This is a genomic window from Spirosoma migulaei (assembly GCF_054776855.1).
Window position 1 is genome coordinate 1 of the sequence record NZ_BAAHBG010000002.1, and the last position, 51,413, is coordinate 51,413.

At 44.1% G+C, this 51,413-nt stretch carries 40 protein-coding genes and 1 rRNA gene; 17 read left to right on the forward strand and 24 right to left on the reverse strand.

Annotated features, from left to right (window positions below; genetic code table 11):
- Positions 1 to 380: ribosomal RNA gene (locus tag ACYVGO_RS01140) — 16S ribosomal RNA — on the reverse strand; the annotation flags it as partial.
- A gap of 340 nt (positions 381 to 720) precedes the next feature.
- Positions 721 to 2,352, reverse strand: coding sequence for an L-glutamate gamma-semialdehyde dehydrogenase (gene pruA, locus ACYVGO_RS01145; RefSeq protein ID WP_460966941.1), 1,632 nt, complete (start codon positions 2,350 to 2,352; stop codon positions 721 to 723).
- Positions 2,353 to 2,494: 142 nt separating this feature from the next.
- Here pruA and thrC point away from each other — a divergent pair, with 142 nt between their 5' ends.
- Positions 2,495 to 3,805, forward strand: coding sequence for a threonine synthase (gene thrC / locus ACYVGO_RS01150; protein ID WP_460966943.1), 1,311 nt, complete (start codon positions 2,495 to 2,497; stop codon positions 3,803 to 3,805).
- Between the two features lie 67 nt (positions 3,806 to 3,872).
- On the opposite strand, the gene ACYVGO_RS01155 is transcribed toward thrC, so the two are convergent.
- The 5 genes from ACYVGO_RS01155 to ACYVGO_RS01175 all read right to left on the reverse strand — a co-directional run bounded on the left by ACYVGO_RS01155 (position 3,873) and on the right by ACYVGO_RS01175 (position 12,808).
- Entirely contained in the window at positions 3,873 to 5,729 is a 1,857-nt protein-coding gene (locus ACYVGO_RS01155; RefSeq protein WP_460966944.1) for a tetratricopeptide repeat protein, read from the reverse strand.
- A 438-nt stretch (positions 5,730 to 6,167) separates the two neighbouring features.
- Entirely contained in the window at positions 6,168 to 6,827 is a 660-nt protein-coding gene (locus ACYVGO_RS01160) for a class I SAM-dependent methyltransferase (protein WP_460966945.1), read from the reverse strand.
- Positions 6,828 to 7,124: 297 nt separating this feature from the next.
- On the reverse strand, positions 7,125 to 8,984 hold the full coding sequence (gene mnmG, locus ACYVGO_RS01165; protein ID WP_460966946.1) for a tRNA uridine-5-carboxymethylaminomethyl(34) synthesis enzyme MnmG: 1,860 nt from the start codon (positions 8,982 to 8,984) through the stop codon (positions 7,125 to 7,127).
- A gap of 157 nt (positions 8,985 to 9,141) precedes the next feature.
- Positions 9,142 to 12,444 carry a DUF4175 family protein gene (locus ACYVGO_RS01170; protein ID WP_460966947.1) on the reverse strand — a complete coding sequence of 1,101 codons (3,303 nt, stop codon included), beginning with the start codon at positions 12,442 to 12,444 and terminating at the stop codon, positions 9,142 to 9,144.
- Between the two features lie 19 nt (positions 12,445 to 12,463).
- Entirely contained in the window at positions 12,464 to 12,808 is a 345-nt protein-coding gene (locus ACYVGO_RS01175; protein WP_142776469.1) for a hypothetical protein, read from the reverse strand.
- 64 nt (positions 12,809 to 12,872) lie between these two features.
- Here ACYVGO_RS01175 and ACYVGO_RS01180 point away from each other — a divergent pair, with 64 nt between their 5' ends.
- Positions 12,873 to 13,583: a ComF family protein gene (locus ACYVGO_RS01180; protein ID WP_460966948.1), complete on the forward strand. Its 711-nt coding sequence runs from the start codon at positions 12,873 to 12,875 to the stop codon at positions 13,581 to 13,583.
- 85 nt (positions 13,584 to 13,668) lie between these two features.
- Here the strand turns inward: ACYVGO_RS01180 and ACYVGO_RS01185 are convergent, their stop codons facing one another.
- From ACYVGO_RS01185 to pdhA, 7 genes are all read right to left on the reverse strand, one after another.
- On the reverse strand, positions 13,669 to 14,928 hold the full coding sequence (locus ACYVGO_RS01185) for an SUMF1/EgtB/PvdO family nonheme iron enzyme (RefSeq protein WP_460966949.1): 1,260 nt from the start codon (positions 14,926 to 14,928) through the stop codon (positions 13,669 to 13,671).
- A 39-nt stretch (positions 14,929 to 14,967) separates the two neighbouring features.
- Positions 14,968 to 18,324 carry a transcription-repair coupling factor gene (mfd, locus tag ACYVGO_RS01190; RefSeq protein ID WP_460966950.1) on the reverse strand — a complete coding sequence of 1,119 codons (3,357 nt, stop codon included), beginning with the start codon at positions 18,322 to 18,324 and terminating at the stop codon, positions 14,968 to 14,970.
- 101 nt (positions 18,325 to 18,425) lie between these two features.
- A complete protein-coding gene (locus tag ACYVGO_RS01195) occupies positions 18,426 to 18,872 on the reverse strand; it encodes a barstar family protein (protein WP_460966951.1) in 447 nt (148 codons plus the stop codon).
- Positions 18,873 to 19,065: 193 nt separating this feature from the next.
- Positions 19,066 to 19,362, reverse strand: coding sequence for a muconolactone Delta-isomerase family protein (locus tag ACYVGO_RS01200; RefSeq protein WP_142776474.1), 297 nt, complete (start codon positions 19,360 to 19,362; stop codon positions 19,066 to 19,068).
- Between the two features lie 29 nt (positions 19,363 to 19,391).
- The gene (locus ACYVGO_RS01205; RefSeq protein WP_142776475.1) at positions 19,392 to 20,024 is read right to left on the reverse strand and encodes an alpha/beta hydrolase; all 633 of its coding nucleotides are present in this window, start codon (positions 20,022 to 20,024) and stop codon (positions 19,392 to 19,394) included.
- 104 nt (positions 20,025 to 20,128) lie between these two features.
- Positions 20,129 to 21,067, reverse strand: coding sequence for a ring-cleaving dioxygenase (locus tag ACYVGO_RS01210; RefSeq protein ID WP_460966952.1), 939 nt, complete (start codon positions 21,065 to 21,067; stop codon positions 20,129 to 20,131).
- 181 nt (positions 21,068 to 21,248) lie between these two features.
- Complete coding sequence (gene pdhA / locus ACYVGO_RS01215; RefSeq protein ID WP_460966954.1) at positions 21,249 to 22,292, reverse strand: pyruvate dehydrogenase (acetyl-transferring) E1 component subunit alpha; 1,044 nt, start codon at positions 22,290 to 22,292, stop codon at positions 21,249 to 21,251.
- A 216-nt stretch (positions 22,293 to 22,508) separates the two neighbouring features.
- Between pdhA and recF the strand changes: the two genes are divergently transcribed.
- The 6 genes from recF (at position 22,509) to ACYVGO_RS01245 (ending at position 32,073) form a co-directional block, all read left to right on the forward strand.
- A complete protein-coding gene (recF, locus tag ACYVGO_RS01220; RefSeq protein WP_460966956.1) occupies positions 22,509 to 23,645 on the forward strand; it encodes a DNA replication/repair protein RecF in 1,137 nt (378 codons plus the stop codon).
- A gap of 28 nt (positions 23,646 to 23,673) precedes the next feature.
- Positions 23,674 to 25,065, forward strand: coding sequence for a glycoside hydrolase family 140 protein (locus tag ACYVGO_RS01225; protein ID WP_460966958.1), 1,392 nt, complete (start codon positions 23,674 to 23,676; stop codon positions 25,063 to 25,065).
- A 221-nt stretch (positions 25,066 to 25,286) separates the two neighbouring features.
- On the forward strand, positions 25,287 to 25,901 hold the full coding sequence (locus ACYVGO_RS01230; protein WP_142776480.1) for a TetR/AcrR family transcriptional regulator: 615 nt from the start codon (positions 25,287 to 25,289) through the stop codon (positions 25,899 to 25,901).
- Positions 25,888 to 27,267 carry a TolC family protein gene (locus ACYVGO_RS01235; protein ID WP_460966960.1) on the forward strand — a complete coding sequence of 460 codons (1,380 nt, stop codon included), beginning with the start codon at positions 25,888 to 25,890 and terminating at the stop codon, positions 27,265 to 27,267. The genes ACYVGO_RS01230 and ACYVGO_RS01235 overlap by 14 nt, the downstream gene beginning before the upstream one ends.
- A 106-nt stretch (positions 27,268 to 27,373) precedes the next feature.
- Entirely contained in the window at positions 27,374 to 28,504 is a 1,131-nt protein-coding gene (locus ACYVGO_RS01240) for an efflux RND transporter periplasmic adaptor subunit (RefSeq protein ID WP_142776482.1), read from the forward strand.
- Positions 28,505 to 28,638: 134 nt separating this feature from the next.
- On the forward strand, positions 28,639 to 32,073 hold the full coding sequence (locus ACYVGO_RS01245) for an efflux RND transporter permease subunit (protein WP_142776483.1): 3,435 nt from the start codon (positions 28,639 to 28,641) through the stop codon (positions 32,071 to 32,073).
- Between the two features lie 306 nt (positions 32,074 to 32,379).
- Here ACYVGO_RS01245 and ACYVGO_RS01250 read toward each other — a convergent pair whose 3' ends face one another.
- Positions 32,380 to 33,174 carry a carbohydrate-binding family 9-like protein gene (locus tag ACYVGO_RS01250; RefSeq protein WP_460966963.1) on the reverse strand — a complete coding sequence of 265 codons (795 nt, stop codon included), beginning with the start codon at positions 33,172 to 33,174 and terminating at the stop codon, positions 32,380 to 32,382.
- A 139-nt stretch (positions 33,175 to 33,313) separates the two neighbouring features.
- Here ACYVGO_RS01250 and ACYVGO_RS01255 point away from each other — a divergent pair, with 139 nt between their 5' ends.
- The 5 genes from ACYVGO_RS01255 (at position 33,314) to ACYVGO_RS01275 (ending at position 38,016) form a co-directional block, all read left to right on the forward strand.
- On the forward strand, positions 33,314 to 34,636 hold the full coding sequence (locus ACYVGO_RS01255; protein WP_460966964.1) for a hypothetical protein: 1,323 nt from the start codon (positions 33,314 to 33,316) through the stop codon (positions 34,634 to 34,636).
- Between the two features lie 76 nt (positions 34,637 to 34,712).
- Positions 34,713 to 35,996: a metallophosphoesterase gene (locus tag ACYVGO_RS01260; protein ID WP_142776486.1), complete on the forward strand. Its 1,284-nt coding sequence runs from the start codon at positions 34,713 to 34,715 to the stop codon at positions 35,994 to 35,996.
- 133 nt (positions 35,997 to 36,129) lie between these two features.
- Positions 36,130 to 37,002 (forward strand): dienelactone hydrolase family protein, encoded by an 873-nt coding sequence (locus tag ACYVGO_RS01265; protein WP_460966967.1) that lies wholly within the window; start codon positions 36,130 to 36,132, stop codon positions 37,000 to 37,002.
- A gap of 149 nt (positions 37,003 to 37,151) precedes the next feature.
- On the forward strand, positions 37,152 to 37,604 hold the full coding sequence (locus ACYVGO_RS01270; RefSeq protein WP_460966968.1) for a hypothetical protein: 453 nt from the start codon (positions 37,152 to 37,154) through the stop codon (positions 37,602 to 37,604).
- 106 nt (positions 37,605 to 37,710) lie between these two features.
- Positions 37,711 to 38,016: a hypothetical protein gene (locus ACYVGO_RS01275; protein WP_460966970.1), complete on the forward strand. Its 306-nt coding sequence runs from the start codon at positions 37,711 to 37,713 to the stop codon at positions 38,014 to 38,016.
- A gap of 76 nt (positions 38,017 to 38,092) precedes the next feature.
- On the opposite strand, the gene ACYVGO_RS01280 is transcribed toward ACYVGO_RS01275, so the two are convergent.
- On the reverse strand, positions 38,093 to 38,524 hold the full coding sequence (locus ACYVGO_RS01280; protein WP_142776490.1) for a gamma-glutamylcyclotransferase family protein: 432 nt from the start codon (positions 38,522 to 38,524) through the stop codon (positions 38,093 to 38,095).
- A gap of 71 nt (positions 38,525 to 38,595) precedes the next feature.
- On the opposite strand from ACYVGO_RS01280, the gene ACYVGO_RS01285 reads away from it, so the two are divergent.
- Positions 38,596 to 38,802, forward strand: coding sequence for a hypothetical protein (locus ACYVGO_RS01285; RefSeq protein ID WP_142776491.1), 207 nt, complete (start codon positions 38,596 to 38,598; stop codon positions 38,800 to 38,802).
- A gap of 227 nt (positions 38,803 to 39,029) precedes the next feature.
- Positions 39,030 to 40,844 (forward strand): translational GTPase TypA, encoded by a 1,815-nt coding sequence (gene typA / locus ACYVGO_RS01290; RefSeq protein WP_142776492.1) that lies wholly within the window; start codon positions 39,030 to 39,032, stop codon positions 40,842 to 40,844.
- 605 nt (positions 40,845 to 41,449) lie between these two features.
- Here the strand turns inward: typA and ACYVGO_RS01295 are convergent.
- The 8 genes from ACYVGO_RS01295 to ACYVGO_RS01330 form a co-directional block, all read right to left on the reverse strand.
- Complete coding sequence (locus ACYVGO_RS01295; RefSeq protein ID WP_142776494.1) at positions 41,450 to 42,082, reverse strand: hypothetical protein; 633 nt, start codon at positions 42,080 to 42,082, stop codon at positions 41,450 to 41,452.
- 13 nt (positions 42,083 to 42,095) lie between these two features.
- The gene (locus tag ACYVGO_RS01300; RefSeq protein WP_460966973.1) at positions 42,096 to 43,406 is read right to left on the reverse strand and encodes an LVIVD repeat-containing protein; all 1,311 of its coding nucleotides are present in this window, start codon (positions 43,404 to 43,406) and stop codon (positions 42,096 to 42,098) included.
- 130 nt (positions 43,407 to 43,536) lie between these two features.
- Entirely contained in the window at positions 43,537 to 43,968 is a 432-nt protein-coding gene (locus tag ACYVGO_RS01305; protein WP_142776496.1) for a hypothetical protein, read from the reverse strand.
- A 2-nt stretch (positions 43,969 to 43,970) separates the two neighbouring features.
- On the reverse strand, positions 43,971 to 44,408 hold the full coding sequence (locus ACYVGO_RS01310) for an META domain-containing protein (RefSeq protein WP_460966975.1): 438 nt from the start codon (positions 44,406 to 44,408) through the stop codon (positions 43,971 to 43,973).
- Complete coding sequence (locus ACYVGO_RS01315; RefSeq protein WP_460966977.1) at positions 44,405 to 45,643, reverse strand: serpin family protein; 1,239 nt, start codon at positions 45,641 to 45,643, stop codon at positions 44,405 to 44,407. The genes ACYVGO_RS01310 and ACYVGO_RS01315 overlap by 4 nt, the downstream gene beginning before the upstream one ends.
- A 57-nt stretch (positions 45,644 to 45,700) precedes the next feature.
- Positions 45,701 to 46,174: a hypothetical protein gene (locus ACYVGO_RS01320; protein WP_460966979.1), complete on the reverse strand. Its 474-nt coding sequence runs from the start codon at positions 46,172 to 46,174 to the stop codon at positions 45,701 to 45,703.
- Between the two features lie 10 nt (positions 46,175 to 46,184).
- Positions 46,185 to 47,798, reverse strand: coding sequence for a hypothetical protein (locus ACYVGO_RS01325; RefSeq protein WP_460966981.1), 1,614 nt, complete (start codon positions 47,796 to 47,798; stop codon positions 46,185 to 46,187).
- Positions 47,799 to 47,801: 3 nt separating this feature from the next.
- Positions 47,802 to 48,368, reverse strand: a complete 567-nt coding sequence (locus ACYVGO_RS01330; RefSeq protein ID WP_460966983.1) for an RNA polymerase sigma factor — start codon at positions 48,366 to 48,368, stop codon at positions 47,802 to 47,804.
- 332 nt (positions 48,369 to 48,700) lie between these two features.
- Here ACYVGO_RS01330 and ACYVGO_RS01335 point away from each other — a divergent pair, with 332 nt between their 5' ends.
- Positions 48,701 to 49,558, forward strand: a complete 858-nt coding sequence (locus ACYVGO_RS01335) for a sugar phosphate isomerase/epimerase family protein (RefSeq protein WP_460966984.1) — start codon at positions 48,701 to 48,703, stop codon at positions 49,556 to 49,558.
- Between the two features lie 74 nt (positions 49,559 to 49,632).
- A partial coding sequence (locus tag ACYVGO_RS01340) for a PVC-type heme-binding CxxCH protein (protein WP_460966986.1) occupies positions 49,633 to 51,413 on the forward strand: 1,781 nt, incomplete at its 3' end.

The window sequence follows — 51,413 nt, forward strand, 5'->3', positions numbered from 1 at the left end:
TGGCTGGGTCAGACTTGCGTCCATTGCCCAATATTCCCTACTGCTGCCTCCCGTAGGAGTTGGGTCCGTATCTCAGTACCCATGTGGGGGCCAATCCTCTCAGAACCCCTACTGATCATCGCCTTGGTGGGCCGTTACCCCCCCAACTAGCTAATCAGACGCAAGCCCCTCTCCTACCCATAAATGTTTACCCCTAAAGCCAGGTGACTTCAGGGGACCGTGCGGGTTTACCCCAGCTTTCGCCGGGCTATCCCCCAGTAGGAGGCAGGTTGCTTACGCGTTACGCACCCGTTTGCCACTGGTCTTGCGACCCGTTCGACTTGCATGTATTAGGCCTGCCGCTAGCGTTCATCCTGAGCCAGGATCAAACTCTCCATCGTAAATAATTGTGAGACTAACAAAAGTTAATCTCGATGTTTATAGCCTTAATAGTGCTAACCTATTAATGTCAATACGTCAAAGAACTGTCTCTCTTTCGAGATGGTGGCCAACCGTTGTTGGCCTTCCTTATATTTGGGAGTGCAAAGGTACAACACTCTATTTGCTTTGTCAAGAAAAAGTTGAAAAATAATTTAAACAACTTTTTACTTTTCCCTTGGTTAACTTATTGATAAAAAGACAATTACGTTATCACGTTCTGTTCTTTCTCCTGATTTGGGAGTGCAAAATTATACTTTTTTATTTCTTTACACAAGCCTTACCTCAAACTTTTTTTAAAAATTATTCAGCCTCCAGAAATGGGTATTCATAGCGTTTCGGTGAAACAAATGTTTCCTTGATGGTTCTAGCTGAAACCCAGCGATATAGGTTCAAAGCCGATCCTGCTTTATCATTTGTTCCAGAAGCACGTGCTCCCCCAAAAGGTTGTTGACCAACTACAGCTCCAGTAGGTTTATCATTAATATAAAAGTTACCAGCAGCGTTTTGAAGTTGTTTGGAAACTTGTTCAATTACATATCGGTCCTTTGCAAAAATTGATCCGGTGAGAGCATAAGGTGAGGTAGAATTGATGACTTCAACCATGGAGTCAAATTCCCCAGGCTCGTAAATATATACTGACAGCACTGGACCAAAGATCTCTTCGCACATGGTTCTGTACCTTGGATCATTGACTTTTAATACGGTTGGCTCAATAAAATACCCTTTCGAACTATCGTAATTTCCCCCAGCAATTAGTTGGACCTGGTCATTCAGTTTAGCTTCAGCGATGTAAGCGGTTATTTTTTTAAAGGCTCGTTCGTCGATTACAGCATTAATGAAGTTAGAGAAATCCTCTGTTCCTCCCATTTTTAGCTCTGACAAAAACTGTTTCATCGTTGCCTCAACTGCTGGCCAGAGGGTTGAAGGTATATAAGCCCTGGATGCAGCCGAACATTTTTGCCCTTGATATTCAAAAGCTCCTCTAACCAATCCAGTTGCTACTTCTTCCGCACTGGCAGATTCATGAACCAATACAAAGTCTTTTCCCCCTGTTTCTCCAACAATTCGTGGATAACTTTTGTATTTGTGGATATTCGCTCCTATTGTACCCCAAATTTGTTGAAATACCCCTGTACTACCAGTGAAGTGTATGCCTGCAAAATCTGAATGGTTAAAAATAATATCGCCCGCAACCGGTCCATCTACATAAATCAGGTTGATTACACCTGCCGGTAAACCCGCTTCATTTAACACATCCATGATCACTTTTGCCGAAAGCACTTGTGAATAGGCGGGTTTCCAAATTACGGTATTTCCCATTAGTGCAGCAGATGTAGGTAAGTTACCAGCAATAGCCGTGAAATTGAATGGTGTTAATGCAAAAACGAAACCTTCGAGCGGCCTATATTCTAATCGGTTCCAAACACCAGGCGATGAATTTGGCTGCTGTTGATAGATTTCGGTTGCATAATGAACATTAAATCGAAGGAAGTCGATAAGTTCGCAAGCGGAATCAATTTCAGCCTGATAGGCATTCTTTGATTGCCCAAGCATTGTAGCTGCATTTAGTATAGCTCGATACGGCCCGGCTATCAAATCTGCTGCTTTTAGAAAAATACTAGCCCGTTGTTCCCATGGCAAGTTCGACCAAGCTTCTTTTGCTGCCAAACACGACTCAATTGCCTGTTTAACATGATTTGCATCGCCTTCATAAAAGTATCCGAGTGTATGCTGATGGTCATGAGGAGGAGCAACGCGAAGTTTACGGTCTGTACGTATTTCTTTGCCCCCAATATACATGGGTATATCAGTTTCCTGAGCCCGGAATACGGCTAGTGCGTTTTTGAGCGACTCACGTTCAGGCGAGTTTGGTCGATATTCTTTGACCGGCTCATTCGCCGGTGTGGGTGCATTGAAAAATCCAAAGGACATAATGAAGTGTCAAGTTTTTACAAATTTACGTATTGCCCTACTTATCCACTAATCCACATTAGTTTTCCACATTTAAAGCGCTTGGTTTCGATTCATTGGTCTGATTTACCGTACTTTGTAGCCTTATTTTGACTTTTTGCTTATGCGTTTTTACAGCACGAATAATCCAGACTTAACTGTTTCAACTAAGGAAGCTCTTTTTCATAGTATGCCCGCTGATAAGGGTTTGTATATGCCCACTCCCTTACCTCGGTTGGGCACTCACTTTTTTGAGACTATCGCTGGCCAATCTTTAGCAGATATTGGTTTTGAAATCAGTAAGGCATTATTTGGTGAAGAAATTAGTAAGTCTGATCTGGAAGAGCTTACACATCGTGCCTTTCCATTCGATACGCCTGTTGTTGATCTTGTAGCGGGAAAAACATCTGTTCTGGAATTATTTCATGGTCCATCTCTTGCGTTTAAAGATGTTGGAGCCCGTTATATGGCTGCTCTTATGTCCTATTATTCGAAGAAAAGTGATCAGGAGATTAATATCCTAGTTGCTACATCGGGTGATACAGGTGGAGCTGTGGCAATGGGATTTCATAATGTCCCTGGTGTTCGAGTTTCGATTTTGTATCCTAGCGGGCGAGTAAGTGATTTGCAGGAAAAACAGCTAACCACTCTTGGCGGAAATGTACAGGCTTTTGAAGTTGATGGTTCTTTCGATGATTGCCAAGCAATTGTCAAACAGGCCTTTACGGATTCTGAACTGACTACCCATCTTTCTCTTTCTTCTGCTAATTCGATCAACATTTTCCGATTGATTCCACAGGGATTTTATTACGTCCGAGCTTATGGCCAAGTTCGTCATATCGGTAAACCCGTCGTTTTTTCTACGCCCAGTGGCAATTTCGGTAACCTAAGCGCGGGTGCTATGGTTCAGCAGATGGGTTTACCTGTTGCTCATTTTGTCGCTGCTACCAATCTTAATCATGTTGTTCCATCTTATCTGAAGACAGGTATTTATTCGCCAGCAGCTTCTGTCGCCACTATATCAAATGCCATGGATGTTGGTAGCCCAAGCAATTTTGTCCGATTAGCTCATTTGTATCGCGATGATTATGAAACGTTTAACGCAAATGTTTCTGGTTACTTCTTTGATGATACTGAAACAAGGGCTGGTATGCTAAAAATTTATGAGCAATTTGGTTACGTTGCTTGTCCTCACACGGCCATTGGTATACTGGGTCTACAATCGTATTTGGCTGATTCGAATAAAGACGTTGTTGGTGTGGCATTAGCGACTGCTCATCCTTCAAAGTTTAAACCGTTAGTTGAAGAAGTACTTAACCAGTCTATAGATGTTCCCGAGCGGTTAGCTGTAATGGCTAACCTAACTAAGCAAAGCATTCATATTCCAGCTCAATACGAAGTGTTTAAAGAATTATTGTTACAAACTGTATCTTAACCAGTTATCCACAAAAAAGCCCGAAATCTGTGGATTTCGGGCTTTTTTGTGGATAACTGGTTATTTATTAATTCAATGTATCTCCTCGTAAAGCGCGGAATCGTTTACGAGCTTCAGCTCCATAAATGCTTCCTGGATATTGAGTAAGCACTTTTTGGTATGCTTCCATAGCTGCAGCTTTATCTTTTAGTCGCTCATCATAGATTTTCCCCTGTGTAAACAGGGCATCATCTCCCAATATATCAGTTGGATACGCACTTACGATTTTTTTCAAGTCCTCCAGTGCTTCTGCATTCTTTCCTTGTTTCATATACGTATTAGCCCGAAGCCAGAGTACTTCATCAGCAATACTATGGTCACCATACTTTGCCAACATTTTATTCAGGTTATCCACAGCTTCATCGGTTTTGTTTTGTAACAGAAGTAATTCTGTATCAGCGTACCAGCGCATGGCTGCTTCTGTACTATCCATACCTGTGTTATCCACAATCAATAAACTTAATTGCTCTGCATCGTTGGCAATTTCACGGGAGGTCGCCAGTTTCAACACATCCAGCAAATCCTTTGCTACTGAAAAGTTGCCTTTATAATAATGTAGCTTAGCATTTTTCAATTTGGCTTCATACCCTAACAATTCTTCTTTTTGAGACTTCTCTACTTGGGAATATAATAAGGTAGATTCCCAAGGCTCACCTTTAAGAAGGTAGATATCCCCTTTGTCAAGCTTACAACGGTCAACGAAATTCTTGTCTGTTTTCCCAAGATCAATAGCCAAATCAAGGACGGTTAACGCTGTGTCTTTACTATCAAGGTAATTACCATACAGGTTAGCGGTACTCCGAAGAGCTTCTAATGTTTTGACATTTGTACCTATTTCCTGAAGCATACGCTGGTAATCAGCGATTAGTTTTCGAATTTCAAGTTTATCAATCGGATATGTATTTTTCACCTGCTCTTCACGAGCATTGATAACTAGTCGTCGAGCAAACGGGTATAGTTGACCCTGTGGATATGTTGTTGTCACATACTCAAAAGCATCGGCAGCTGCTTTGTACTCTTTATTATTTAACGCCAGCATGCCAAGGTCGTATACCCGACTCCCATTTAGTTTCAGGCGTTTATCAGTTGCTTTTTCTTGAAGTAAAGCTCTGCTAAACTTTTGTTTTTGAACGAAATACCAGATCAATAATTCGTTATATGCTAGTTCGTTTGGCTCCTGTTGGATCTTTGTATATAGTGCTTTTTCCACAAGTGGCTCATCTTTTGTGTTGATAAATCCTTGTAAAGCTGCTAATACTGTTTCTTTCTTATCCGTTTGCTTGCCCGTTATAATGATTTCGTCAATAGCTTTCTCAGTCTGACCTGTTGACCGGTACAGAGCCATTAAATCCTCACTGTACGACGTTGGATCTTTGCTAACTTCTCTAGCGGTTTCGAGTGTTCGGACAGCCCAGCGAGCTTCTCCGACCTCATTGAAGGCTGTCGCTAATTTTTCAAGTTTTGCAATCGATGATTTGCTGGATTGTAATGCAGCTGTATACTGCGCTTGCGCCTGAATTGTGTCACCCAGTTGAGCTGCCAGCTGTCCACTCAGCAATTCATAGTAAGCTCGATTAGCATCATCGCTCCTTTGCTGCTTCTTAAGGTATTTTGCGGCTTCCTCTCCTTTATTACTTTTTTGGAGACTGGTTACATAACGCGACACCCTCACCCAGCTAACTTCGGTCTTTAACAGCTTGGCATATTCATTAGCTGCTTTTTCAAATTCGCCCGCTTTGTAATATTCTTCAGCCAGCGTTGTTCCTCCCTGCCCATACACGAGGCCAGCCGACAACACACATGTCAGTGCAATAATGACTTTTAACCTTATTAACATTTTATAAAAAGGCTTTTTAAAAGAAACGTTATTATAACCATTAGTCATGTGGAAATGTGTATAAATAAGTTGTCCACTTTTATTTTAAACGGGTGTGGACAACGGTGATAAGTTATCCACTTATCATGGCTTCGTTATCCACACTTAATTTACTCATATTTAAGTAAATAACATGTTATCCACATTCTGTTTGTTAAATATTTGTGGATTTGTGCATAAAATTTGTGCACAGTTTCAGGTGGGGAAAATTTGTGGAGTTACTTGTGATATGTAGGGCTTTCTCCACATATACCAGCCTTTTGATTTCGATTGTGGATTACTATCTCATCCTTCCACACTTGATTTAACCCTTATAAACAGGTTTTCCACGCATACTGTTTACTTATGCACAGTGTTATTCACACAAAAATTTCACTTTTTTAATTTAGAATAGACCTTTGCCGAACAGGCCTTACAAGAGTGGGACCACTTGGACAGTTGCATTTATTATGCCTTAATGAATTGGTAGATTAGGCTTGATGAGTTTCCTGTTCGGCTGGCTTCTGTATTTGATGCTAAACCTATTCGGACACTTTTTAAATAGTCTGTTTTACCACCCTGATAACGTGTACTTAGCATGGCTATATAAAAAGCATCAAATACCATTGGCTTCTTTTCCACCAATTTAAACCCATGTTTTTCGAATAATGGTTTTATAGTTGTAGGTGTAAAATGATATAAATGGCGAGGTACATCATAGGCTGCCCAGAATTCTTTAAAATAATGTGCATCATAGGAGTCCGAATTTGGAACCGCAATTAATAGCGTTCCTTTACGCTCCAGTAATTGATGAAGCTGAGGAATAACTTCATTTAAGTTTGGAATGTGTTCAAGTACATGCCATAGGGTAATAATATCAACAGGTTTCGTACCTGTTAATGCATTCAGGTTTGGTTTTATTTCAGCCTTTAATTTCTTCTGGGCAATAGTACGTGCATCTCTATCTGGTTCCATACCAATTATCTGCCAGCCACCTTTCTTACAACTTTCCAGAAAAGCACCAGTACCACAACCTACATCCAGCACTCGGCCTTGTCTGCCATTTAACTTATTTATAAGTCTTAGTTTTGAGTCTAAGGTATAATTTCGAACGATTCGGTAAGCCATATTGATCACTCCCTTTCCCTCGTCATTGTGCGATACATAGTCTTCCGATTTATAGTACGAGCCAATTGAATTTGCATCAGGTCGTGGATTTGTTAGGCGAAATCCGCATGCCTGGCACTCCTGAATGGTGAAATTCTGCAGGCTTACTAAGTAATCTTTACAGACCAGAAATGGGTTAAAGTGGCTACTGCCACATACTGGGCATTCAGTTATTGTTTCCAAAACAGCTGTTTGAATTGTATAGACACAAAAAAAGTTCTGACTTCAATCGCTCGAGATTTAGCCAGAACTTACTTATTAACGGCCCATGTAGACCAGTAGAATCGAAACGTCGGATGGACTTACACCACTAATTCTTGATGCTTGACCAATAGTTGATGGCCGTAACCGCTTCAGTTTTTCTTTACCTTCGAAGGATAGGGCTTTAAGCCGATCATAGTCGAATGTAGGATTTATTGATAGGTTTTCCCATTTATCAAGCTTATCGGCATTTTGCTTTTCCCGATTCAAATAATCTTCGTACTTAATTTCTATCACTGTTTGTTCCAAGACCTCCTCCCCTACCCCAGGCATGTCAGGAATCATTTTTAATAGCTCTTTCACATCAGCTTGATCAATTTCTGGGCGTTTTAGTAATGTGTAAAAACTACTTTTTTCACGCAGAAGTGCACTTCCTTTACCTTCGAGCCAGGCATTGACCTCATCTGGTTTTAACTTAGTCCCTCGAATCGCTTCTGTTAGTTTGGCTACGCCATTTCGCTTCACTAGCATATTATCATAGCGTTCCTGGGAGGCTAGACCAATAGCATATCCTTTTTCAGTGAGTCGTAAATCCGCATTATCCTGTCGTAATAAGGTCCTGTATTCGGCCCTAGACGTAAACATTCTATATGGCTCCTCGGTACCTTTTGTTATCAGGTCATCAATTAGCACACCTATATATCCTTCCGATCTTTTTATTGTAAACTCGGCTTCCTCATTTACATTTCGGTGAGCATTTATACCGGCCATTAATCCTTGACATGCTGCTTCTTCATAGCCCGTTGTACCATTAATCTGGCCAGCGAAAAATAAATTTTGCACCAACTGTGTTTCTAAGGTTGGCTTTAATTGCGTTGGTGGGAAGAAATCATACTCTACAGCATAGCCTGGCCGGAACATTCGGACATTTTCGAAACCTTCAATTTTCCTTAAGGCATTGTATTGAACTGTTTCAGGCAATGAAGTGGAAAAGCCATTTACATACACTTCTACTGTGTCCCATCCCTCTGGTTCTACAAAAATCTGATGCCGATCTTTATCCGCAAAGCGGTTTATTTTGTCTTCCACTGACGGACAATAACGAGGTCCTAATCCTTTAATTCGACCCGTAAACATGGGTGATTTTTCAAAGCCAGTTTTTAGTTCATCATGCACCGCCTGATTCGTATATGTTATCCAGCAACTACGTTGTTTGTTCAAAACAGGTGTATTGGTGTAAGAAAATTTGCCAGGATTTTCGTCGCCTAGTTGCTCTTCCATACGGTCAAAATCCAGGCTGCGGCCATCTACTCGTGGAGGAGTGCCAGTTTTCATACGGCCTGCTTCAAAGCCCAAACTCATTAACTGCTCGGTTAAGCCTGTGGCAGAACGCTCGGCTGTTCGTCCACCACCAAACACTTTTTCGCCAATGAACATTTTGCCGTTTAAGAACGTACCGTTTGTTAGTACTACCGCTTTGGCTAAAAATTCTACACCCAAACTTGTTTTTACACCGGCCGTTCGTCCACTCTTTACAATGACTTCCGTAACTGTATCCTGCCAGAAATCAATATTTCTATTTTCTTCTAATGCCTTTCGCCACTCCCATGCAAACAAATTCCGGTCGCTTTGACAGCGAGGACTCCACATGGCAGGGCCTTTTGAGCGGTTTAGCATGCGGAATTGAATCATACTTTTATCGCTGATTATTCCCGATAGTCCGCCCAGCGCGTCAACTTCTCGCACAATTTGACCTTTTGCCACACCACCCATAGCTGGATTACAGGACATTTGTGCAATGGTTTGCATATTCATTGTAATTAATAAAACTTTTGAGCCCATTGTGGCGGCAGCGTTAGCTGCTTCACATCCTGCATGGCCTGCACCTACTACAATGACATCGTAAGAAGAATACATTTTTAATGATTTTTGAAAAATGTTTCACGTGGAAACTTTTCACAAAATTGTTGAAAGTTGTTGAAAAGATGAAACGTGATAAAAATCTTGTGGTTGTGTAACAAAAAACCGCTCACCTTCGTGCCAGGTGAGCGGATAAATAGAAAAACGATTAAAACTACTTACTTACTTTCTGCAAATACTGATTTGCTTCTTTTTTGTAAAAAAGATTATAATTTGGTGTAACTGAACGAAGGACTTCAACTTGCTTTGTTTTCTGTTGCAAATTTGTCGAATCGAAAAAAGCAGGTGTGCTACGCTTCATTGATTTTGCTGCTTCTGCCTGACGCTTTGGATCTTCTTCCTGTTGTTTCAAGGCTTTCTCAGATTCCAGTAACCGGGTGAGAATCTCATTCTGACGATTGATAAGATTAGGGTTGACTCGCTTGTTCACTAAGTCTGTCTCCGATTCATCCATCTTTTCAAGTAAGTCTTTTACTTGTTTTTCCTGTTGCTTTCCGGCCTCTGTTCCTTTCGCATTTTCCTCAAGCTTTTTCAGCATTTGCCGAATCATAGCTTGCTCAGCAGCCATCTGAGATAATTCTTCTGATAATCCCCTACCCGATTTACCGCCTTTCTGAAGCTGTTGCATCTTGGCATTAAGTTGTTTTTGCATCTCTCCCATACCACTGGGATTTTCGCCCTTTTTGCCGCCTTTTCCTTTGCCAGGCATGGCCATAGCATTCATTTGCTGTTGCATATTCTTTAACACATCACTCAACATCAAAGCCAAATTATTAATAGATGTCATTGCAAACTGCTGTTTTGATGAAGCCATACTTAGCCGACGGTCACGCAATTGCTGTACACTTTCATCCATATAGGATTTCATATTAGTCAACTCACGTGTTACAAACGACTGAATTTGTACTACTCGGCTAGCTAGAGCATTTAAACTGTCTTCAATTATTTTAGCATCATCCTGTAGTTTTAATTGCTCTTGTGATAGCTTGGTAACCCTGGGGTCCTGAAGGCTCATACCCCGGAAATCTTTCATGACTTTTTCCTGTCCAAACGAGAGCGTAATCAGGTTGTCGAGGATATTTCGTAAGTCATCAATGTTTTCCTGCATCTCTTCCATTTCAGCAGATTGCATGGATTCTTTCATGGCCTTACTCATCGCCTTCATAGATTTAGCCGACTTTTTCTGTTTTGAGGAGGCCTGTTTTCCTTGGTCACTCTTCATGTTTTTCGTGGCTTCCTCCATCTCTTTCTCAATTTCCTTTTGCTCTTCTTCGGAAGATTCAGGCTTATTTAGGTCGTCTTTTTCAGCTTGCTTTTCAATTTCCTTTAATTGCTCCTGCGTATTCTTGAAGTCTTCCTGTGACTTCTCCTGTTGCTTCTGTTGCTCCTGAGAAGTCTCATTTTTCTTAGCATTCTCTTCGGCTTGCTTCTCAAGATTCTCAGCTTGCTTCTCAAGGTTTTCTGCAATATTATTAACCTTTTGCTCGAGCTGCATTTGTTTGAAAAGCTTCAAAGCACGGTCCAAATCGCGCTCCATGTTCTTTTCTTTACGGCTGAGTTTATCAAGCATATCCGAGGCTTTTTCATCCTGCTTACGTTCCAATAGTTGTTTCAATTGCTCATACAACTGCTTTGATTCAGGATCAAGAAGTTCATTAAACAACTTCTTTAGCTGCTCCATCTTATCCTGCATAGCCTGATTTTTTTCGGCGAAGCGCTGTTGCGTATCATTCGTTTTCTGGAATTGCTCTTGGAGTTTTTGGATTTCCTTTAGTAACTCCTCTCGCTTTTGCAGGACATCCTGTAACTGTTTTTTATCCTGAAAATCGGAGGATTTTTTGGTTCGCATCCGATCTTCCATTTGATTTAATTCTTTCTTGATCGCTTGCGTTTTGCTTAGAGCATTGTCAATTTGTTGCTCGGTTTTCTCCGCTGACTTATCAACCTGCTTCTGAATTTCAGCATTCGAAGGAACTACAAAATTCAGCTGATTTGATCGACTTGATTTGGGACCGTTCACTCCATCGTTATCCCAAACCTGCACGAAGTACTCTAATTTGTCTTCTTGGCTTAGTTTTAGGCTATCAAGTGACCAGTTATAAACAAAGTTTTGTGACGTAGTAGAGCGATTTACTGGAATGTCTATAACGTGTGAAGGAGACTCCTTGCCATTACGGTTTATCTTATAATTTAACCGAAGCTTCGAGAACCCATAGTCATCAGAAACTAAACCTGATAGTGCTATATAATTATAGGTAACTGTGTCCTGAATTCGATCTACGGAGATTTGAGGATACCGGTCTGGAATCACCTGAACATTATACTGAATGACCGATGGTGCAGCAATCTGACCATTCTTCAATGACACAGTATAGGTTGCGTTTTGCATTAGCCTTCTATTCAGAGCAAACGTGTTATTATCTATCAAATGGGCTACCAATGGCTTTGCATCTGAATTAAACCGTAGAAGAAGGGAGTCTGTATGATCAGCCGCAAATTCCCAGTTAACCACTGTGCCTTGTGGAACAAGAAGATTCCCAACATTTGAAAGCTGCTCGGTTGGCTTATTTAAATAAGCTGGATAATCCAGTTTAACGTTAAACGAGAGTACTGCAGGTCGGTCAATTAGTGAAACTTTATATTCTGTTGAATTGAAGCCAGCAGCCTCCAGATGGAAATCTAAGTCGCGCTGAAGATTATCAAAGTTATAACTAAACTGGTCGCCCAATTGCTCAAGTTTGAAGCGAGTCCCATTCGCAACTACGTACACGGCTTGTGGTAGCGCATCACCAGTAAGCTTCACTTTTAATGGGAAATCTTCGTTCCGAAACGCCTTCAGTGACTTGTTTTGCACCACAAATCGAAAGGGAGCCTCTTCAACAAACTCTTTATTGTAATTCACAAGCCGTGTTGACGACTTTGTGAAAAATGTTGGATTCACGATTAGAATTACAAGGATAAGTGCAAGCGGAGGAATGGCATATTTAAGAAATTCTCGGTTGCGGCTAATCTGAATTGCGTTAGAGAAACGATTTATAAGTAATTGCTGTGACCGCTGATTTAGACTAGCCTGGAGCAAATCGCTCTGATCAGATGTTATACGTTGGAGTTGAAGTGTATTTAACAACTTATCCCCTACCTCTGGAAAAAAGGTTCCTATCTGTCGAGCAGCTTCATCATTTGACAATGGTTTATTTAGCCCATATAAACTCATCAAAGGGCGTATTATAAACAGATACAGCCCGACTAAGGTAGTGAGCAAGAAACCGAAAAATAAGGCTCCACGACCAACAGAATTAAATTGACCAATGAATTCGGCTGTGTTTATGAAGAGATAACCACTTCCAAGGAGAGCTATAAAAAAAAGACTTCCTTTCACAAGTTGATTTTGAAAGTAGCGTTTTTTATACTCGTCTATGCGTTGTAATAGTGTTGTGTAAGCTGTTGAAGATTGCATAGGAATTCAGGTTGAGTAGTTAAACTGAAAGGGTCTCGAAATACTGAATAACGTGTTGTTTTAAAAAGGTTTCCTGCGCCAGCAGGTCACCATGCGGAATTGGCTTAGCTAGCAACCACCGTGGCCAACCATCTTTATCAAGCCCATCTAATTCATAATAGCCTGACTGACTCAGCACACGACAAACGGCTATATGCATTAGGTCTTGTTTTGCTTCTTTAGAAAAGCGTTTAGGCCCCGTACCTAATTCCTGAACGCCAATTAAAAATAGAACGGCGTTAAGATCGGCAGGACGCTTACCAACCAAAGATTGAATTTGGTCAAGTAACTCTTCCCAGGATTTATCTATACTTTTTTCTTCCACAGTGCTTCCCCGATTATTCTTCTCCCTAAATTACAACGTTTTATACTACAAACGAACACGAACTATGTTTCGGTTTATTCATCCATTAATAGACGATTTTGTCAATCTACTTTTTCCTACTTTGTGCCTAGGTTGTAAACAGTCTTTAATAGCTAATGAGCGTGTTTTGTGTTCAGCTTGTAGAATCAATCTTCCGGAGACAAATCAACATCAGGAACCTTACGATCAAAATCTCCTCAATAAGTTTGCCGGAAAAGTACCTGTGCGCTTTTTAGCTTCTTACCTGCATTTTACAAAGGGTGGTGTTGTACAAAATCTAATACACAGCTTTAAATACAGAGACCAAAAAGAAGCAGCTAAAGAACTAGCAAGCTGGTACGGAAGTCAACTCAAAATAGAAAGTAAACAGCTTCAGGAAATAGACGTAATCCTAGGTGTTCCGTTGCATTTGAGCCGCTACAAACAACGAGGGTATAATCAGGCAGATTGGATAGCTCAGGGACTGGCTGAAGCACTTAACATGCCAATGGTAATAGATGTGTTAATTAGAAATGCCTTTAATGAATCGCAAACAAACAAGAATCGACTTGAACGATGGGAAAACGTAAATAAAGTATTTAGCATTGTGAAGCCAGATCTCGTTAAGAATAAAAACGTACTCATCGTTGATGATGTGCTGACTACTGGTGCTACAATTGAAGCCTGCGCTATTGAATTAGTTAGAGCTGGCTGCAAGTCTATCAGCGTAATAACTCTAGCTGTTGCTGATCGATAGCCGTTCGGTTTGTTTTTCGAATTCCATAAAAAAGAGGTCACCCAAATTTGGATGACCTCTTTTTTAGGAAAGGATAGTGCTTGACTTATTTGTTCCGGCCCACTCCAATCATAGCGCAACGGAAACCAATCATTGCTGTAGCCGAATCCTGGTCTAAGAATCGACGTGTACCTGGTGATAGCCAGTAAGCAACGTCGTTCCAGGAGCCGCCTTTGTATACACGAAGTTTATCGTCAATTAATGATTGTTTGTTTTTGCTATCATAATTCTTCGCATCATCAACATATCCATTACGACGTACTGGATTTAAATCGTTAACGTCCTGATAGGAAAGAGGCCGATAAACGTCCATTACCCACTCGTTTACGTTACCAGCCATGTTATACAGACCAAAATCATTTGCTGGATAAGCATAGATTTCAGCCGTTATAATAGCACCATCATTCGAACGGCCAGCAATACCGGCATAGTCTCCACGACCACGTTTGAAGTTTGCTAACATCTGACCTTGTTTGCGACCTTTCTTGGGGTTCCGGACTGATGAACCATCCCAAGGGTAGATTCGCTGATTGATTTGATTCTCGTCCATGTATTGAGTCCCAATCAATGCTTTAGCAGCATATTCCCATTCGGCTTCAGTTGGCAGACGATAATCTGGCAGAATTGTACCACTCTCAAGGCTCGGTTTGGCAGGTGCAGCTGAAGTTGCTTCAGCCAAAGCTGCATCATCCGCTTTTTTAGACTTCCGCTTTAGAGAGAAACCTCCCCCCTTCTTTTTCGGTCCCCCTCCTTTTGCCAGCTCATTATTGACAGCATTTGATCGCCAGGTTGCGTAATCGGTAGCTTGGACCCACGAAACACCTACAACAGGATAATATCGAAAGGCAGGATAACGAAGATACTGTGTAACGTAGGAGTCGTTAAATGATAATGGATTTGACCAAACGGTTGTATCTGGCAAGGCTGCTTTTACAACTTCCTCCGATGAATCACGCTGAATTGCATTCAGGTATTCCAGATAGTGGACGTTTGCCATTTCGGTTTCATCCATATAAAACGATTGGATCGAAACAGTTCGTTCGCGGTTATCACGCGTATTCATAACGTCCTCTTCCAGGGCGCCCATGGTGAATCGGCCCCCTTCAATGAAAACGAGGTTTGGGCCTGCCTTCTGCCCAGCAAATTTCTTTACCTGAAAACCTTCTTTCTGGTTGTAAGCAATACCCGTCGCCGTACTTTTCTTACCGGGCTGCACACTGGTCGGGTGCTTGGACTTACAGGATGCCAGGGCCGTCATTGCCAGTAGCACATAAGCCGCTCGTTGCAGGTGAAACTTTTGAATCATTGCTCTATTTTGTGTAAAACGTAGGTACAAAAATCGTAATTAATTCGTCAATGCGCCCAATATTTCATCCAATTGCTCAACGGAATACACATTGACATGGGTGATAATTGGTCGTCCCTTCGATTCTTTCAACGAACATTTGGTTGGGTTTCGCTTGAGGTACTCAATTACCTTGCCAAATTGATCGGATTTAAAGAAGTCGTCGTTCCCGTTAGAAACGAAGTATCCTTTCAGGATATTATTCTTAAGCGTCAGTTTTTCAAGGTATAACTGTTCGGCTTTCCAGCGAACGTTGACCATTTTTATCAGGTTTTCGACTTCTTCGGGCATCGGTCCGAAACGATCGAGCACTTCCTGTCTGAATGCCTGTAGCTCTTCGTTATTCTGAAGACTATCCAGGCGTGTATATAACGCTAGTCGTTCCGATATATTTGAGACGTATCGTTCTGGGATAACAACCTGCAAATCAGTCTCGATAACTGTATCAGGTAATGTTAGTTTTAGGTCACCAGGTTTTGTCTCAAATAGTTCTTTAAATTCATTTTCACGTAATTCCTGGACTGCTTCGTCAAGCACTTTATGGTACATTTCAAAGCCAAGGTCATTAACAAACCCACTCTGTTCTGCACCTAGTAAATTTCCAGCACCTCGAATATCAAGATCACGCATCGCGATCTTAAAACCTTCGCCTAAGTCAGAAAAGTCCTCTAGTGTTTGTAGACGTTTGCGGGCATCGGCCGTCATGACTGAAGGGGGGGGCGTCAATAAATAACAAAATGCTTTCCGGTTCGAACGACCCACGCGACCCCGCATCTGATGAAGATCAGAAAGCCCAAAATAGTGGGCATTGTTAATTAGAATCGTGTTCGCATTTGGAATATCAAGTCCTGATTCGATGATATTTGTAGAGATCAAGACATCATAATCACCCTCGATAAATCGAGTCATAATTCGCTCTAATCTATCCCCTTCCATTTGTCCATGGGCTACACCAACTCGGGCCTCTGGTACAAGTCGCATGATTAGATTACCAATAGATTCGATATCATTCACTCGGTTATGAACGAAAAATACCTGACCACCTCGTCTGATTTCATAGCTCACCGCATCCCGAATCGTTGCTTCGTTGTAGGGATGAACTTCTGTCGTGACGGGTTGCCGATTGGGTGGGGGCGTTGCGATTACGGAGAGGTCACGAGCACCCATCAGTGAGAAATGTAGTGTTCGGGGAATTGGCGTAGCTGTAAGTGTTAATACGTCGACCTCCACACGCATTTCCTTGAGTCTGTCTTTGGTTTTTACGCCAAACTTCTGCTCCTCATCTATCACAAGAAGTCCTAAATCTTTGAATTTTATGTCTTTATTAACTATTCGGTGAGTACCGATCAAAATACCGATTTCACCTGAGGCTACACCTTTTAGAATTTCTTTCGTTTGAGCCGCAGACCGAAATCGGTTGATGTATTCAATCTTGACAGGGAAATCGGCCATGCGCTCGCTAAACGTCTTGAAATGCTGCATGGCCAGGATTGTTGTTGGTACCAGCACGGCAACCTGCTTATTGTCCGTCACTGCCTTAAAGGCCGCCCGAATAGCAATCTCCGTTTTACCGAAACCTACATCTCCACACACCAGCCGGTCCATCGGGTGAGGCCTTTCCATATCATCCTTTACATCATTGGTTGCTTTGGCCTGATCTGGTGTATCTTCATAAATAAATGACGACTCCAGCTCGACCTGAAGGAAACTATCGCGACTGTACGCATATCCTGGTGCTGTTCTTCGCTTGGCATATAGTGCAATCAACTCACGGGCAATATCCTTTACCTGCTTGCGAATCCGGGATTTTTTCTGCTCCCATTCCTGAGAACCAAGCTTGCTCATGGTGGGTGGCCCACCTTCCCTACCACTGTATTTAGCAATCTTATGTAAGCTGTGAATACTAACTAACAGAATATCATTATCGCGATAAATGAGCCTGATTGCTTCTTGTTCATTTCCCGCATGGTCTACTTTTTCTAAACCTGCAAACCGGCCAATACCGTAATCTATGTGCGTAACATAATCGCCAGGCTGTAGTGTTTTTAGTTCACGCAGTGTAAGTGCTTTCGATTTCGAAAACTTGTCCTGAACACGATATTTATAGTAGCGATCAAAAATCTGGTGATCAGTATAACAGGCTATTTTTAATGCTTCATCCACGAAGCCTTCCCGTAAACCGATATTTATCGGCTGAAACTTCACAAATGGGTCAAGTTCCTCAAAAATTGTTCGAAGCCGGTCCAGTTGCTTAAAGGATTCAGCCGAGATAATGTTGGTAAATCCTTTCGATTGATTATCCCCTAATGTATCAACCAGCCGTTTGAAATCTTTGTTAAACGATGGTTGAGGCTTTGAATTATACTGCTGTTTGCCTTCTGTTTTGAAGTAAAACTTACGTCCGAACTCAACTGTTCTATACCGCTTTAGTTCATTCAGAAATGATCGTCGGGTTTCGAACAAACTTCCGGGATCTGAAACCACCTGGATTCCTCCACTGCCAGCGACCACTGATTCGAAGCTTTGTTCTGATTTCTCGTAACACTTCTCGATGATTTCTAGTGTAAACTCAATGTCTTTTGCCCAGATAGTTGTTGCTTCAGGTAGAAAGCTGAAAAATGGTTCGCGGGTTTCTTCAACGAGTTTTGTCTGAATGTTCGGAATAATGTTAATAAACGCTACCGAGTCTGTTGATAACTGGGTTTCGGGATTGAATTTGCGAATACTCTCAACCTCGTCATCAAACAAATCAATCCGAAATGGAAACTCACTGGCAAATGAGAAAACGTCGATAATTCCCCCTCGAACAGAAAACTGACCAGCTTCGTATACGAAATCTGTTTTCTCGAATTCATAGGTTTGAAGTAGTTCTGCCACGAAATGGGTATCTAACTTCTCTCCTACCCGTATGGTCAGTGTATTGGCCTGTAAGGATCGTTTATTGATGACCTTCTCCGATAATGCTTCGGGGTAGGTTACCATTAATAAACCATCTTTTGGAGCTGGGTTAAGTTTATTCAGCACTTCTGCCCGCATCAATATGTTTGCATTTTCTACTTCTTCATATTGATAGGGCTTTTTAAAGGACATTGGAAATAGTAATACTTCCTGGCTAAGCAGATTTTGCAAGTCATTGAAGAAGTAAGCTGCCTCATCGCGGTCGGTCAGAATATAAAGGTGATTTCCACCGACCGATTTAAATATGGAAGAAGCCAACACAGCATCCAGACTCCCAGCTAAACCTTTAATCTGTAGTCGTTGAGGATCGCTTGTAGATACTTTCCGACTGAAAGGCTCAGTCAGTAATTTTATAAAACTATCTTCGGCATATAGGCCGAGCAATTCATCTGGTTTCAAGCTTAGTCAGGTTGTATGTCAAACACGAAAAGCCGCTGGAAGGACATTCCGGCGGCACAATAGGGTAACAGCAGGTTTTGAAAATTTGTTGCGTCAGTCAATTATTTTAAAGCTGATAATAGCGCATACTCAATGGTTTCATTCTCTAATAATTTCCGAATACGTGGGCTATCTTCAAATACCAGGATAATCTCTTTCTTATCGATCTCCTCTTCTTCATCGACCCATTTCCAATCCTCAGCCGTTGCATCCAAAACACTTAATATACTTCCCATTTTAGCTGGATCCCGTTCCTTGCTAACTAGCTCATTTGTATTTGTAAAATAGAGTATGATCCTATCATCTTCAAGCCACTGTAAGTCATTAAGTGAATCGTTTAGCGCTTCCAGTGTAAAACCAAAGTTTGGGATTTCAAGTAAGTCGGCAATGTATTCATAAAACTGGCGCAATGTTTGTGTATGCTTACCATCGATATGAGCAATGAAATCATTGGCAAAATGTGCTTCAAGTTCGCGCTCCGACTGGCAGATTAGAATGTTGGGCGTCATATGTTTTTTCTAAATTTTGGAGCAAAGTTGGTAATGAGCTAAGTTTCACGTGAAACTTGATTATCAGCTAGTTGTAAGCGTATGTAACCAGTTAAACCCTGGTTACTTAAGTGTTTTTGGTTTTGAAACGCCTGCAAAAGTACAATTTGTATTTATGAAAAAACCCTCCGAGTAAGAGGGTTTTTCGTTTAATTCAGTTCAATGAAAAGAGAGGAATTCGAGCGGCCACCATATTATGAAACATCAACTCAGTAATCAATGGTGTCATATATTTGATGAGGGGAAATTCCGAAATCGACTCCATTACTTCCAACTCCGAATCGGCTTTGAAGATGCACCAGAGTTTCTGACGATCGACCGAAAGGGAATAAGATAACAAAAACCCCTTTTCCATTAATTCCTCCACTTTGAGCCGTTGGGCTGGGATCCGGTTCTCGAAACCTTCATCCATTACAGCTGGAAGGTCAAATTCAACCATGTATTGGCTCATAGGCATTGCTGTTAAGTAAAGACCTGAGTTTATTGGGCTCCGGCTATCAGCAAATTAACAACGTTTAGCTCATCTTCGTTAATCGAATGCGGAAAATTTGGATACAATTTCGCAGTCACGTTCGCACCCATTGTTCGAAATATGCTTTCTGATTCTAAGACGCGTTCTTTGGGAATGTGCGGATCGCGATCACTGCATCCCATAAAAATTGGTGTATTGTCCAAAGAGCCTTCGTAATTACGAACTAAATCAGGTGGGCCAATGAGTCCACCGCTTAAGCCAAATACGCCACCATACTCAACTGCATTTCGGGCAACGAACTCAAGCGTTAAACACGCACCTTGAGAGAAACCCAACCAATAAATCTGAGGTAATTTGAAATTAAAATCAGATTGTAGCCTGGCGCGCAGACTTGCCAGAACTTCTAATGCCGAAGACAAATAAGGTTCGTTCTCGTTAAGTGGCCGGAGAAACGAATAGGGATACCACGTATTTCCTTCGGCTTCGGGGGCAATAAAGGCGAACTCTTTATCCTCAATGTATTTCGATAAGGAAAGAATATCGCTAGCCGATCCTCCCCGTCCATGAACCATTATCATTACTTTGGAGGCTTCTTCCAAAGGCTTTCCAGCTGTGCGAATATTGTTAGGGTTATGTATCATAGTATAAGAGTAAACACAAAGAGAACAAAGGTTGATACAGAGAAAACAGAATTTTTGATTCTCAGTTATCCCAGTAAATACTCAGTTCTCTCTGTGTTAAAAAATTATTTCAATACGATTGCTGGTAATTCAGCTTCAATTTTAGTTCGGCGGGATTCGTATTGAGGAGGCAGTTTAAGAGCTGTGCCTAATTCAGAAACGGGTTCGTCAACGGCAAAGCCTGGCGGATTAGTAGCCACTTCAAATAGGATTCCACCAGGTTCGCGGAAGTAAATGCTGTTGAAGTAATTACGATCCTGAACGGGTGTAACATGATAGCCTGACTCAGCCAGTTGCTGTTGGATTACCAATTGGGTTTCATCCGTATCCGTTGAAAAGGCAACGTGGTGAACAGAACCTGCTCCCTGCAAGGCATGAACATCTTTTGGTGAATATAAAACATCGACAAAATTTCCGGACCCGCCTTTTCCCGCCTTAAACCGGAAACGGCCTTCCTCCTCCCCTACTAGGGTGTGTTGCATGATATCAGTCAGGAGTTTAATCGTCTTGTCTGGATTTACCTCATTCAGGGTTACAGTATGGAAACCACGCACAGCAAACTCTGCCGGGATTCGGCTGTTATCCCAACCCGTGCGCTGGTCGTCGTCTGTAAAAACGAGTTCAATGCCCATGCCATCAAAATCTTCGAACCGTACAAATGTTTCTGAGAAGCGTTTGTATGGACCAGCATATGGAATGTTTCGTTCATGCAACCGATCCATCCAGAAACGGAGCGACGCTGTTGGAACAGAAAACGCTATATAGGTTAACTGACCAACACCTTTCCGTCCACGTGGTATACCACCATATGGAAAGAATGTGAGGATCGTACCAGGATCTCCGGTTTCATTACCATAGTATAAGTGATAGACATCCGGCGCATCGAAGTTGACCGTTTTCTTTACTAATCGAAGACCTAGAATATCGGTATAGTAATCGACATTACGTTGGGTATCGCCTGCCAGAGTTGTAACGTGATGAAGGCCATTGATGAGGGTTTCCATACAATTGAAACGAGTTAATGGGTGAAAAATCGAGTTGCTAAAATTATAATGTTATTACATTTAATGTATATACATTTAAAATAATCAGAAAGTTCAAACAAAAAGGTCCGAGATATTACCTCGGACCTTTTTGTTAATGCGATGGATCAGCTGAAACATAGCATAGGAAGTAAGGAAAGAATTATTCCATCAGGAATGGATAATCCTTTTGCATGTAAACATCTTTGAATGCTTCTTCGGCAGGTGGGAAAGGAGACTCCTCTGCAAACTGAACAGCCTCATCAACAGTAGCTTTTATTTTCTGGTCAATGGCAGCTAAGTCGTCTTCAGTAGCAAATCCTTTTTCCAGAATAGCGGCTTTTACCTGCTCAATGGGGTCACGCATCTTGTATTCTTCTACTTCTTCCTTTTTACGGTACTTCTGGGGATCAGACATGGAGTGGCCCCGATAGCGATAGGTACGGAATTCCAGAAAAGTTGGGCCTTCACCAGCACGAGCGCGCTCAGCAGCCCGACTAACTGCTTCGTGAACCGCTTCAACGCTCATAGCATCAACCGGTTCAGAAGGCATATCGTAGGCTTCGGCCAGGGTGTACAGGTCAGTTACATTGGATGTACGAGCTACAGATGTTCCCATAGCATAGCCGTTATTTTCAACAACGAAGATGACGGGTATTTTCCAGAGCATCGCCATGTTGAAGGCTTCGTGCAGCGCACCCTGACGTACGGCACCATCGCCCATGAAGGTGATGCAAAGGTTTTTAGTCTTATTGTACTTCTCCGCAAAACCAATTCCAGCTCCCATTGGGATTTGCGCACCGACGATACCATGTCCACCAACGAAATTGACCGACTTATCGAAGATGTGCATAGAACCACCTTTGCCTTTTGATGAACCGGTTTGTTTCGCGAACAATTCAGCCATGATCGCTTTAGGATCGGAGCCCAGGGCAAGTGGAATGCCATGATCGCGGTAAGCAGTAATCCACTTGTCGTCTTTGGTTAGGGCAGAATAGGAACCTGAGGAGCAAGCTTCCTGACCTATATAAAGATGGCAGAAACCCCGGATTTTTTGTTGACCATACAATTGACCGGCTTTCTCTTCGAACTTCCGCTGCAACTGCATGGATTCATACCAGTACATATACCGCTCTTTGGGATGCTGCGTTTTCGCGGCTGCCGGAGCCTTACCATTTTGTTTGGATTTCTCTTTGACGCTTGCCATGAGGAATGAAGTTCGATAAAATCAATAATCGCTGCCTGGCAACCGGCCACCGAAGCGCTGAGCTGTCAGAGTGGTTCCAACTATATACAGAGGCTGTTTCTACTAACAAACCGACCGTATCTTTGTTGCCAATATCAATTGTTCATTCAAATTGGTAATTGATTGTTGCAATTGACTGCCGCGAAATTACGCATTATCGCGTTACACGCTATACCTATGCACCTCGAAAAACTGAGCCTGACCAATTTTAAAAATTACGAAGATAGCCGGTATGTGTTCGGGCAGCAGGTAAACGTGATTGTTGGGCCGAATGGAAGCGGAAAAACCAATCTTTTGGATGCCATTTATTTTTTGGCTCTCAGCAAAAGCGCTTTCCAAAGTCAGGATGCTCTTAGTATTCAGCATGATGCCGACTATTTCATCATCGACGGGGTTTTTGAAGAAAATGATCGTGCTACTACAACAGGCCGTTTGGTACAGATTACAATAAGCTTACAGCGGGGCCAACGGAAGGTGCTCATGGCTGATAAAAAACCGTACGATCGACTCAGCGACCATATTGGCCGATTCCCGGTTGTTCTAATGGCGCCTAACGATACCGATCTGGTACGAGAGCATAGTGAGGATCGGCGACATTTTTTCGATGGTGTACTTTCTCAACTTGATTCTGATTATTTACGAAATTACCTGATGTACCAGCAGGTTCTAAAGCAGCGGAATAGTTTGCTCAAACTTTTTGCAGAGCGGAGCCAGGTGGATAATGACTTATTGGATACCTACGATGAGCCCCTACTCGACCTTGGTCAGAAAATCCACGATCGACGAAAGCAATTCGTCGAGGAGTTTTTGCCCGATTTTCGCAGCCACTACGCCTACTTGAGCGATGAGCGTGAACGTGTTACAATTGTGTATGAATCAGAAGTGAGCAACCCGAACTTTGCGGATGAGTTTCGGCATTTTCGTCGACGCGACACAGTATTGCAACGAACCACAATGGGTATCCATAAGGATGATTATGCATTTCTGATTGGTGAACGAGAGGCCAGGCCAGATGGCCCCGCACCCGTATTACTGAAGAAATTTGGCTCACAAGGACAGCAAAAAACATTTGTAATAGCCTTAAAGCTGGCACAGTTCGATCAATTGCAGGCCGAAAAAGGAATCAAGCCGATTCTTCTATTAGACGATATTTTTGACAAACTAGATGACCGACGTATTGGTAAGCTCATTCAGCGAATGGATGAGGGCGCATTTGGTCAACTTTTTATCACAGATGCGCGGCCAGAACGCACGCGTGAGTTGCTCGAAAAAGTACAGGCTGATGTGAAATTTTTTGAGATTATCCGTGATTAGATTGACTCTCTAAGCGACTTAACTGCTTATGAGAAAGATCGTACATATAGTTGCACTCTTGCTGGAGGTGTTAAGTGTTTTTGCACAGAGTTCCTTCAAAAATGGGCCTCTGAAGGTTTCAGATAATCACCGTTACCTGGTCCATCAGGATGGAGCCCCGTTCTTTTACATGGGTGATACGGCCTGGGAGTTGTTTCACCGGCTAAATCGCGAAGAAGCGGATCGATACCTCAAACGAAGGGCTGAACAAGGATTTACCGTTATTCAGACGGTAGCCCTGGCTGAATTTGATGGCCTGAATACTCCCAACGCGCTTGGCGACAAACCATTATTGAACAATGACCCAACCACGCCCAACGAAGCGTATTTCAAACACGTCGATTATATCGTAGATAAAGCTGCCGAGAATAATCTTGTTATTGGTTTCCTCCCGACTTGGGGCGATAAACTTTTTAAGAGTTCATGGGGTAATGGCCCTGAAATATTTAACCCAAAAAATGCACGTACCTATGGCCAATGGCTGGGTAACCGCTACAAAAATCGGCAAAATATAATCTGGATTCTGGGCGGAGACCGTACTCCACGCGACGGCTCTGAAGATGTAGCCACCTGGCGAGCAATGGCCGAGGGTATCGAAGCGGGTGTAGGCGGAGCAGATAAAGCACTGATGACATTTCACCCGCAACCCAACTCGATTCAGGATGGTGGTTCGTCAAAGTGGTTTCATCAGGATTCGTGGCTTGATTTCAATATGCACCAGAATGGCCACTGCCGGGATACACCAGTTTATGACAAAATTACAGTCAGCTATAATCGTACCCCTACCAAGCCGACCATGGATGCTGAACCCATTTATGAAGACCATCCGGTTTGCTTTAATGTAAAAGACCTCGGAACATCCAATGCCTACGACGTTCGACTATATGCGTATCTAGATTTGTTTGCCGGAGCACATGGACATACGTACGGTTGTCATGATATCTGGCAGATGTATAGTGCCAACCGTCCTGCTGTTAATGGTCCACATATATACTGGCAGGAAGCATTGGAACTGCCAGGTGCCAACCAGATGAAGATTGTTCGTCGGCTGATAGAATCCCGCCCGTTGCTTGATCGTGTCCCCGACCAGTCCCTGATTATTGAGAATAACTATGCGCCCGCAGAGCGTATCCAGGCTACTCGGGGTACCGATTACGCGTTTGTGTATAGCGCGGCAGGAAAGCCTTTTACGGTTAACCTGGGTAAGATTTCAGGTCAATCGGTAAAGACACACTGGCTCAATCCCCGAACGGGCGAAGCAAAAGACAGCGGCACCATTCCTAACAAAGGCCAGCAGAAATTTACTCCCCCATCAAGTGGCTATGGCCAGGATTGGGTACTTGTACTGGATGATCTGGCTAAAAATTACCCAGTTCCTTAACGCCTGAATTGTATTCAATCGCTAAACGCTGATAAACTCTGTTTGTAGCGCATAAGCAGGCTAGCCTATCATCAAAAGCCCGACAAACTAGCTAGTTCGTCGGGCTTTTTGGTTGTTTTACTCCGCTATTTAGGCCGTTCATCATATTATCAAAAATTAACAGGAAACTCAGAACTATATTTGAGTTTCCGTAGTTCACCTAGAAAAAGTTCTATTATTAAATGAAAGAACGGATTCTAGCAGAGGCTGAACGCTTGTTTTGGAAGTATGGGGTACGATCCGTAACGATGGAGGATATAGCCCGCCAGCTTGGTATTTCGAAGAAGACAATTTATCAGCATTTTACGGACAAAGAGCAGATTCTATACCAGGTAATACAGGATAAAACCGGTCGAAATCAGTCAGAAATGGACTGTATGGCAATAGAGACCGATAATCCAGTTGAAGAAATTCTAGGCGTCCTGAATATGATGCGAAATCATGCAGATCAGGTAAGTCCGAATCTGATGAACGACATAAAACGGTATTACCCTCAGGCATTTGCGCTGTTCAGACAGTATAAAGAGGGACATATTATGCGGTCAATTCTTGAAAATATCCAAAAAGGTATTTCTCAAGGTATATATCGCCCAGACATAAATCCAACCATTTTAGCCCGGTTACGGGTCGAACAAATCGAGTTAGCATTCAACCATGAACTCTTTCCATCAGACCAGTATTCGATGCACGAAGTACAGGCTGAACTGATGCACCACTTCGTGCGGGGAATGCTGACAGACAAAGGCTTTACCATTTACAACCAGTACGTTAATCAATACAACCATGAGGTTAAGTAATACCCAAAAAACAGTACTTATCTGGCTTCTCACACTACTGAGTAGCACAGGACCGATACTGGCTCAAACCAAACAGGAATTCTCGCTAAATGAAGCGATTAAGTTTGCTGTCGAGAACAATATCAACGTGAAAAATTCGGGGCTGGATGCACTAAGTGCAGAAGGTCGGATTCAGGAATTACGGGGAGTAGCCCTACCACAAGTAAGTGTAGCCGCATCAGTTACGGATAACCTGATTATTCAACGGGCTTTTTTACCTGCTAAGTTTTTTAACGTGAACGCGGCCGACAGTGATCCTCCAATTGCTGTTCAATTTGGCGTTGCCTATGCAGGCAGTGCAACCGGTACGCTAAATCAACTTTTGTTCGATGCTTCGTATCGGCTGGGGCTACGTGCCGCTGATACCTACCGACAACTGGCTCAAAAAAATGTAACAGCCTCAAAAATTAGTGTAGCTGAGCAGGTTGCAAAGGCGTATTATGGTGTACTGGTAAATGAGCAACAGATCAAATTACTTGACCTAAATATTGCCAGGGTAGATACACTGTTTAGAAACACACAAGCGCTTAATAAGCAGGGGTTTGCCGAAAAGATCGATGTAAGTCGTCTTGAAGTGCAGGTTAATAACTTAAAGGCTGAGCGTCAGAACGTAAAAAACCTGGTTGAGCTAAGCTATTATCTGCTCAAGTTCCAGATGGGCTTGGGAATAAACGATAATATTACGCTGACAGAACAGATTCAGGACATTGACCTTGATGCCGTTGAACGAACGAATATGCAGGCAGCCACTGAGTTTGATTACAATCAACGAATTGAGTTCTCGACCTTACAATCGCAGATTCAACTGGCTGATCTGGATGTTCAGAGTGTTGCAAAACAATATTATCCGAGACTCACCGCGTTTGCCAACTATGGCTACAATACAGGTCGTAATAAATTCAGTGAAGTAATTGGTTCACCCTGGTTTAATTCGTCTGTGATAGGAATTAACCTGTCAGCTCCAATTTTCGATGGTTTTCAGAAGAAATACCAGGCGCAGCAGAAGCGGTTTACATTGCAGAAAGCGCAGAATAATAGTCAGTTGCTGAAAAATTCGATTGATCTGCAAATTCGCCAGTCAACCATTACACTTGGTAATAGCCTGCAAACATTACGCACTCAAAAGCGAAATGTTGAGTTAGCACAGGAAGTTGCCCGTGTAACCAAAATCAAATATCAGGAAGGCGTTGGTTCAAACATTGAAGTTTTGGATGCCGAGAATTCATATCGGCAGGCCCAAACAAACTACTTCGCATCCTTATATAACTTCCTGCAAACCAAAGTTGATGCCGACAAAGCGAATGGAAAGCTTTATATAGGGAATTGAAAATAATTCGCTTTTTCGAGCTATACACTATTGATAGTGAGTATTAAAGGAGTTGTCATGTTTGAGTACAACCTGAATTTTAAAATTAAAATCGTAATCAGTTAAGATGAAACCATACTACGCCATTGCCCTCGTGAGCTTATTAGCTGCCTGCTCACAGGAGAAAAAACCGAATGACCTGCAAGGGAAACGAGAGGAACTTGCCCAGTTGAAGTCGCAGCAAACGGAATTGACCACAAAAATCAAAACGCTCGAAGCAGAGGTTGGTAAGCTTGATCCAAAGAAAGAAGAGAATGTCCGGGTTAAAGACGTAACGGTAGCTCCACTGGCAGCCAGTACATTCCGGCATTTTGTGGAATTACAGGGGTCTATCGATGCGAAAAACAACGTGCTGGTCTCGCCAAAATCGGGTGGAGTTGTTACAGCCGTTTACGTAAAAGAAGGTGATCAGGTGCGGGCTGGACAGCCTATTGCCAAAGTAGACGACCAGCTTTTGCGCGAATCGGTGGCTGAACTTAAAACACAGCTTTCGCTTGTAAATACGGTTTATGAAAAACAGGCTTCTTTGTGGAAACAGCAAATCGGGACCGAGATACAGTATCTGCAAGCGAAAAATAACAAAGAGTCGCTCGAACGCCGATTATCTACCCTTAATGCACAGTTGAGCCAGTTAACAGTAACGGCTCCTATCTCGGGCGTGGTCGATCAGGTTATTGTAAAGGTTGGCCAATCTGCTGCTCCAGGTATGGGGCTGGTCCGGGTTGTGAACCTGTCGCAACTGAAGGTAGTTGCTAAAGTAGCCGACTCGTATTCAGGAAGTGTTCGAAAAGGTGATCCGTTAACCATTGAGTTTCCAGATTTGAATAAAACTCTGAACTCACGTGTATCGTTTGTGGCAACCATGGTCGATCCTGCTACCCGGACTTTTACGATTGAGGCTCCCCTACCCTCCGATAATGCCCTGAAACCGAATATGCTGGCTCGGATTAAAATTAACGATGCAACGCAGGCAAATGCCATTGTGATTAATCAAAACCTGATCCAAAGTACAGAAAATGGACAACTGGTTTACGTTGCTGTGAATGAAGGAGGCAAAAAGATAGCGAAGGCTAAAACCGTAAAAACGGGTCAGTCGTACGGTGGTAAAATTGCCGTTACGCAAGGATTGAGCGCGGGTGACCAGATTGTTACGGCTGGTTATCAGGATTTAGTTGACGGACAACAAATTAATTATTAGCCCGTAGAGACGCATCCTTGCGTCTTCTTCTAACCGGATGGTCGTTTAACCAGATGGTTCTGACTGATTAGTAGAAACTAAAAAAGGCTGACGCATAGGAGACGCAAGGATGCGTCTCTACAAACTACTTCAACATGAAATTTGAACAGTATAAAACCCTCGGATTCACCAACTGGTGCGTTGAGAACCGGACGGCGATTTACATATTCACCTTCCTGATTACGCTTGGCGGGCTGTTCGTGTACAATAACCTGCCCAAGGAGCAGTTTCCCGATATTAAGATACCACAGGTGTACATTAACACTGTGTACGTTGGTACAGCTCCTGCCGATATCGAGAATACGATTAACAAGCAGATCGAGAAGCAGCTAAAGTCTGTTTCTGGCGTTAAACGCATCAAATCTAATGCGTTACAGGACGTATCAGTTATTCTGGTTGAGTTTAACCCAGATGTACAATCTGCCGAAGCCTTGCAACGGGTTCGTGATGCAATTGACAAAGCCAAGCCCGATCTGCCACAAAAGCTAGATGCGGGTCCAACAGCTCAGGATGTTGACTTCTCGGAAATGCCGATCATGAACATCAACATGGCCGGTAACTTCTCACTGAAGCAACTGAAAGAATACGCCGAGGATTTACAGGACGTAATTGAAGGTATGCCTGAAATTAGGCGTGTCGACATCATTGGTGCACTGGAACGCGAAATTCAGATCAATGTAAATTTGCCTCGGATGCAATCGGCTGGTCTGGCTTTTTCAGATATTCAGCAGGCCATTCAGGGTGAAAATATCAACGTTTCGGGTGGTGAATTACCAATTGATGGGGTTCGTCGGACGGTACGGGTAAAAGGTGAATTTACCGATGTTACGCAGCTTCAGAATCTACAGATTCGGACAGCAACTGGTGCTACCGTTCGGCTCGGCGATATTGCGGAAGTACGTGATAACTTCGAAGAGCAACAGAACTTTGCTCGTTTGAACAATAAGTCGGTTGTAACGCTAAACGTTATTAAACGTGCTGGTGCAAACCTAATTTCAGCCGCCGACCGTATCGAGAAAACGATCGACGAATATAAGGAGTCGCGTTTCCCTGAAGGCTTGGACGTAAAAATTACGGCCGACCAGTCGGAGCGTACTCGCGAAAACGTGAATGACCTGATCAATACCGTTGTACTAGGCTTCATTTTCGTGGTATTGGTGCTTATGTTCTTCATGGGCGTTCGCGATGCCATTTTCGTGGGTTTGTCGGTGCCTTTATCTGCGCTGGTTGCTTTTGTTCTGATGCCGGTCCTAGGACCTATGGTAGGCGCAACCTTCACCTTGAATACAATGGTGCTGTTTGCCTTCCTGCTTGGTTTAGGGCTTGTGGTTGATGATGCCATTGTGGTGATTGAAAACTCACACCGACTCTTCAACGAAAACAAAAACTGGAATATCCGGCAGGCTGTGAAGGCTGCTGCGGGCGAGGTATTCGTACCCGTATTGTCGGGAACGCTGACGACTATTGCACCTTTCTTCCCGCTTTTGTTCTGGCCGGGTATTGTGGGTGAGTTTATGAAGTTTCTCCCACTGACGCTTATTCTAACGCTGTTTGCGTCCCTGTTTGTGGCCTACGTGATCAACCCGGTTTTTGCGGTTACGTTCATGAAGCGGCATGAAGACGATAACCATGAAGACAAACAGACATTCGCTGAGATTAAACGGCCACTCATTATTATGACTGTGCTGGCGGGTATTGGCTACGTGATTGATCGGGGTATTGGCAACCTGTTTGTGCTGTTCATTGCGCTGTACGTGTTCAACCACTACGTACTGACACCAAAACTGATTGTGCCTTTTCAGGAACGTATTTTGCCCGCGGTTAAGAATGGCTATCGCCGGTTAATTTCCTGGATATTAACAGGATGGCGCCCAGTTTTTGCAATCGTAGGTGCATTTGGTCTGCTAATTCTGACCTTCTTCATTGTTGGGATTGCAAAACCTAAAGTCCTTTTCTTCCCAAGTGGTGAGCCCGATTACATTTACGTCTATAACGTAATGCCCGTTGGTACCGATGCTCGCGTAACTGATTCTGTGACACGGGTGATCGAGAAGCGTGTGTTTAACGTCCTGGAAGCCAATAAAGCTACCGATATCGTTAACTCCGTGATTTCCAACATTGGTAAAAACGCGGGTGATCCTATGAACCCGGATCGGTCGGCAACTCCACAGAAGTCGAAAGTGACGATTGCGTTCAAACCTAATGAAGAACGGCATGGTATCTCGACGGATTCGCTGTTGAACAAAGTTCGGTTAGCCGTGAGTGGGTTACCGGGTAGCGAAATTTCGGTAGAGCGTGAATCCAATGGTCCACCAACGGGTAAACCAATTGCTATTGAAATTGCGGGTGAGGAATTTGGTGAACTCCAGAAACTGGAAAAACAGGTTCGGCAGAAAATTGCTCAAGCTGGTATTCAGGGCATTGACCAACTAAAGTCGGATCTGATTACTAACAAGCCCGAAATTGTCATTGACATCGACCGCGACAAAGCAGAACGGGAAGGTATTTCGTCGGGACAGGTTGCGCTGGCCATTCGGACAGCCTTGTTCGGTTTGGAAGTATCAAAATTCCGCGATGCCAAAGACGAGTATCCGATTATGGTTCGTTTACAGCAAGATGACCGTAGTCAGATTGACAAGTTGTTGAGTCTGAATGTAGTATATCGCGATATGGTGATGGGCGGCCAATTGCGCCAGGTTCCCATTACATCGGTAGCCAACATTAGTTACTCGACGACGTTCAGCCAGATTAACCGCAAGAATCAGGAACGGATTGTTACATTAAGCTCCGATGTGGTACCGGGCTACAATGCCAACGAGATTGTTGCTCAGATTCAGGAGGTTATAAAGGACATGGATGTGCCAAATGGGTATAAACTCAAAATGGGTGGTGAGCAGGAAGACCAACAGGAGTCGATGAACTTCCTGGTGTCGGCCTTTGGGATTGCCATGTTGCTGATCTATCTAATTATGGCTACGCAATTTAACTCAGTCGTAAAACCACTGATTATTTTTGTAACCATCCTGTTCTCGCTGATTGGTGTACTCCTTGGATTCGTTATTTTCAATAAAGACTTCTCGGTTATCATGTCGGGGGTTGGTATCATCTCGCTGGCGGGTATTGTGGTGAAAAACGGGATTCTGCTGATTGAATTTATTGAAGAGCTACGCGGTCGGGGTGTTCCGTTGCGAAAAGCTATCATTGAAGCAGGCGGCATTCGCCTGACTCCGGTATTGTTGACGGCTTCGGCTGCCGTACTAGGTTTGATTCCGCTGGCATTGGGTATTACTGTTGACTTCGTGGGACTGTTCCGTGATTTCGATCCACACATAATTGTTGGTGGCGATAGTTCCGTATTCTGGAATATCCTGGCCTGGACAATCATTTTCGGACTGACGTTTTCCACAATCCTGACTCTTGTAATTGTTCCGTGTATGTACTGGATCAATGAACGGATTCGGATGAAATGGTTCGGAAAGAAAGATCCTGCGCTTGAGCCTGTTGAGGAACTGGAAGAGGAAATGGCTTAGTAAGTAAGCTTAAAAATGGAAAAGCCGACAACACAATGCTGTCGGCTTTTCCATTTTTAAGCTTTTAAGAATGATGTTTAGCCGTCTTTTAGAGATGGATTAGTACTAATCGAAAAAGCGGCTCAACAAGGTTAGGCCGCTTTCTGTATTCCTATCTAATACTTTTATGCCCTAAAGGTAAGATGGCATTCATATGTATAAGAAGCCAATAGACAACTAGGTGCCAAACATAGATAATCAACCTGTTTTAGTCGATAGATGGATTAAACATATCTCATGTTTTATGACAGGATGGGGCAAGTGTTGCTAGCACTCGAATATAATTTGGCTCCACCGACTGGGCTGATGCGTATCATAAATGCCATGTGGACTCATAACCATAGCCGGGTGTGGTTGAACTTCAATGCCAGACACCGTCAATTTCTGAAATCGGCCCAGAAACATTCGCCATTCATCGCCGGGTTGAGGAGGCAGATGTCGGCCATTTGCCAGCCAGGTCAGGCTATTCCAGGGAATGGCTATCTCCAGAGTCCAGCCGGAATCAATATCGCTATTGTTATTCAACGTACCATCAACATGAACGGCAGTTTCTAAACCAGGCATATCGTAATTTAGAAAAGCCCAGCGTAAGCCACGCGGGTGGGTACCATGCCAGAATGAGGGCCCTGTACGGTCGGCATCTCCGCCAAAGGTCATTGCCTGTGGATGGTGAACATCAAAGAGTGGTACATCAAACCGGCTACCTCGTTGATACGCATCCTTCCAAATGAAAAATACTTCATAGATTGTATTTCGCGCATTTACCTCCAGCTCATAGTAGCAGTCACCCCCATCTATAAACAGTTCAAGATCGTTTTCGAGAAAAATAATTGAATCACGCTCTGTCAAATGCGCTTCAATAAATGGCTCTTCGGCCTGAAAGGCTACGTATAAATGTGTGTCATTCCACAGAATTGCCGATTTAGTGCCATACATACCCTGCTCTCCCGTTACCATGTCCACAAACCGATGGCTCCAGGTGGCATTCTGCCAAACGGATTTTGTTAGGTTTCCATCGATCAAAATAGAGTCTATAATTTTTTTTGCAGTGTACGAATGCATGGTGATCTCTTTCGTTAGCGCTGTAAACCTAAGTGGTAATGAACGATATACGAAAAAATAATTTGGGCTTGACGCCAACCCGGTTGTAGGATTCTGAGCTTAAAGTAAAGTTGATATCTGTCTAGCTTTAACGACTACCATGAAGACAACAAAACTTATCGTAACTAGACTGATTTTAGGGGTATTAACCTGTTCGCTCCTTGTTGCCTGTTCGGGTAATAGCGAAACCGATATTACTACGCCCAGCTACAAATTAATTCCAGCTAAAAAAGTCCTGTTCAACTCCTTTGTTGACTGTAATATGGCCGAGGCCTGGGTGGGTGATACGTTCCGAATTTTTCCGGGTAAGTACGGTGAAGATCCGTTGTGGGGAAACGCGCGCGATCTCAAATATACCGATGGTCGACATGCTGAGGAGGCTTTTGCCAGCAAAGCCAGTGATTTTACGGAGCCGAATATGCCAGCAAATGTAGCCGTCAACACACCAGGCCTGCATGGAGCCGTCTGGTTCGAAACGGTGTATCAGGATCCTGCTGATAAATCGGGTAAGACGCTGTACGCCGTTTATCATAACGAAAATTATCCGGCTACCCTTCCATACGATGCTGCTACAGAAGAAGGTTACAAAAATGAAAAGTGGCCGCAGGGAATAACGGGTCCAACATCGCCTGCAGCCGTTTGCCGCATTGGTATCATGAAGTCGGTGAATGGGGGAAAATCCTGGGAAAACAAAGGTATTTTTATTGAAGATTTACAGCCCCGAATGATTTTGAAGCCTCATAACACCTCAAAAACATTTGCGGGGGGCGTCGGCGATCCGTCGGCGGTGGCAAGCGGGACTTATCTATACTTGTTTTATGGCGAATATGGCTATCCTGGTCAATACAGCGAAAAGGAATATAACCCACAAAAAGAGTGGAGTGGCCAATGCATCAGCGTAGCGCGTATCCCCCTGGCCGACCTAGATAATCCGGTTGGCAAAGCCCAGCGCTGGAACGGTAAGGGCTTCAATGCACCGTACAATGGTGTGGGCGCACCTATCACATCCCTGCAAATTCAGCCTGAAGCGGGCGGTGGACCAGCTTCATCGCCAACAGGTAATTTTCATTGGGGGCCATCCGTTAGCTGGAACACTTATCTGAACTGTTGGGTCATGCTAATGGGCAAAGCAACAGGGCCATCCTGGGCAGGTAGCAGTATCCATATATCGTTCAATACCAACCCGGATTTGGGCGAGGCCATGCAATCGCAGGCATGGACTAAACCAAAGTTGTTGCTTGATAAACCTGGCTATTTCCTCTGGTACCCATCACTGCAACCCATGAACACACCCGACGACGTTGCGAACAAACATACGTGTCTGCGGCTGGGTCAACGGGCAAGATTGTTTGTTAAGAATATCCAACCCAAAAAGAGTGAGTACATGTCGGAGTATATGATTGAGTTTGTGAAGCCTAACTAGGAAAATCAGGTTGCTCATCATCAAACTTTACGGATGCTCATTCCGTTAGGCAACTATGTCCTTCATTTGCTAATTCATGAACCGTACTGCCTTATTTTTTATTCTTCCCGCTATTCTACTTCTGATCGACTGGTATGTTTTTCAGGCTGTTAAAACACTCAGCAGATCGGCCTCAGAAAGCACGCAACGAATCATTGCTATTGCCTTTTGGGGCTTTACAGCACTATCGTTACTGTTGTATATAATTATGCAACTGTTGCCACCTGATTCTATTAGCCGCAACACACGTACCTTTCTCTGGGCTGCTATTGCCATCCCCTATTTCTCAAAGATTTTTGCCGTTCTAATTATCCTCATTGATGATATTGGACGGTTCTTTCGCTGGATTGTTTCTCTGTTCTATAAGCCCGAAGTGCGTGAAGCGGTTGAAGATTCAACCCGACAGACAATACCATCATCAACCGATACCATCACCCGTTCGGATTTTCTGATGAAGACCGCGTTGGTGGTTGGTACTGTTCCATTAGTTGGGTTTACATGGGGTATACTCTCTGGCGCACATGATTATCGAATCCGTCGGATTAAACTCCCCCTTAAAAACCTGCCATCTGGCTTTCATGGCATGACCATCGCCCAGATTTCGGATATTCATTCAGGGAGTTTTTTTAATAAAACTGCTGTAAAAGGGGGCGTTGAGATGCTGCTTGGCCAAAAGCCTGATATCGTCTTTTTTACGGGTGATCTGGTGAACAGCCATGCCGAAGAAGTGAACAGCTATATTGATGTATTTGATAAAGTAAAGGCACCTCTGGGGGTCTACTCAACCCTGGGAAATCATGATTACGGTAAGTATGTGCAGTGGCCCAGTGTCCAGGCCGAACGACAGAACGTGATGAATGTGGTAGCCGCTCACAAACAAATGGGCTGGAACATCATGATGGATGAAAACAAGATACTGGAACAGAATGGCGATAAAATTGCGCTCATTGGCGTTCAAAACCTTGGTTTTGGACCGGCGGCTCTTCGGGCTGGTAATCTGGCAAAAGCATATAAAGGAACAGAAGAATACCCGGTTAAACTCCTCCTTTCTCACGATCCTACCCACTGGGATGCTGAAGTCAATAAGCACTATAAAGATATTGATGTGCAGTTTAGCGGCCATACGCACGGTGCCCAATTTGGCGTCGATCTCGGCGATGTAAAATGGAGCCCAGCGCAGTATTTCTATAAACAATGGGCTGGGTTATACCAGCAAGGTGACCAGCGACTCTACGTAAACCGCGGTTATGGTTATATAGGCTACCCTGGGCGGGTGGGTATTTTACCTGAGATTACGATTTTTGAGTTGATAAAAGCTTGATAGGTTAATCAATTGTGTGTATTTACATCAATATTGGGTAAGTTGTATGTCAATTGACAATAATTCCTCCTTTCGCACTTAACTAATTCCATTTACAAGCAGTTACCCTAATCAATTAACCATCACATACCCTATGAAAATTGTATTCATTACTGGATTATCCTTTTTTATGTCGCTGTTTTCATATCTGAAACCAGCGCAACCTCAGGAAACGGCTATACCCATCTGCCATGCACCTGCTACCGATTCGCCAGGTAACGACATGTCGGCAATGGCTGCTGATCCTGCTTTCCAGCGATTACACGAAGCTCCCCTACCCTTTACGTACACGGGCGCTGGCGAAATGATTAAGTTTTCAACACCCGACGGTCAATCGGCAAACGGGTTTTTGTTGAAAGCTAAAAAGCCATCGAACAAATGGCTGCTGGTGTATCAGGAATGGTGGGGGCTAAACGACAATATCAAACAGCAGTCGGAAACGTTCTATAATGACTTGAAGGACGTTAACGTGCTGGCGGTTGATATGTATGATGGCAAAGTAGCTACCGAACCAGCCGAAGCAGGAAAACTAATGCAAGGGGCTAACAAAGAACGGCTCACTAGTATTCAGAAAGGCGCCATTGCGTACGCTGGTCCTAAAGCTGAATTTGCCAGTGTTGGCTGGTGTTTCGGCGGTATGCTATCCCTTCAATCTGCTATGCTGGAAGGTAAACAGGCAAAAGGTTGCATCATGTACTACGGTCGGCCGGAGCAGGATGTTGAGAAACTTAAAACGCTGGACACGGACGTATTGGGCTTTTTTGGTAGCCAGGATAAAGGGATTACACCCGAGTCTGTAAAGGCATTCGAAGAGAATATGGCGAAAGCAGGTGAAAAGGTGACGGTAAAAATGTATGACGCCGGACACGGCTTTGCCAACCCAAGTAATCCGGTCTATAATAAAGAAGCGGCAGCCGATGCTTATAAGCTGGCTTTAGCGTACCTAAAAGATAAATTGAAAGCGTAAATAATAGCGTATTTCATTCGGTAAAAGGCTGGCTACTGTTTAGTGGTCAGCCTTTTAATTAAACTTTAACCGCTTTCTTCTCGTTTTCATTAAACGCAATGGTATATCGTTTGTCTAACCTACAAATTGAGCAAAAACTCATTAAGGCGATGAAAACGATAAAATGGAGTGGCGTTCTAGCTGGCCTGTTATTAGGGGTGGCTACTGTTAGTTTTGGACAGTACGGACCAGGTAATGGCTATGGTCAGGTTTATCCAAATGGAAATGGTTGCAATCCATCCTACCCCAATGGGAATGGTTATGGCCAGAATTACCCAAATCAGGGGTATCCAAATGGATATAACAATGGCTACGGTCAGGCCTACCCGAACGGGTATGGTCAGGCTTATCCCAACAACGGTTATAACCAGTACGGGCAAGCCTATCCTGTTCAACCACAGGTTGTAATTGTACCACCACGAGTAGTTATTGCTCCTCCGGTTGTATATGCTCCTCCAGTTGTTGTTCGTCCATATGCAAATTATGGCTATGGTTACGGCGGTGGCCGTGGTGGATACGGCGGAGGTTATGGTGGTCATGGCCGCGGTGGCCATCGCTGGTAAATAAATTGAGTTAGAATAAACGTTTGGATTAACCAGCTCTCAATCAGCTTCGGTTAATCCAAATGGCAGTTAAATGGTTCAACAGTTAATCTTTAAACGAAAAGTCATGAAAACGATAAAACTCATGCCTTTACTAGCGGCTGGCTTACTAGTCGTTATGATGGCAAGTTGTGGACCGGCTTATGTAAGTACCGGTGTTGGTTACGGTCCAAGACCTTATTATGGGTATGGTAATCCATATGGGTATGGTTACGCTCGCCCTTACGGCTATTATAGGCCACCTGTAGTGGTTCGGCCCGCTCCTCGTTATTATGCCCCTGCACCTCGTTATTATGGCGGTAGCCCTAACGCCCGCCGTGGGTATGGCGGTGGCGGTTATAGTGGTGGCGGTCGTTCTCGCGGACCACGTTAAGTTATTGAAATAGAAGCCTATAAAAAATCATCGACTTAGATTAGTCGATGATTTTTTTATGATCAATAAAACTTTATCAGGCAGGCGATTTATAGGGGTCGCCCATGTGTTTCGAATAATCGCCGGATTCGATTAGTGGTTTATCGTCGGTTGAAAGATTGTATAAATAAACCCAGCAGTCGGTTGTCGCATCATTAAACTGAACAGGAACAATTGCCCGGATAAATTCGGTGGGTTGTTCAAAATCCTCACCTACCCCTTCGTAATAATCGAGATAGGTCAGAATTGCTGATTTCTGATTGCTAATATTGAAAACTGTGCCATGCACCTGGGTAATGCTGGCCTCATTGTAAATCGCACCTGGGTAGCTACCCATATCGAAAGCCTGCCCTTTAAATAGGCCTTCGCCAACATTACGACCCCGTTGTCGCAGGTATTGGGCAAACGTATTATCGAAAGGAGGGCGAAGTGTGCCGTAAACAATCAGAAAATCAGGGTTGTTCGTCATTAAATAAATATCGCTGGCAGGTGGACGAAAGTAGTTAAATTTGCCGTTAATAGATAAAACAGGGTTCAACAATGAAAAAGACGCAAGTATTTCTGATGATAGTCGCATCGCTGATGCTGATTGATGTGCCCGTCCAAACCCTGGCATCTACTAGTACTGCTAAGACGAACGTTTCGGCTATTGGTCGTAAACGAAAAGGTTATAAACCCCGGCGCGGTGGCCTGTTCAATACCGGTCTCTTCCGAAAGAAAAATCCTTGCGGTTGCCCGAATCATTAAGCAACCAGTAAGAAATTGTATTTATATCAGAGTCAGGCCCTTAGATGGGCCTTTTTTCGTTTAAATAGTTGTAAAAATCTGTGTTTCAGCGTAATTTTTCGTACCTTTGCAGAAAAATTGACCAGGATTTAAGGGACTGATGGATTTAACAGATTTCGTGTTTTACGAAGCCAATAAACAAAATCCAGTATATCCTTTAATCAGCTAAATCCCGGTTCAGAACCTGTATGCAATCAATTCGCAATATAGCAATCATCGCCCACGTTGACCACGGCAAAACGACTCTGGTTGACAAAATTATTCACGCGTCAAAGCTCTTTCGGGATAATCAGGAATTCGGCGACCTGATTTTGGATAACAATGACCTGGAGCGTGAGCGGGGCATTACCATCGTATCGAAAAACGTATCGGTACGTTACAAAGATGTTAAAATCAACATCATTGATACACCAGGCCACAGTGATTTCGGTGGTGAGGTTGAGCGTGTGCTGAAAATGGCCGATGGCGTTTGTTTATTGGTCGATGCCTTTGAAGGCGCAATGCCCCAAACGCGTTTTGTACTAGGCAAAGCACTTCAATTAGGGCTAAAGCCTATTGTAATCGTAAACAAGGTCGATAAAGAAAACTGCCGTCCCGATGAGGTGCATGAGCAGGTTTTCGATCTTATGTTCAACCTGGGCGCTACCGAAGACCAACTGGATTTCCCGACCGTGTATGGCTCGTCGAAACAAGGATGGATGGGACCAGATTGGAAAACTCCAACCGACAATATTACCTACCTTCTCGATACAATCGTTGAGCATATTCAGCCAGCTGCAATGAACGAAGGTATGCCGCAAATGCAGATTACCTCGCTCGACTATTCAACTTTTGTTGGTCGGATTGCCATCGGCCGTGTACACCGGGGAACGCTGAAAGAAGGCGCGAATATGGCACTTATCAAGGCAGATGGTTCGGTGAAAAAAGTGAAAATCAAAGAACTTCAATCGTTTGAAGGTCTTGGTAAAGTGAAAGTAGCCGAAGTTGCCTGTGGTGATATTTGTGCGGTTACAGGTCTGGAAGAGTTTGAAATTGGCGATACGCTGACTGACATTGAAAACCCGGAAGCACTCCCCCGTATTTCGGTGGATGAGCCAACGATGAACATGTTGTTCACGATCAACAACTCGCCGTTTTTTGGCAAAGAAGGTAAGTTCGTAACCTCACGTCACTTACGTGACCGGTTATACAAAGAAATTGAGAAGAACTTGGCTCTCCGTGTTGAAAACACAGATAGCGAAGACCGCTTCCTCGTATATGGCCGTGGTATTCTTCACTTGTCGGTTCTGATTGAAACGATGCGCCGGGAAGGTTATGAATTGCAGGTTGGCCAGCCTCAGGTTCTTTACAAAGAAGATGAGAATGGTCGCAAATTAGAGCCAATCGAAACCCTCGTTGTAGATGTACCGGAAGAGACTGCCGGAAAGGTTATCGAATTAGCGACGCAACGGAAAGGCGAACTGCTGATTATGGAACCTAAAGGTGATTTACAACACCTTGAGTTCGATATCCCTTCGCGTGGATTGATTGGTCTGCGGTCAAATGTTCTGACGGCTACGTTCGGAGAGGCTGTTATGAGCCACCGATTCAAAGAGTATCAAGAGTTTAAAGGCGCAATTCCAGAACGGATTAACGGTTCATTGATCTCGATGACCAGCGGTTCGGCTACGGCTTATTCGATCGATAAACTTCAGGATCGGGGATCGTTCTTTATAGAACCGGGTGATGAAATTTATACGGGCCAGGTAATAGGTGAGCATAACCGTCAGAACGACATTGTTGTCAACGTGATAACAGCGAAGCAGTTAACGAACATGCGGGCTTCTGGTTCAGATAATAACGTGAAGATTGCCCCTAAAATCTCATTCTCTCTCGAAGAGAATATGGAATATATTCAGAAGGATGAGTATCTGGAGGTGACACCAAAGTCGATGCGAATTCGTAAAATCTACCTGGACGAGAACGAGCGCAAGCGGAATCAGAACAAGTTCGTGATGGCTTAATTATCAAGCGCACGAAATCCTAATGTTTCGATACAAAAAATCCCCACTGAGTGCTCAGTGGGGATTTTTTGTATCGAGAAATAGAGACGTCATTTACTACTAAGAAGTGAACGATCTAAGCGAAAGGCATAAACCGATTGTGTTTTAAGCGAAAGGGTCATTGGTTTAGCTAAAGAAGCCGGGTTCACCAACGTGGATTTTGACGTCATATATTCTGTTTGTCTACGTGCCTGGTAATATCCAGCAATAAACAGTGTGCCACCTATGACAGCTACAGTGATCTTTTTCATAACTATTGTTTCTCGCCTATCAAGGCTAATTCTGTATTAATGCGGTAGGAGATCGCTAACTTGTTGAAACCTCCTGCCAATTTATGGGTTATATGACCAGTTTCTACTTACCTTTTATTGTGCGGTTCAGTTACATATACACGCACTAGTATTAAGACTATAAAAGGCCACCTCAGGTTACAGGTGTTCACTAATTATTTATGAATCTTAACTAGTGAAGGACGCATAAAGTAAAAGCCTATCAGTGTTTTTAAGCGTAGTGGAGTCAGAAGTCTGATGATGTTTTTCATGTGTTGACGTTGTTAGTTGATTCGATTAAAAACTAAATCCCATTCTAAAAAATAGCCTGTTATACGACCGGGTTTCTATTTGCGATAAAACCTGAACACCGTCAACCGCAGCTACTTGCTTTGCTTCCTGATGTTTGTACCCTGCACTGATCAGAAATCCAGTTCCGTTGCCCTTGTTTATTCGAAGGCCAAGGCCCGGACTCCATAACCAACCTCCTTTCAGCTCACTGCCATGTGGATTGGGACCCGCAATAGCGTAACCGCTTTCTAGAGAATAAAAAGGTGTTAATCGTTTCGTTCTCCCAAAAAGATCACCCTGGATAGCAGCAGCTATTGGCAGAAAAGCTGAATTGTTATAGTAATCAACACCCAAAGACAATCCCGTAACAAGCTGAGGCCGCAGTGTATAACCCATGAACGCATGAATTGTTAGACCTATACGGTTGCCTTCGCCCCGAATTGGGGAATAATTATAGTAGTTCGGAGAATATATATAATCTCCATAATAAGGGTAAACGTTGGGCTGGTCGGGACGCACCCGGCCTGCCTGAATACCCATCTGTACCGTTGTTCGCCAGGGGCTTGTTTTTGTTGGTTCTGTTTGCGCATGTGCAAACGCAGCGAGCAGACAAAAAAATAGGCAAGTAATTGTTTTCATGGTGATGGAAAGGTTAGTTAGGCCGACTGGCATCAATTTTACTCAATAACCGAAGGTTGGTGGGGTTGGAGTAGTCATACTGATACAGTCCATCTTTACCAATCGTTAACAATGTTTTCGACATTGGAATGACATCGAACGCATTGACATTGGCAAAGGTTTGCCGGGCTTTTAAATCAAGTGGATTCGACGCATCAAAGACACTTAATCCTTTATTCCCTTGGCAGACAAATAGCGTTGGGTAGTCGATACCAAGCCCGTAAGGTGTTTCAATAGGATAAGTTTTAGCAACTCGAGGAGCTGTCAGATTGCTAATGTCAATTACATCGAGTACGTCCTGCGTACCAGCTACTCCACAAGTACTGGTACCTCGTAATGTAACATAGGCATAATTTTCATGCACGACAACCGGATCACAGGAACGAACATGCGAAAATGCCGATAGTTGTTTAGGCTCAGCAGGATTAACGATATCGTAGATATACATGCCCGTAGTCGTGCCGATAAACAGATTAGTCCGGTACGGAAAAATCGTTTCAACATTCCAGTTTAGCGTAACTGTTTTGCCCTTTGCTGGTTTTGCTGGTTCTGTGATATCGAATAATTGTAGTGATGAGTTATTTACTACATAAAGCTGATTGTTTGTAATGGCAAACCGGGCCATGGAACCACCTGTACCTGTTGTTGGAGCTGTGGGCGCATTTGCACCCTTGTTACTACTGTAAGCTACATCTGCAAACGCAAAGCTTTCATAATATCTCCCAAACCAGGCAATTGGCACTAAATAAGGTAGTACGTTGAATGATCCCTCGCAATCGGTTTTGACCGTTTCGGTTGCTATTTCCTCGCGCTGATCATAAATCTTCATGTTTTGTTTGTCGTACGACCAGTACGTACGGCCTACTGTGCCATTTACAAAGCCCGTTTCGGTTCGGTTGACCTCTTTAATCGCTGTTGGGTTGCTGATGTCCAGGGCAACCAGATCAATGTAACTGTCGGCGTAGAGAATATTGTCCCGAACCGCGATGTCCACATTTCCCGGAATGGTAAGGAATGAAATGGCTCTTGGATTAGCTGGATTGCTGTTGTCAAAAACGTGAATTCCCTTTTTGACTTCCACAATAAATAAATACTGGTCTTTGATGTAGAGCTTTCCGGGTTCGACCAGCGATTGGGGGGCGCCTGATGAAACCGCCTGTCGCAAATCGGAAAGGGGCAGTTGCACGGACGTGTATTTTCGATAGGTTCTTGTCTGTTCGCAGTTGTCGGTGCAACTGGTCAGGTAGAGCAAGGATAGAACAAGGGCTAATAAATTTGCTTTCATATAAGCTCATAGTTATAGGATAAAACAATGAGCCTAAAGCGCTTAGAAACGTTGGAACGGGGCAAAAATAAAATTGCCCGGCTGTCTTCTTACGGCCGGGCAATCCTGATCTTACACAAAAAGGGGCAATTTATTGTCGTTTATATGCATATGTTGACCCGTCGGCAATGACGGCTCCCTGTGGAATGCGTTCCGATAAATAGAGTGTCGTTTCTGCCATCCGAAATGATTGCTGAGTAGTGTCTTTGTGAAAGTAGATAATGCCTTCAGTACTGCCACCGTTTGGAAATGACAATCCATATTGACTGTCCAGAATAGGTAGCCCATTGCGAACCTGCCGGAAATTTCCTCCTTCTACCGCGCCATTAAACGATACCGTTTCCGAATAACCTGCTTCGGCAGCAGTAACCGTCTTCTGCGACAGGCCGTAGGTAATCGTCGTTAACGTCCAGTCGCCAACCAGAGGTGATGGCGGGAAAACACAGCCACAAATCCGTTTTTCGCAGCTGAACACAAGTAAAATCAGAAAAACCGTAAAGGGAATGAGCCGTAAGCCTTTCATAATCAATTAATTCTTTTGAATGTTAGTAAATGAGGTAGGCTGCCTCCATGGTATATAAGAAGCTGGTTTGCAGTCGGCAATTCATAGCGGACAGTGGCTTTCAAGTTTGTGAAGTAGGTTTGCTCAAATTGCATCGCAGCGGGAGATCCTGCTAGTTTCGTACTTCCCAACTGATCCGCCAGCATCATGCCGTCGATAGCGGCAAACAAATTCAGATTGTATTCATTGACAGCTGATTTACCACTCGCTTTAAATGAGGTGATATCGTGCGGTGGATTATCGGTATCCAGGGCAAAAGTTAAGGTCACTGCGTAGGTTGAATCGGGGCCAACGAGCTGCCATGTCCCGATCAGCTGCGCTATTTTGGGCGCTAGTTCGGGTTCAGATTGGCGGCATTGACTCAGTACAAACAGCAGGCAGATGAACACGAAACCTCTCATGAATTACTTGTTTTAGTGGGGTCGGCAATTTTGCCTACAAATAGAATAGTGCCTGTTGTTTTTTCGTGAATGACGAACACAAAAGGACGGTTGCAGAGCGTTGGTATCGGCATCGACGTTACTGAAATACCGCCCGTCGTTACAGCAGCAGCTTCGGTTCCTGTTTCATCCACTGCTACAAAGGTATTTTGTTTTACAAAGCTAAGCGTTAAACCACCTTGCTTGTTGATATTAGTGAAATCTGCGGCATCCGTAAAAGCGGTGGGCATACCAAGAACACTCAGTTCCTTGTTTAGCTTGATATCATAATTCAGCGTAAACTTTGGCAGGCCAATGTCAATCGTACCGGCAGTCATTGCCTGTTGTAACTGTGTCCACTCAGTACTGGTTAAATTATTGATTAAGGCTTCTGCGGTTGAGTTCTCGGCTGGTAGCAGAACCGTCATCGCAAATTTATCAGAGCCATACGGCAGTTCAAAAGCTGTATAGGTTGGTCGGAAAGCACGGTTTAATTCGGTATTGAGCCGCATCATACGCACGGTTGTGGTTGCGCCTGATGCCAGTTTGAAGGGAGAATCAATTGTCTGTTCTGCTTTGAACTGGGTTTTCCAATTGCCCTTGAAATACAGAGCGTTCATTAGAAACATGACATTATCGGGCTGAATCTGATCAAGCACTTTCGGAATCTTACCATTGGTTTTCTGGCTGGCCCAACCGTTAATTTTGCCCACAGTAGCCGGGTCATTGAAGTCCAGCGCAGATACGTCCGCTTTGAACGACTGTTTTAGTAAATCCTGAAAGGGAGTTTCGACAGAGAACGTGTTTCGATACCAAACGGAGTTCGCCAATGTTAGTGTCACTTCGGGATCTACGCCGGGTAGGTTCTCCATTAGATTCTGATATGTTTTATTGGCTTCTGTCAGTGTTTGGGCATCTAGCTTCAATGTTTTCTGAATCTCCTGGGCTGTTTGCCCATTCGCTCCGTTCAGAATCATGCCTAGTGCGATATGCAGGCTCAGCGGTGAAATAAAGACGTTTTTTGCCTGACCTTCCTCGGCAATTACTTGTTTTGAGATATCAAACGCGAACTGAGATGTTTTATCCGCAAAAGGGGCTGATACTCGCAATTCGCTGGCCGTGCTCGGTGGGGTTACCGTTGCATTCTGACAGCTAATCGCCGTGAGACCAACACCCGTAACAACGGCTAATAAGCTTGAAAAAAGGGTCGTTTTCATAACACAATTCATTAGGAAAGCTAAATGAATTAGATAAACGCCAACTCATTTAGAAAATCACTTACATTCACTAAAAGCGTTTCGTTGGTTGCGCAAACCAGTTACCAGCGACTCGAATCCGGGAATGGTCTCGCCAACTGGAAATGTAACCCGGTGCTTTTGCTCCCCTACCTGTAGTTCTATAAACTCGGCCCCACCATCCGCACAATCTGGGCAGCCCAGTACAGCAGGCTGTTGATTGAACGAGGCCAGATTCACACTTGCTTTCAATGCGATCCAGTCAGCCGCGCTTATAGTTGATTGACAACTTTGGGCCGCAGCTTGTGATCGAGCACCCTTGTGCGTGAGTGTTACATGGGTGCCATTGAATACGTACTCACGTATGCAGTACTCACCGGCACACATCCCAAAAGCTGTTCCCGTACGAATGGTCAACGTATCGGTAAGATCATCTGCGGTTTGGGGCGTTAGCCGGGTTTGACAGTGGCCAAAACCAATGATAAGCAATATGACAACCGCAATTGACTTCATATCGGAAAGATCAAAAATGATAGTCAACGCCAAAACTCATACCTGCCGAAGTGGGACGACTAAGTACCTGTGAATCAGATTGAGTGCCTAATCCTAACGATGGCTGATACATACCCGCTAACGAAGCAGACCATTGAGGGGAAGGCCGATAGCGGAACCTTGCCCCCATGGTAGCGGCTAACGACAGAGGCCGATAGACACCATCCTTTGCGGTAACCACCACCTCATTGCCAACCGTATTACGGACGAAAATATTAGTAATTAGTCCACCTAATAAGGCCAAACTGAGCCGTTTACGAGGCCGCAGCTGATACCCAACCTGTAAGGGCACCTGCATATACTGATAATCGTTTGTCAGCACTTGTCGGGTCGATGTATAGGATTGTTGATAGGCGCTGTTGGCAACATTAGTATAGCTTGGCTGAGCAGCAAGCATATCTCCACTGTGCATACTGCTCCGTAACGCATCTCCATAGACAGTGCCCGACGTTGTGCTTCGGGCAACGATGGCCACTAACGAAGCGTTCGGTAAGAGGGCGGGCGTTTCAACCGTAGAACGACCTGACAAATACCCAATACCCGACTCTACTGACCAGTGTTCGGTTAGTTGAACCCCCGCTCCTGCCTGATAGGCCACCGAAAAATTGGCGTGGCTGCTAACCGCTGAATTAGTCTGAGTGTTTTTTAGGGCATCCATACTTGCATAACTATTACCAGAAACCGACGTAGTTTGTACGGATACCATTGGATTGAAGGCACCGGGCATCACACTCGCCGACGCCCAGACATCGCGGGGCTGGTGTTTCGATTTAAGTGCTTCTGGTTTCAGAGGTAACTCTTCTGGACGAAACCAGACGATCCGATGAATCTGGCCTAACTTTCGAAAATGCAACGATTTTCCTGTAAGTGGCTCAAATCTAACCGGTTGGATGACCTGAGCGGAGGCTACTGTTGATTCTACTGAACGAGCATAAGAAAACGAACTAGCCGGGATAGAGCTAGTAGCCGAGGTTGACGGCCGAAATTCATTGGTAGTGGCTGTTGTTACGGATGCGCGCCCGATGGTCATTGCGGCAAGCTGGTCGCTTAATTCCGTTGGTTTTTGACCGGGCTTCCCTAGTTGCTCTGCCAATGTCTCATCCGTTTGGGTAACTATAGAAGGCATTAGTGCTAGGTTGCCTGTAGCGGGCTGAGACTTCACCGAAAGTCCACTCAACTTCTGGGAAGATGCAACCATTGGTGACGATTGGGACTGTGATTTACTTACCTCCGAAGTTACTGGGTTAAGAGATTTTATTCCTCCATCCGTTGCTTGCGGTGGTAACGGTTTTGCCTGTTGTACTACAGAACGTGATAAGTTATGGGTTACCTGTTGAGTACCAGCCCACCAGCCAATCAATAACAACGTTACCGCGGCCGCTACACCCATCCCCCAGGCAAGCGGTCGTGACGAAATCAGGCCCATTCCCCAGAGCGGAATTATTTTCGTGTCATTAGACTGATCTAACCGACGCTCAATAGAATCCCACACCCGGAGTGGAGGTGTCTCGGCGGCCTCATCGAATGCCTTCCGCCAAAAATCGTCCGGTCTATTTTTATCTAATTCGTCCATCTTCGTTATCATTCATCATAGGTGGCCTTCGGCAGGATACCCATTGGCAACTCGTTTATCGGCTTGTAGTTTTTGTTGCAACAGACCCCTTGCACGGGCGTATTGTGATTTAGACGTTCCTTCTGCAATGTCAAGCAGTTCGGCAATTTCTGGGTGGTTATACCCTTCTATCGCGTATAAGTTAAACACGGTACGGCAACCGGGTGGTAGCTCCTGAATCAGTTGCAGCAAATATTTATAATTGAGTGCTGGCAAACTTTCGTCGGCCTGCGGTAATATCGGAGCCAATTCCTGTACGTCGCTGGTATGCTCCCAGGGCTTTTGTTTTCGTAACGACTTCAGGGCCGTATTGATCACCACGCGCTTTAGCCAGGCCTCTAACGGGCATTCAAATCGGAATGAGTCGATATGCTGATAGATCTTCACAAATGAGTCCTGCAACACGTCTTCGGCCTCGTCTGGGTCTTTTATATACCGTTTACAAACGACAAAGAGCTTCCCGGCAAACCGCTCATAGAGCTGTCGCTGCACAATTCGGTCCTGCCGTCGGCAACCTTCGACTAATTCGTATTCATCCTGCATAGCAACGTTGACAACCCTATGACCTCAATCACGAACAAACCGTTGGAAGCTCGCGCAAAAATTTCTGTATTCTTACTGCAATTATATACCTTCTACGATTATTAATGCCGTATAATAGAACGCTGATTATTATGATACCGGGTAGCTGGTGCAATTAAGATGAGTAGGATTGCCTTTGCTCTGTCGTAGAGTCATGATCTTATCGTTATATTTTTTCATAATAAAATATGGTTTATGTTGTCAAAACCTGCGTAAATCATAACAATCATAAAAATCCGCGTTCTATTGATAGATACGTACCTTTGATAAAATCCCTTTCCTGATAAAAACGTATGAATCGTCGGAATGCGTTACGGTACTCGCTGGGCGTTGGGCTATCTACTTTAGTGTATCCGGTCTTTGCTCGTTCATTGACTGCTAAAAGTCGGTTCCACATTGGAGCCTGTGATTGGTCCATTGGCCCGGCTGGTGACATAAATTCATTTAAGGTTGCCAAACAGATCGGGTTGGATGGTGTACAGCTTAGCTTAAATACCAAAGCAGACCATGAACTACTTCGCCGACCCGAAACGCAACGTGCGTTTAAGGAAGCAGCTAAACAGGCAGGAGTGGCCATAGGAGGTCTGGCAATTGGTTTGCTAAATGAAATTCCTTACAAATCCGATGCGCGAACAGAGCAGTGGGTGCAGGATAGTGTTGATGTAGCACATGCGTTGGGGGTAAAAAATGTACTCCTGGCGTTTTTCAGTAATAACGATCTTCGCAATGATCCTAAAGGGACTCAGGTTGTTATTGACCGATTAAAGGCTGTTGCCCCCAAAGCGGAGAAAGCAGGCGTGGTGTTAGGTATCGAATCGTGGCTATCGGCATCTGAGCATATTGCTATTCTGGATGCGGTGGGTTCTTCTGCAGTGCAGGTTTATTACGATGTCTGCAACTCATCTGTGATGGGTTATCCTATTTTTGACGAAATTCGAACGCTGGGCAAATCCCGTATCTGCGAAATTCACCTGAAAGAAAACGATCATTTGCTGGGCCAGGGGATTGTTGATTTACAGAAAGTGCGGCAGGTACTGGATGAAATTGGCTATACGGGCTGGCTACAGATTGAAGGGGCTATTCCTAAAGGCAAGCCAATGCTGGAAAGTTATATCGAAAATAATAAGACTGTTCGATCACTGTTTGGTTGACTATGTATTGCTTGGAGGCCGAAATTGTTCTTTCGGCATCAGAACCTATTGAATCAGGAATCTTGACATAACGAATGAAAACGATTTTTTCGTTGAATCCCTTCGCACTCACAACCGTTGGTTTTCTCTATCTGGCAGGGCAAACGTTCCAACCCAGTTCCCAACTGGGCTTGCCGTCGGGTGTTGATCCAACTCAGCAACACCGTGCTGTGTCCATCGCTGATTCGAATACGCTTTACCTGCCCCAGGATCTTGAAGCAACTCTCTGGGCGGAGGCTCCGATGTTCTACAATCCAACGAATATAGACATCGATGCCAGAGGCCGGGTTTGGATTACGGAAGCCGTTAATTATCGCAAATTCAACAACAAGCCAGAAAGCCGACTCGACCATCCGGAAGGCGAGCGCATCATGATTCTAGAAGATACCAATGGGGATGGTAAAGCCGACGATAGTAAAGTCTTTGTCACAGATCCCGATCTGGTGTCGCCACTTGGTATTGCCGTTATTGGCAACCGAGTCATTGTATCCTGTTCGCCCAATCTGGTCATCTATACCGACGAAAATGGGGATGATAAAGCGGATAAAAAAGAAATTATGCTAACCGGTTTTGGTGGCTTAGACCATGACCATGCGCTTCACGCCGTGGTGGCTGGCCCCGATGGCAAATATTACTTCAATACCGGGAATGCTGGCCCGCATGTAGTAACCGACACGGATGGCTGGACGCTTCGGTCAGGCAGTTTATACGTAGGCGGAACCCCTTACAATAAAGCGAATCATGGTAGTCAGGTCAGTGATGATGGTCGGATCTGGACGGGTGGTATGGCGTTACGGGTTAATTCTGATGGATCGGGATTGAAAGTAATGGCCCATAATTTTCGGAATAACTACGAAGTTGCGCTGGATTCGTATGGCAACATGTGGCAGAACGATAATGACGATCAGGTAGTTGCGTGCCGGACGAGTTGGTTAATGGAAGGTGCTAATGCGGGTTATTTCAGCGGAGATGGTACCCGATACTGGCAGGCCGATCAACGGCCTGGGCAGACGATTCCGGTAGCACACTGGCATCAGGAAGATCCCGGCGTTATGCCTGTTGGTGATATCTCGGGTGCTGGTTCACCCACAGGGATGGTCGTGTACGAAGGCGATGAACTTGGGCCACAATACCGGGGAATGGTGTTGAGTGCCGAAGCCGGCCGGAATGTAATTTTTGGCTACAAACCAGAGGTTTCCGGGGCCGGCTATCGTATGCCACGCACCGATTTTATTAGCTCTTTCCCCGAAGTAGATCCTAACTACAAATGGGATGCAGTGAGCAACGATAGCCGAAAATGGTTCAGGCCAAGTGATGTTGCTGTTGGGCCAGATGGAGCCCTGTATATTGCCGATTGGTATGATCCCGTGGTGGGTGGACACCAAATGCAGGATCATAAAGGGTATGGGCGAATTTATCGGATCACGCCCAAAGGTAAAAACCTGAAAATTCCGAAAATAGACCTGCGCTCAACACAGGGACAAATTGCTGCCCTTCTGAATCCAGCGGTTAATGTCAGAATGCTGGGGTTTGAGGCCTTGCGTGAACAGGGTGAAAAAGCCGTAGAGCCAGTTATGGCGCTTTTGACATCATCAAACCAATATCATCGGGCGCGGGCTATTTTCCTGCTGGCCCAATTGGGGGCTGAGGGGCAGTTTGAAGTTGAACGACTCTTGAAGGCCGTTGATGCGCCTGTTCGTATTGCGGCCCTGCGAGCGCTACGCAGCATTACTCCCGAAAACTCCAAATCGATTCCTGCGCTTACCGCTTCCCAAAAAGCCTTATTGCCGTTACTTGGTAATCTGGCAACGGATCG

Bases quoted from the DNA above. Each gene is read 5' to 3' on its own strand.
- ACYVGO_RS01160 (WP_460966945.1), bottom strand. From the start codon at position 6,827: ATGGCTTACCGAATCGTTCGAAATTATACCTTAGACTCAAAACTAAGA.
- ACYVGO_RS01315 (WP_460966977.1), bottom strand. From the start codon at position 45,643: ATGAAAACGACCCTTTTTTCAAGCTTATTAGCCGTTGTTACGGGTGTT.
- ACYVGO_RS01225 (WP_460966958.1), top strand. From the start codon at position 23,674: ATGAGAAAGATCGTACATATAGTTGCACTCTTGCTGGAGGTGTTAAGT.
- ACYVGO_RS01325 (WP_460966981.1), bottom strand. From the start codon at position 47,798: ATGATAACGAAGATGGACGAATTAGATAAAAATAGACCGGACGATTTT.
- ACYVGO_RS01255 (WP_460966964.1), top strand. From the start codon at position 33,314: ATGAAGACAACAAAACTTATCGTAACTAGACTGATTTTAGGGGTATTA.
- typA (WP_142776492.1), top strand. From the start codon at position 39,030: ATGCAATCAATTCGCAATATAGCAATCATCGCCCACGTTGACCACGGC.
- ACYVGO_RS01310 (WP_460966975.1), bottom strand. From the start codon at position 44,408: ATGAGAGGTTTCGTGTTCATCTGCCTGCTGTTTGTACTGAGTCAATGC.
- ACYVGO_RS01180 (WP_460966948.1), top strand. From the start codon at position 12,873: ATGTTTCGGTTTATTCATCCATTAATAGACGATTTTGTCAATCTACTT.
- ACYVGO_RS01200 (WP_142776474.1), bottom strand. From the start codon at position 19,362: ATGAGCCAATACATGGTTGAATTTGACCTTCCAGCTGTAATGGATGAA.
- ACYVGO_RS01295 (WP_142776494.1), bottom strand. From the start codon at position 42,082: ATGAAAACAATTACTTGCCTATTTTTTTGTCTGCTCGCTGCGTTTGCA.
- ACYVGO_RS01245 (WP_142776483.1), top strand. From the start codon at position 28,639: ATGAAATTTGAACAGTATAAAACCCTCGGATTCACCAACTGGTGCGTT.
- recF (WP_460966956.1), top strand. From the start codon at position 22,509: ATGCACCTCGAAAAACTGAGCCTGACCAATTTTAAAAATTACGAAGAT.
- ACYVGO_RS01185 (WP_460966949.1), bottom strand. From the start codon at position 14,928: ATGATTCAAAAGTTTCACCTGCAACGAGCGGCTTATGTGCTACTGGCA.
- ACYVGO_RS01235 (WP_460966960.1), top strand. From the start codon at position 25,888: ATGAGGTTAAGTAATACCCAAAAAACAGTACTTATCTGGCTTCTCACA.
- ACYVGO_RS01205 (WP_142776475.1), bottom strand. From the start codon at position 20,024: ATGATACATAACCCTAACAATATTCGCACAGCTGGAAAGCCTTTGGAA.
- ACYVGO_RS01240 (WP_142776482.1), top strand. From the start codon at position 27,374: ATGAAACCATACTACGCCATTGCCCTCGTGAGCTTATTAGCTGCCTGC.
- ACYVGO_RS01260 (WP_142776486.1), top strand. From the start codon at position 34,713: ATGAACCGTACTGCCTTATTTTTTATTCTTCCCGCTATTCTACTTCTG.
- ACYVGO_RS01280 (WP_142776490.1), bottom strand. From the start codon at position 38,524: ATGACGAACAACCCTGATTTTCTGATTGTTTACGGCACACTTCGCCCT.
- pdhA (WP_460966954.1), bottom strand. From the start codon at position 22,292: ATGGCAAGCGTCAAAGAGAAATCCAAACAAAATGGTAAGGCTCCGGCA.
- ACYVGO_RS01170 (WP_460966947.1), bottom strand. From the start codon at position 12,444: ATGCAATCTTCAACAGCTTACACAACACTATTACAACGCATAGACGAG.
- ACYVGO_RS01330 (WP_460966983.1), bottom strand. From the start codon at position 48,368: ATGCAGGATGAATACGAATTAGTCGAAGGTTGCCGACGGCAGGACCGA.
- mnmG (WP_460966946.1), bottom strand. From the start codon at position 8,984: ATGTATTCTTCTTACGATGTCATTGTAGTAGGTGCAGGCCATGCAGGA.
- ACYVGO_RS01305 (WP_142776496.1), bottom strand. From the start codon at position 43,968: ATGAAAGGCTTACGGCTCATTCCCTTTACGGTTTTTCTGATTTTACTT.
- ACYVGO_RS01210 (WP_460966952.1), bottom strand. From the start codon at position 21,067: ATGGAAACCCTCATCAATGGCCTTCATCACGTTACAACTCTGGCAGGC.
- ACYVGO_RS01195 (WP_460966951.1), bottom strand. From the start codon at position 18,872: ATGACGCCCAACATTCTAATCTGCCAGTCGGAGCGCGAACTTGAAGCA.
- ACYVGO_RS01155 (WP_460966944.1), bottom strand. From the start codon at position 5,729: ATGACTAATGGTTATAATAACGTTTCTTTTAAAAAGCCTTTTTATAAA.
- ACYVGO_RS01300 (WP_460966973.1), bottom strand. From the start codon at position 43,406: ATGAAAGCAAATTTATTAGCCCTTGTTCTATCCTTGCTCTACCTGACC.
- ACYVGO_RS01265 (WP_460966967.1), top strand. From the start codon at position 36,130: ATGAAAATTGTATTCATTACTGGATTATCCTTTTTTATGTCGCTGTTT.
- thrC (WP_460966943.1), top strand. From the start codon at position 2,495: ATGCGTTTTTACAGCACGAATAATCCAGACTTAACTGTTTCAACTAAG.
- ACYVGO_RS01250 (WP_460966963.1), bottom strand. From the start codon at position 33,174: ATGCATTCGTACACTGCAAAAAAAATTATAGACTCTATTTTGATCGAT.
- ACYVGO_RS01285 (WP_142776491.1), top strand. From the start codon at position 38,596: ATGAAAAAGACGCAAGTATTTCTGATGATAGTCGCATCGCTGATGCTG.
- ACYVGO_RS01320 (WP_460966979.1), bottom strand. From the start codon at position 46,174: ATGAAGTCAATTGCGGTTGTCATATTGCTTATCATTGGTTTTGGCCAC.
- ACYVGO_RS01335 (WP_460966984.1), top strand. From the start codon at position 48,701: ATGAATCGTCGGAATGCGTTACGGTACTCGCTGGGCGTTGGGCTATCT.
- ACYVGO_RS01275 (WP_460966970.1), top strand. From the start codon at position 37,711: ATGAAAACGATAAAACTCATGCCTTTACTAGCGGCTGGCTTACTAGTC.
- pruA (WP_460966941.1), bottom strand. From the start codon at position 2,352: ATGTCCTTTGGATTTTTCAATGCACCCACACCGGCGAATGAGCCGGTC.
- ACYVGO_RS01270 (WP_460966968.1), top strand. From the start codon at position 37,152: ATGAAAACGATAAAATGGAGTGGCGTTCTAGCTGGCCTGTTATTAGGG.
- ACYVGO_RS01230 (WP_142776480.1), top strand. From the start codon at position 25,287: ATGAAAGAACGGATTCTAGCAGAGGCTGAACGCTTGTTTTGGAAGTAT.